Origin of the sequence: Bradyrhizobium sp. GCM10028915 (genome assembly GCF_042666195.1) — a bacterium.
In the GTDB taxonomy this organism is placed as follows: domain Bacteria; phylum Pseudomonadota; class Alphaproteobacteria; order Rhizobiales; family Xanthobacteraceae; genus Bradyrhizobium; species Bradyrhizobium canariense_D.
Genome location: NZ_JBHTFN010000021.1, coordinates 1 through 57,671, shown reverse-complemented (window position 1 = coordinate 57,671; position 57,671 = coordinate 1). Strand labels below are relative to the sequence as shown.

Annotated in this window: 38 protein-coding genes, 1 tRNA gene and 1 pseudogene (1 of these 40 running past the window's edge); 15 read left to right on the top strand and 25 right to left on the bottom strand. The window is 60.8% G+C overall.

Features of this window, described 5'->3' with window-relative positions; all coding sequences use genetic code 11:
• The 9 genes from uvrA to ACFQX9_RS12085 all read right to left on the bottom strand — a co-directional run.
• Nucleotides 1-781, bottom strand: the start of a protein-coding gene (gene uvrA, locus ACFQX9_RS12125) for an excinuclease ABC subunit UvrA (protein WP_377788673.1). The gene continues 1,733 nt to the left of window position 1, outside the view; 781 of the gene's 2,514 nt are visible here — the first part of the coding sequence; the start codon lies at nt 779-781; its stop codon lies off the left edge, out of view.
• Nucleotides 782-955: 174 nt separating this feature from the next.
• Complete coding sequence (locus ACFQX9_RS12120) at nt 956-2,197, bottom strand: ABC transporter substrate-binding protein (protein ID WP_247368912.1); 1,242 nt, start codon at nt 2,195-2,197, stop codon at nt 956-958.
• Between the two features lie 41 nt (nt 2,198-2,238).
• The gene (locus ACFQX9_RS12115) at nt 2,239-3,720 is read right to left on the bottom strand and encodes an ATP-binding cassette domain-containing protein (RefSeq protein WP_026233383.1); all 1,482 of its coding nucleotides are present in this window, start codon (nt 3,718-3,720) and stop codon (nt 2,239-2,241) included.
• The gene (locus tag ACFQX9_RS12110) at nt 3,720-4,646 is read right to left on the bottom strand and encodes a branched-chain amino acid ABC transporter permease (RefSeq protein WP_085350215.1); all 927 of its coding nucleotides are present in this window, start codon (nt 4,644-4,646) and stop codon (nt 3,720-3,722) included. The genes ACFQX9_RS12115 and ACFQX9_RS12110 overlap by 1 nt, the downstream gene beginning before the upstream one ends.
• Nucleotide 4,647: 1 nt before the next feature.
• Entirely contained in the window at nt 4,648-5,523 is an 876-nt protein-coding gene (locus ACFQX9_RS12105) for a branched-chain amino acid ABC transporter permease (protein ID WP_018457493.1), read from the bottom strand.
• 104 nt (nt 5,524-5,627) lie between these two features.
• A complete protein-coding gene (locus ACFQX9_RS12100; RefSeq protein WP_026233384.1) occupies nt 5,628-6,869 on the bottom strand; it encodes an ABC transporter substrate-binding protein in 1,242 nt (413 codons plus the stop codon).
• A gap of 250 nt (nt 6,870-7,119) precedes the next feature.
• On the bottom strand, nt 7,120-8,223 hold the full coding sequence (locus tag ACFQX9_RS12095) for an NAD(P)/FAD-dependent oxidoreductase (protein WP_377788669.1): 1,104 nt from the start codon (nt 8,221-8,223) through the stop codon (nt 7,120-7,122).
• Between the two features lie 10 nt (nt 8,224-8,233).
• Complete coding sequence (locus ACFQX9_RS12090) at nt 8,234-9,418, bottom strand: calcium-binding protein (protein WP_377788667.1); 1,185 nt, start codon at nt 9,416-9,418, stop codon at nt 8,234-8,236.
• A 196-nt stretch (nt 9,419-9,614) separates the two neighbouring features.
• Complete coding sequence (locus ACFQX9_RS12085; RefSeq protein WP_368507299.1) at nt 9,615-10,835, bottom strand: SMP-30/gluconolactonase/LRE family protein; 1,221 nt, start codon at nt 10,833-10,835, stop codon at nt 9,615-9,617.
• Nucleotides 10,836-11,111: 276 nt separating this feature from the next.
• Between ACFQX9_RS12085 and ACFQX9_RS12080 the strand changes: the two genes are divergently transcribed.
• From ACFQX9_RS12080 to ACFQX9_RS12060, 5 genes are all read left to right on the top strand, one after another.
• On the top strand, nt 11,112-11,375 hold the full coding sequence (locus tag ACFQX9_RS12080; RefSeq protein ID WP_018457498.1) for a hypothetical protein: 264 nt from the start codon (nt 11,112-11,114) through the stop codon (nt 11,373-11,375).
• Nucleotides 11,376-11,804: 429 nt separating this feature from the next.
• Nucleotides 11,805-13,367 carry a 2-isopropylmalate synthase gene (locus ACFQX9_RS12075; protein ID WP_018457500.1) on the top strand — a complete coding sequence of 521 codons (1,563 nt, stop codon included), beginning with the start codon at nt 11,805-11,807 and terminating at the stop codon, nt 13,365-13,367.
• Between the two features lie 170 nt (nt 13,368-13,537).
• Nucleotides 13,538-14,542, top strand: a complete 1,005-nt coding sequence (locus tag ACFQX9_RS12070) for a TRAP transporter substrate-binding protein (RefSeq protein ID WP_085350209.1) — start codon at nt 13,538-13,540, stop codon at nt 14,540-14,542.
• Nucleotides 14,543-14,735: 193 nt separating this feature from the next.
• Nucleotides 14,736-15,359 (top strand): Spy/CpxP family protein refolding chaperone, encoded by a 624-nt coding sequence (locus tag ACFQX9_RS12065; RefSeq protein ID WP_377788666.1) that lies wholly within the window; start codon nt 14,736-14,738, stop codon nt 15,357-15,359.
• Nucleotides 15,360-15,559: 200 nt separating this feature from the next.
• Nucleotides 15,560-15,635: transfer RNA gene (locus ACFQX9_RS12060), tRNA-Lys, on the top strand.
• 61 nt (nt 15,636-15,696) lie between these two features.
• On the opposite strand, the gene ACFQX9_RS12055 is transcribed toward ACFQX9_RS12060, so the two are convergent.
• A complete protein-coding gene (locus ACFQX9_RS12055; RefSeq protein WP_377788664.1) occupies nt 15,697-16,719 on the bottom strand; it encodes a tyrosine-type recombinase/integrase in 1,023 nt (340 codons plus the stop codon).
• 706 nt (nt 16,720-17,425) lie between these two features.
• Between ACFQX9_RS12055 and ACFQX9_RS12050 the strand changes: the two genes are divergently transcribed.
• The gene (locus ACFQX9_RS12050) at nt 17,426-20,776 is read left to right on the top strand and encodes an AAA family ATPase (protein ID WP_377788662.1); all 3,351 of its coding nucleotides are present in this window, start codon (nt 17,426-17,428) and stop codon (nt 20,774-20,776) included.
• A 48-nt stretch (nt 20,777-20,824) separates the two neighbouring features.
• Here ACFQX9_RS12050 and ACFQX9_RS12045 read toward each other — a convergent pair whose 3' ends face one another.
• The gene (locus ACFQX9_RS12045) at nt 20,825-22,234 is read right to left on the bottom strand and encodes a patatin-like phospholipase family protein (protein ID WP_377788660.1); all 1,410 of its coding nucleotides are present in this window, start codon (nt 22,232-22,234) and stop codon (nt 20,825-20,827) included.
• 726 nt (nt 22,235-22,960) lie between these two features.
• Here ACFQX9_RS12045 and ACFQX9_RS12040 point away from each other — a divergent pair.
• Both ACFQX9_RS12040 and ACFQX9_RS12035 read left to right on the top strand, forming a co-directional pair.
• Complete coding sequence (locus ACFQX9_RS12040) at nt 22,961-23,242, top strand: ABC transporter substrate binding protein (protein ID WP_377789025.1); 282 nt, start codon at nt 22,961-22,963, stop codon at nt 23,240-23,242.
• A gap of 787 nt (nt 23,243-24,029) precedes the next feature.
• On the top strand, nt 24,030-24,269 hold the full coding sequence (locus ACFQX9_RS12035; protein WP_083926619.1) for a hypothetical protein: 240 nt from the start codon (nt 24,030-24,032) through the stop codon (nt 24,267-24,269).
• A 271-nt stretch (nt 24,270-24,540) separates the two neighbouring features.
• Here ACFQX9_RS12035 and ACFQX9_RS12030 read toward each other — a convergent pair whose 3' ends face one another.
• Nucleotides 24,541-24,756, bottom strand: a complete 216-nt coding sequence (locus ACFQX9_RS12030; RefSeq protein WP_083926613.1) for a hypothetical protein — start codon at nt 24,754-24,756, stop codon at nt 24,541-24,543.
• 2,879 nt (nt 24,757-27,635) lie between these two features.
• On the opposite strand from ACFQX9_RS12030, the gene ACFQX9_RS12025 reads away from it, so the two are divergent.
• Complete coding sequence (locus ACFQX9_RS12025; protein WP_018460462.1) at nt 27,636-27,806, top strand: hypothetical protein; 171 nt, start codon at nt 27,636-27,638, stop codon at nt 27,804-27,806.
• Nucleotides 27,807-29,238: 1,432 nt separating this feature from the next.
• Here ACFQX9_RS12025 and ACFQX9_RS12020 read toward each other — a convergent pair.
• From ACFQX9_RS12020 to ACFQX9_RS12005, 4 genes are all read right to left on the bottom strand, one after another.
• Nucleotides 29,239-29,451 (bottom strand): hypothetical protein, encoded by a 213-nt coding sequence (locus tag ACFQX9_RS12020; RefSeq protein WP_085360741.1) that lies wholly within the window; start codon nt 29,449-29,451, stop codon nt 29,239-29,241.
• A gap of 479 nt (nt 29,452-29,930) precedes the next feature.
• Nucleotides 29,931-31,676 carry an ATP-binding protein gene (locus ACFQX9_RS12015; protein WP_377788658.1) on the bottom strand — a complete coding sequence of 582 codons (1,746 nt, stop codon included), beginning with the start codon at nt 31,674-31,676 and terminating at the stop codon, nt 29,931-29,933.
• 5 nt (nt 31,677-31,681) lie between these two features.
• The gene (locus tag ACFQX9_RS12010) at nt 31,682-32,839 is read right to left on the bottom strand and encodes an FIST signal transduction protein (RefSeq protein WP_026234039.1); all 1,158 of its coding nucleotides are present in this window, start codon (nt 32,837-32,839) and stop codon (nt 31,682-31,684) included.
• A gap of 612 nt (nt 32,840-33,451) precedes the next feature.
• Complete coding sequence (locus ACFQX9_RS12005) at nt 33,452-35,647, bottom strand: VCBS domain-containing protein (protein ID WP_204512001.1); 2,196 nt, start codon at nt 35,645-35,647, stop codon at nt 33,452-33,454.
• A gap of 295 nt (nt 35,648-35,942) precedes the next feature.
• Between ACFQX9_RS12005 and ACFQX9_RS12000 the strand changes: the two genes are divergently transcribed.
• Nucleotides 35,943-36,563, top strand: coding sequence for a FecR domain-containing protein (locus ACFQX9_RS12000; protein WP_026234035.1), 621 nt, complete (start codon nt 35,943-35,945; stop codon nt 36,561-36,563).
• 23 nt (nt 36,564-36,586) lie between these two features.
• Complete coding sequence (locus ACFQX9_RS11995; protein ID WP_245329435.1) at nt 36,587-37,384, top strand: tetratricopeptide repeat protein; 798 nt, start codon at nt 36,587-36,589, stop codon at nt 37,382-37,384.
• Between the two features lie 747 nt (nt 37,385-38,131).
• Here the strand turns inward: ACFQX9_RS11995 and ACFQX9_RS11990 are convergent.
• The 4 genes from ACFQX9_RS11990 to ACFQX9_RS11975 all read right to left on the bottom strand — a co-directional run bounded on the left by ACFQX9_RS11990 (nt 38,132) and on the right by ACFQX9_RS11975 (nt 42,489).
• Nucleotides 38,132-39,271 carry an FAD-dependent oxidoreductase gene (locus ACFQX9_RS11990; protein WP_083926610.1) on the bottom strand — a complete coding sequence of 380 codons (1,140 nt, stop codon included), beginning with the start codon at nt 39,269-39,271 and terminating at the stop codon, nt 38,132-38,134.
• A 202-nt stretch (nt 39,272-39,473) separates the two neighbouring features.
• Entirely contained in the window at nt 39,474-40,259 is a 786-nt protein-coding gene (locus ACFQX9_RS11985) for a hypothetical protein (protein ID WP_026234034.1), read from the bottom strand.
• Nucleotides 40,260-41,554: 1,295 nt separating this feature from the next.
• Nucleotides 41,555-41,794, bottom strand: a complete 240-nt coding sequence (locus ACFQX9_RS11980; protein WP_210350904.1) for a hypothetical protein — start codon at nt 41,792-41,794, stop codon at nt 41,555-41,557.
• Nucleotides 41,795-41,976: 182 nt separating this feature from the next.
• Complete coding sequence (locus tag ACFQX9_RS11975; RefSeq protein ID WP_085383586.1) at nt 41,977-42,489, bottom strand: septal ring lytic transglycosylase RlpA family protein; 513 nt, start codon at nt 42,487-42,489, stop codon at nt 41,977-41,979.
• A 2,604-nt stretch (nt 42,490-45,093) separates the two neighbouring features.
• On the opposite strand from ACFQX9_RS11975, the gene ACFQX9_RS11970 reads away from it, so the two are divergent.
• The gene (locus ACFQX9_RS11970) at nt 45,094-45,630 is read left to right on the top strand and encodes a hypothetical protein (protein ID WP_377788654.1); all 537 of its coding nucleotides are present in this window, start codon (nt 45,094-45,096) and stop codon (nt 45,628-45,630) included.
• Nucleotides 45,631-46,056: 426 nt separating this feature from the next.
• Here ACFQX9_RS11970 and ACFQX9_RS11965 read toward each other — a convergent pair whose 3' ends face one another.
• A complete protein-coding gene (locus tag ACFQX9_RS11965; protein WP_204511998.1) occupies nt 46,057-46,383 on the bottom strand; it encodes a lipocalin-like domain-containing protein in 327 nt (108 codons plus the stop codon).
• 775 nt (nt 46,384-47,158) lie between these two features.
• Nucleotides 47,159-47,464: a phage integrase N-terminal SAM-like domain-containing protein gene (locus tag ACFQX9_RS11960; protein WP_018460443.1), complete on the bottom strand. Its 306-nt coding sequence runs from the start codon at nt 47,462-47,464 to the stop codon at nt 47,159-47,161.
• A gap of 830 nt (nt 47,465-48,294) precedes the next feature.
• Here ACFQX9_RS11960 and ACFQX9_RS11955 point away from each other — a divergent pair.
• Nucleotides 48,295-49,305, top strand: a complete 1,011-nt coding sequence (locus ACFQX9_RS11955) for a PAS domain-containing protein (protein WP_039801407.1) — start codon at nt 48,295-48,297, stop codon at nt 49,303-49,305.
• A gap of 70 nt (nt 49,306-49,375) precedes the next feature.
• Here the strand turns inward: ACFQX9_RS11955 and ACFQX9_RS11950 are convergent, their stop codons facing one another.
• The gene (locus tag ACFQX9_RS11950) at nt 49,376-49,603 is read right to left on the bottom strand and encodes a hypothetical protein (RefSeq protein WP_143273025.1); all 228 of its coding nucleotides are present in this window, start codon (nt 49,601-49,603) and stop codon (nt 49,376-49,378) included.
• 119 nt (nt 49,604-49,722) lie between these two features.
• Here ACFQX9_RS11950 and ACFQX9_RS11945 point away from each other — a divergent pair, with 119 nt between their 5' ends.
• Complete coding sequence (locus ACFQX9_RS11945) at nt 49,723-51,831, top strand: methyl-accepting chemotaxis protein (RefSeq protein WP_085360752.1); 2,109 nt, start codon at nt 49,723-49,725, stop codon at nt 51,829-51,831.
• A gap of 678 nt (nt 51,832-52,509) precedes the next feature.
• The gene (locus ACFQX9_RS11940) at nt 52,510-52,704 is read left to right on the top strand and encodes a hypothetical protein (RefSeq protein ID WP_377788651.1); all 195 of its coding nucleotides are present in this window, start codon (nt 52,510-52,512) and stop codon (nt 52,702-52,704) included.
• A gap of 782 nt (nt 52,705-53,486) precedes the next feature.
• On the opposite strand, the gene ACFQX9_RS11935 is transcribed toward ACFQX9_RS11940, so the two are convergent.
• Nucleotides 53,487-55,886: an EAL domain-containing protein gene (locus ACFQX9_RS11935; protein WP_377789023.1), complete on the bottom strand. Its 2,400-nt coding sequence runs from the start codon at nt 55,884-55,886 to the stop codon at nt 53,487-53,489.
• An 846-nt stretch (nt 55,887-56,732) separates the two neighbouring features.
• Nucleotides 56,733-57,492 (bottom strand): annotated as a pseudogene (locus tag ACFQX9_RS11930) (IS110 family transposase); the annotation flags it as partial.
• Nucleotides 57,493-57,671: the final 179 nt, after the last annotated feature.

Here is a 57,671-nt window from a genome sequence, read left to right as displayed (position 1 = left end):
TGGCGCCGGTGAACGTGCCCTGATAGCTCGGCTCCTCCTTGCGGCGCAGGGCCCGTTTGACCTCGGCCAAGTCGTAACCGGCATAGACCGGAACGGTCGGCTGCTCCTCCGTGAACAGGATCCAGTCGCGGTCCTTCCTGGGCAGCTCACGCCAGGGCTTGTCCACGTCGTAGCCCAGCGTGGTCAGGATGTCCCGGAGGTTCTGCCCCTGCCAGGCACTCGGCCACGCCGCGACGGCGCGCTCGCGAATGGTGAGGGTGTCGTCGGGCACCATGGACTTCTCGGTGACGTCGAGCATCCTGCCGATACCGTGACAGGTCGGGCAGGCTCCTTCCGGCGTGTTCGGCGAGAACGATTCCGCATAGAGCATCCTTTGTCCGCGCGGGTATTCGCCGGCACGGGAATAGAGCATCCTGAGCAGGTTCGAGATGGTCGTCACGCTGCCCACGGACGACCTCGTCGTCGGCGCGCCGCGCTGCTGCTGGAGCGCTACGGCGGGCGGCAGGCCTTCGATGTCGTCCACCTCAGGGATCTGCATCTGGTGGAAGAGGCGCCGCGCGTAAGGCGACACCGATTCCAGATATCGCCGTTGCGCCTCGGCGTAGACCGTTCCGAAGGCGAGCGAGGATTTTCCGGAGCCCGACACGCCGGTGAACACGACGAGGGCGTTGCGCGGAATACTGACGTCGACGTCCCTGAGGTTGTGCTCACGCGCACCTCGTACGCGAACGAAGCCGTCGTCTTGCATCAGGCCATCGGGGTGTCTTGATCGGTCGTCCATCTCGCTGCTCCGGCCCACGCATGGGAGATAACGGCAGGATCGCAGGATGGGTCCACAGATGCCAGCGCATCGGTTGCGTTCTGCACAAAGCGAAGGCCCGCCGCGATTGAAGCGACGGGCCATGCAAGGGCGATGGGGCGCTCGGGACGGGCCCCTGGTGCCCAGCCCGGCGTGTTACTGCGACAGCTTCACGAAGCTCGGAAACTTCAGCTTGCCCTCCGCGATCTTCTCGGGCCAGACCACGACCTGCTTGGAGTCCTGCCACTGGAAGACCAGACCGGATACGGTCGTGGGACCCGACTTGATGCCGTGGGTGAACTCGTCGTCCTTGCCGTAGAACTGGATGCGGCCGATCGTACCCTCGTAGTCGGTCTTTTCAAGCTCAGCGACCATCTTGTCCGGATCGGTCGAGCCGGCGCGCTTGATCGCCTCCGTGATGAAGTAGACTTCGTCATAGGCGGTGTAGCCGGTGTAGGCCGGCGGCGAGCCGAACTTGGCCTTGAAGGCGGCTGCGAACGGCTTCGTCTTGGAGGTCACGGCGACGTCGGGTGTTGCGACCGCCAGCGACGGCACGCCGTCAGCGGCGCCATTGGTGTCCTTCCAGAAGGTCGGGCTCAGCGCCTGCGCGCTGATACCGAACATCGGGATCGGCACCTGCTGGTTCTTCCACTGCACCGTCGGCTGCACGCCGACATGCGAGATGCCGGTGACGATCACGTCCGGCTTCTTGGCCTCGATATTGTTGAAGATCGGCGTGAAGTCGGTGGTATCGGGCGAGAACCGCACGTGCTCGACGACCTTGAGGCCTGCTTTCGGAAGACAGGCTTCGTAGCCGACGTCGAGCGGCTTGGTCCAGGCGGCGTCCTCGCTCATGATCGCGGCCGTCTTGAACTTGAGCTTGTCGACCAGCAGATCCTTGGCGGCGTCGCAGACGAGCTGCGCTTGTGCGGCCGAGGTCAGATAGCCGTGGAAGGTGTATTTGTTCTTTTCGTAGTCGTTATGAATCGCCTTGGTGATCTCGTTCGAGGCCGCGCCGGGGGTGATCAGCGGCATCTTCAGCCGCGCTGCCCAGGGCTCGAGCGCCAGCACGACCTCGCTGATATAGCTCGCGATCACGGCGGAGACCTTGTCCTCGCTCACCGCGCGCTGGAACGCGCGCACCGAGTCCGCCGAGGAGCTCTTGTTGTCGTAGGTCACGATCTCGATCTTGCGGCCGAGAATGCCACCCTTGGCGTTGATCTCGTCGGCGGCGATCTGCGCGCCGCCGGGCGTCGCGGCACCAGCGATCGACTGCACCTCGGCGATGACGCCGATCTTGATAGGATCGTTCGACTGCGCATAGGCGGGAGCAGCAAGGCACAGCGCCAGCGCGGAGGCGAGGAGGAAGCTGCCGCTCAAACTCTTCGATGGTCGCATGGTCGTTTCCTTTTGCTTGTTTTGTTGTTGGTATGGGCGAACTAGAGAAAATCGGCGCCAGCCTCCGCGGCGAAGCGGCCCGGATCGCCCTCCCAGACGATCCTTGCATGCTCGAGCACATAGACGCGGTCGGCATGCGGAAGCGCGAAGGTCACGTTCTGCTCGCCGAGCAACACCGTGATCGATGTCGTCTGCCGCAGCCTGGTTAGGGCCTTGGACAGGAGTTCGAGGATGACGGGGGCGAGGCCCAGCGTCGGCTCGTCCAGGATCAGGATCTGCGGCTGCATCATCAGCGCGCGGCCGATCGCAAGCATCTGCTGCTCGCCGCCGGAGAGCGTTTGCGCCATCTGGCCCTGACGCTCTTTCAGGATCGGGAATAGCTCGAACAGCCAGGCGAGCTGTGCCGCGCGCTTGTCGTCGGCCAGATGTTGCCCGCCAAGGTCGAGATTTTCGCGTACCGACATCTCGCCGAACAGCTCGCGCGATTCCGGGCACTGCACGAGGCCGCTGCGGGCGATCTTCGCCGGTGTCGTGCCGCGCAGCTTCTCGCCGTTGCGCACGATCTCGCCGCTGTAGGGCAGGAAGCCCGAGATGGTGTTGAACAATGTGGTCTTGCCGGCGCCGTTGAGACCGACGATCGAGACGAACTCGCCCTCATGGACGTGGATCGAGACGTTCTCCAGCGCCTGCGCCTTGCCGTAGAACACGCTGACATTCTCGACCTGGAGCAGCGGCACCTTGTCCTTGAAGCTGGTCTCGGGCCGCGCATGGGTCTCGATGGCGCCGCCGAGATAGACCCGCCGCACCGTCTCGTTCTTCATGACGTCCTCGGCCTTGCCGGTGACGATCTCCTCGCCGAGATACATCGCGAGCACGCGGTCGACCAGCGCGGCCACGCTCTTGACGTTGTGGTCGACCAGCATCACCGCGCGGCCCTCGTCGCGGAAACTGCGAATCAGGTCGGAAAACATTTCGACCTCGGCCCGCGTCAGCCCGGCAAAGGGCTCGTCCACCAGCACGACCTTGGGATCGCGCGCGATAGCCTTGGCCAGCTCGAGCCGGCGCAAGTCGGCGAAGGGCAGCGTCGGCGGGCGGCGGTTCATCACGTTGCCGAGCCCGACGCGATCGGCGATCCATTTGGCGCGCTCGAGCAGCGCCTTGTCCGGAAACAGCATGAACAGGCTGTCCGGCAGCAGCGCGACCATGATGTTCTCCAGCACAGTCTGCCGGTTCAGCGGTCGCGAATGCTGGAACACCATGCCAAAGCCCTTGCGCGCGATCTTGTGCGCCGGCAAGCCCGCGACGTTCTCGCCCTCGAATACGACTTCGCCTGATGTCGGGCGTTCGATGCCCATGACGCTCTTCATCGCGGTCGATTTGCCCGAGCCGTTCGGGCCGATCAGGCCAAAGATCTCGCCGCTATTGACCTCGAAGCCCAGGTTCTTCACCGCCGTCAATCCGCCGAAGCGCTTGGTCAGGCCGCGGACTTCGAGCACGGCCCGGTTTGAAGATCGCATATCCATCACGAGCGCGCCTCACGCGAGAGGGCCGCTCCGAGGAAGCCGCCGGGGAAAAACAGCACGACGAGCAGCGCGACGGCCGAGACGATGAAGGTCGCAAGCTCGCCGGTGGGCCTGAGGAACTCGCCGGCGACGATCAGGAAGATCGCGCCCAGCGCCGCGCCAAGCACGGTACGCCGGCCGCCGAGCACGGCCGAGACGATCACGTTGACGCCGACCGCGACGTCGACGACGGTGCCGACCGAGGCGGTGCCGAAATAGAACACCAGCAGCGCGCCTGACAGCCCTGAGAAGAACGCGCTGACGATGAAGGCGGCGAGCTTGTGCTTGACGATGTTGAAGCCGAGCGCGCCGGCCTGCACCGGATCCTGACCGCTGGCTTGCAGCACCAAGCCAACAGGTGATTGCGACAGGCCATAAAGAATGGCCGCCGAGATCGTCATAAAGCCAAGCGCGATCCAGTAATTGACGCCGGCGTTGATCGAGATGACGTCGGGAATGGTCAGCCCGATCTCGCCACCGGTGAGGTCGGCAAACACCACGATGAAATTCTGCAGCATCAGCACCGCGACCAGCGTGGTCAGGCCGAAATACGGTCCGCGCACCCGAAGCGCCGGCAGCGCCAGCACGAGGCCGGCGATGACGGAGGCGAGCGCGCCGAGCACGATGCAGAGATAAACTGACCAGCCGAACTGGGCATTCAGGATGCCGGCGGTGTAGGCGCCGACGCCGATCAGGAAGGTCGGCCCGAAATTGACCTCGCCGGCGAAGCCGAACAGCAGGTCCCACGCCATTGCGAACACGCCGAAATAGAAGGCGACGGTGAGAAGCCCGAGCACGTAGCCGGAGACGTAGAGCGGCAGCGTCGCCGCGATGACGACGAGCGCGAATGATATGAAGAACAGGCGTGTCGTAAAGAAGCTGGCCATCTCAGCGCCTCCCCAGAAGGCCCTGGGGCCGGATGTACATCACGAACACGAGCAGCAGCAGCGCCGGAATGGTGCGGTAGGCCGGCGAGACCAGATAGGCCGTGAGCGTTTCGAGATAGCCGACCACAAAGGCTGCGATCAGCGAGCCGGAGACGCTGCCGAGGCCGCCGAGCACGACGATCGAGAACGCGCTCGCGGTCAGCGGCCCGACGCTGTAGGAGCTGACGCCGAGAAACATTCCGAGCAGCACGCCGGCGATGCCGGCGAGGATGCCGTAGATCGCCCACACCACGACGTAGATGTTGGTGAGCTCGAGGCCGAGCAGGGTGACGCCGCGTGGGTTCATCGAGGCCGCCAGCACCGCCTTGCCGGTGCGGGTGCGGTTCACCAGGAGCCACAACAGAGCGATGACGAAGCAGCACACGATCGCGGTAAAGATCTCGTTCCTGGGCGTGCGGACGCCGAGAATCTCGACCACGCCCTCGACGATCGGCAGCACGGTCTTGGCGTTGTTGGTGAACAAATAAGCGATCACCTCCTGGATCATGATCCCCCATAGCAGCGTGCCGGTGAGGACGAAGATCTCCTTCTCTTCATTCGGGATGCGCCGGGAATCCTGGATCGGCTTCACCACCGCGAAATAGGTCGCAAAGGATGTAAGGAGGGCGACACCGACGCCGATCAGTGCGCCGGCATAGGTGCCGACATTCAGGATGCTGGCGGCAGCCCAGGCCGCCACCGCTGCCGCCACCATGATGGCCCCGTGGGAGAGGTTGAGGACGCCGGAGACGCCGAAGATCAGCGTGAAGCCGGTGGCACCGAGAGCATAGAGAGCGCTGATGGCAAAGCCATCGATCAGAATCTGGAAAGCACGCATCTAGGGTTGGCAATCCGATTTATGAGAGACGATGTTGCTGGAGCAACGTGCTGCGGGGGCCGCATGTGGAAGCTCCCGGGAGCTGGTCCCGGGAGCGTGTCCTGCTAGTTCGAGAGCTTGATGAAGCTCGGGAACTTGACGTCGACCTTGGCGACTTCCTTGGGCCAGACCGCGCTCTGCTTGCCGTCCTGCCATTGCAGCATCAGCCCGGTGATCAGGCCCTTGCCGTATTTGATCGAGTGCGTGAACGGATCGTCCTTGCCGTAGAACTGGACACGGCCGATCGTGCCTTCCCAGTCGGTCGTCTCCAGAGCGGCGACCAGCTTGTCGGCGTCGGTCGAGCCCGCGCGCTTCACCGCATCGGCGATGTAGTAGACCTCGTCATAGGCGGTGTAGCCGGCATAGGAGGGATAGTTGCCGAACTTCTTCTTGAAGGCTTCGGCGAACGGCACTGATTTCGGCGTCACCGCGACGCCTGGGCCGGAGACGCCCTGGTAGAGTACGCCCTCGGCCGCCTGATTGGTGTCCTTGCCGAAGGTCTCGTTGGTGGCCTGCGAGGAGATGCCGAACATCGGGATCGGCACCTGCTGGTTCTTCCACTGCACCGTCGGCTGCACGCCGACATGGGAGATCCCGGTGATGATCACGTCGGGCTTGGAGCCTTCGATCTTGTTGAAGATCGGCGTGAAGTCGGTGGTATCGGGCGAGAAGCGGATGTGGTCGAGCACCTTCAGCCCGATCTTGGGCAGGCATTCCTCGTAGCCGATGTCGAGCGGCTTGGTCCAGGCGGCGTCCTCGCTCATGATGACCGCGGTCTTCATGTGCATCTTGTCGACGAGCAGGTCCTTGGCGCCGTCGCAGACGGAAAGCGCCAGCGCGGCGGAGGTCAGATAGCCGTGGAAGGTGTACTTGTTCTTCTCGTAGTCGGCATGGACGCTCTTGCTGATCTCGTTGGAGGCGGCACCGGGCGTGACGAACGGCGTCTTCAGCCGCGAGGCCCAGGGCTCCAGTGCCAGCACGACTTCGCTGATGTAGCTGGCGATGACCGCATTGACCTTGTCCTCGTTCACCGCGCGCTGGAAGGCGCGCACTGAATCTGCCGAGGAGGAATGATTGTCGTAAGAGACGATCTCGATCTTGCGGCCGTCGACGCCGCCATTGGCGTTTATCTCGTCGGCGGCGAGCTGTGCCGCCTGGGGGATGGAGGCGCCGGCAATCGCCTGCGCTTCCGCGATCACGCCGATCCTGATCGGGTCGGCCGCAAGCGCCGCGCCTGACGTCATCAACACAGCGGCCGCGGCGGTACCGAGTGCTATTCGCAACGCAACAGAGAGCGGTTTCTTCATCTTGTTCTCTCCCTTAACAGGCCTCTTATGAGCCATTATGCCGCGACTATACCGGCGGAGACATTCTCGGCAAGTGAAACCGCGTTCAGGATTGTGAGGCACGAACTAAAGTCTAGCGCTGGGCAATAGCGGGCAGGAAAGCTGTCGGACCCGTTTCACGCGCAGGCATGCAGATTTCGTCGGTAGGCATGCGCAGCTATCGCGGGCGCACAGCAACCGGAACGCTGAATTGCGATGCCGTCGCGTCGGCTCAGCGCGCTTGCAGCAGCGATGGATCGAGCGGCGCGAGCCGGGCCGGATCGAATGGCGAGATGTCGACGTTGCGCGTCGCACCCTCCGCGATCAGTTGCGCCATGACCTCGCCCGTGGCGGGCGCATTCAGGATGCCCCATACATTGTGCCCCGTCGCAACATACAGACCTTCACTTCGCGGCACCTTGCCGATCAGCGGCAGGCCGTCCTGTGTCACCGGCCGGAAGCAGGCTTGTTGCGCAATGATCCTCTCGGAGCGGAACAGCGGCGACAGCCGCTCGGACATGGTTTGCAGGCGCGCGATCGCGTCCTTGTCCGGCGTCACGGCCGCCGGATCGAGCGGAAGCGGCGCGATGTCGGAGAGAGCGGTGATATGCGTGCTGCCGTCGGCGCGAGGAAAGACCTCGATCGACACGGCACTGCCATTCTCTTCATACTCCAGGAACAGCGCATCGGCCGGCGCATCCGTGCCGGTGTCGTACACGATGCTCGGGCTGCGCTGGCCGTAGACGGCGGGCAGGCTCATCCATTGCGCCGCGAGCAGCGACCATGGTCCCATCGCGATCACGACGGCGTCCGCCTCGACGATGCGGCCGTCGACCTCGACGCCTGTCGCGGTCGTGCCGCCCGCATCGCGCATGATGCCGGTCACCTGGCCGGTGCGAAGCTCGGCGCCTAGCGCGATCGCCGCGTTCATCACGGCTACGGTGAATTTTTTGGGGTGAACGATCGCGGTGGTCTCCATCGTGCCGATGCGCTGGGCGATGATGACGCCGTTGCCCAGCCAGCCGAGCGCGGACGGTGCATGCCGGCGCGGATGGCCGTCGGCGGCAACGGAGCCGCTATAGGCGGTCATCGGGCGATAGCCCCAATCGCCGGCGATCTGTTCCGGCAGCTGCGCATGGATCGCGAAGCTCCGTCGCGCCAGCGCATCGAGCGGCGAGCCCTCGCACCAGTCGCGCGCGAGGAAGCCGCCCGCCTTGCCTGACGCCGCGGCCGCGACGCCCGCCCGCTCCACGACGACGATTTCGATGCCACGGCGGCGGAGAAACCAGGCGATGCAGGCGCCGATCACGCCGCCGCCGCAGATCACAACGCGCATGAATGCTCCCTTACACAATGAAATCCTTCGCATGGAGATCCGCGGTATGGATTCCCGCCAGCGTAATCGTATCGGTCGCCGTCAGGTGGATCACCGCGTTTCCTGTGCTGTCATCGCTGATCAGGCTTTTCAGCGCCGCCCAGTCTGCGAAGCCGTAATCGTGCAAATTGATCAAATCATGCTCTCGCGCCGTGCTGCCGACAGCCTTGTTGCCCTGGTCGAAATCGTTGATCACGTCCAGGCCCGAATTTTTGTCGAAGACGAATCTGTCGTCGTTCGGTCCGCCCCAGAGCTGGTCATTTCCGCCACCGCCATTCAACATGTCCTTGCCGCCGGTGATCGATCCGGCTGTGAACGGAGCGTAGGTCTGTGCGTCGCCATACAGGAAATCGTCGCGGCTGCTGCCGAGGAGGATATCATCTCCGCCATGCGCATTGCCTGACATGTTCGAGGCGTCTCCGACGAGCACGATGGACGTGGAGTCCGGGTTGCCGTCGACGGTCGCGATCAGGATATCGTTGCCGCCACGGGTATCGTCGCTCATGTAGCCGGCGTCTCCGACCAGAGACGCGCCCCCGGATTGGGCTGCGGCACCGACGGTGTAGATGAGCATGTCGTTGCCGCCGTGCGCATCGCCGCTCATGGAGACGAGGGCATCGCCGGACATTGAAGCGCCGCCGTAACTGCCGACCTGGGTCACGCTGAGGATATCATTGCCGCCACACGCGTGATCGCTCATTGAACTGCCGGAATCTCCGCTGAACGTGCCGGACGATCTGTTTCCCATCGATGCAATGACGACGTCATTGCCGCCCCCCGTGTCGGCTGACATGGCGGTTTCGGCATCGCCAAAAATGCCGAGAGTCGCGTAGATCGATGTCGATGCATCGACGTGAAGCACATCGTTGCCGCCATGGGCGTCGCCGGACATCGCCTGCGCATCGCCGTCCAGGAACACGTAGTCCCCGAAGCCTGTGACGGTCGCAGCGAGATGGTCGCCTCCTCCGTGAGAATGTCCTTGGAGGGTCTGGTCGTCGCCAACGAATATCAGGACCGCGTTGCCCCCGTCGACGGTCGCGATCATCTTGTCGCTGCCGCCGCGGCCGTCGTTCGGCAGGCCCGGGTCTCCGAACTCGGTCACGTATTGCTGGTCCCCAACGCTGACGATGATGGTGTCGTTTGGCATACGGCGCATCGCGCAACTCCCCGTTCAAGTCGGGCGCGAGAACGAAGAGCATCATGCCTTCGCACCGCGCTGCGGCCTTGCCGCGCGATTCAATCTTCGTTGGATTGATGGCGGAGATTTGCCCGAGGCGTAGCTTGATTGCGATCAGGGAACCGCGGGCGCCGGCGGTGCACGCCGACGCCCGTGCTTGCGATCTTGCGCGGGCTCAGCCCGGTCCGGCGCCTTGCGTGGCCGTGTACACCGCATAGAGCGATTGGCTTGCCGCCATGAACAGGCGATTGCGCTTGGGGCCGCCGAAGCAGATGTTGCCGCACACTTCGGGCAACCGGATGCGGCCGAGCAGCTTGCCCTCCGGCGACCACGTCGTCACGCCGCTGTAGCCGACGGCGCGGCCGGCATTGCTGGAGGCCCAGACATTACCGTTGACGTCGCAGCGCACGCCGTCCGGCCCGCACTTCACGCCGTCGATCACACACTCGCTGAACCGCTTGTGGTTGGTGAGCTTGTTGTCGCTGCCGACGTCGAAAACGAAAATCTCACCCTTGCCGCCGGGGCCGGTGTCGCCGGGGCCTTTGCCGGTTGATACGACGTAGAGCTTCTTGAAGTCCGGGGAGAAGCACAGCCCGTTCGGGTCGGGCACCTGCTCCTCCGTGACGACGAGGTCGACACGGCCGCTAGGATCGATGCGATAGCAATTGGTCGGCAGCTCGCGCTTGCCCGGTGCGAAGCCGGCCGGCTGTCCAATGCGCGGATTGAGCTTGCCGCCGGAATTGCTCGGACCGCCCGCGGCATCGGGCTCACCTTCGTAGAGCTGGCCGCCGTAGGGCGGATCGGTAAACCAGTAGCTGCCGTCAGGATGGGCGACGACATCGTTCGGCGAGTTCAGCTTCTTGCCGTTGTAGTTGTCGCAAAGCACGGTCGCGGTCCCGTCATGTTCATAACGCGTCACCCGCCGGGTCAAATGTTCGCAAGAGAGTTGACGGCCCTGGAAGTCGAACGAGTTGCCGTTGGAGTTGTTGGACGGCGAGCGGAATACGCTGACGCGACCGTCGTCTTCGCTCCAGCGCATCTGCCTGTTGTTGGGAATGTCGCTCCAGAGCAGATAGCGGCCCTGTGCACTCCACGCCGGGCCTTCAGCCCACAGCAAACCCGTATAGAGACGCTTGATCGCCGTGTTGGGCTGCGCGAGATCGTTGAAGGACGGATCGACTGTGACGACATCGGGGTCCCAGAAATAGGTGGTCGGCGCGCCGTTGGGACCGAAATCGCGTGGCGGGGTGGTAATCGTCGTCGGCGGCGCGGCTGGTCCGGTCTGGGCCAGCGCGGAGCCGGCGCCGGCAAAAGTGGCGGCGCCGAGCGCAAACCCCTGAACGAGCGTTCGTCGTGAAAGCGCAGCATCCTGGTCACGCTGCTTTTGGCGTGTCATCGCGTCCTCCCGGTCATGTTCGGCTAGCCGGTTGATCCGGCCGAGCAGGGCAAGGTTAGTCCGGTCCGATGACGGTTGCGAGGGGGAGGTACGCATCCTCAGCGAGATCGGGGCGGCAAAGCGCTGCAACGTCGAACATGGAAACGACAAATTCATCAGGCGTGACGGGGTTTACCGGAGCTGTCTTCGGGACATTGCCAAGCAGGGGAATGTCAAGCCTTGACCTCCTGCGCGATGCTGGCAGAACGTCATTCGGGGCGTAAGTCGGAGTTTACTGTGGTCGCTGTCGTCGTACTGGTTTTGCTGCTCGGGATTGCATTTGCGGCCGGCTATTTCACCCGCGACTACGTCTCCCGAAAAAGACGAGCCGAGGCGCGGCGCTGGCGTGAGTACAGCGAGCCGGATTGGCTCAGTGCCAACGCACCAGCCAACACCAACGATATCGCGATCGCTGGCACGGCTACGCCGGTTGCCACCAGCGAGCTCGGTCAGATGCTGAACCGCTGGGAGAGCAGGGCTCGCGCTCGCCGCTCGGCATAGCTTGACCGCCTTGCCGGCGTTCGGTCGGCCAAACAATTGGCACCGGTCACGCATCCGGCGCTGCGATCATGTCAGCCCTTCTGTCCATCTTTTGGCGTTGCGGTTGCTGCCATTTCTCGTCTAGAAACGACGCATCGAGCCTCCCGGCAACCAACCGTCAACGGTTTTGACCGAGGATTTGAGGGCTCAAAGGGTCCGGTAATGCTGATTCGCGGCCAAATCGATGGGATTTCGGAGGAGGTGGCTCTTGCCGCCGCCGCGATCCCGGCCGCGCTGCTGCCTACCCTCCTGATTGGCGGGCTTCTTCTTACTTGCCCCTGAGGGCCGGCTGGGCGCCATGCGCCTGGGCGCTCAGGGGTTGGTCGAGATCACCGGACACCTCAAGCGCCGAGAAGACTGACGGCGCAAAAAGCTCAAAAGGAAATTCAAATGGCCCCCGTGAACAAGTCCGATAAGGACCGCGTCATCATTTTCGACACCACCCTGCGCGACGGCGAGCAGTGCCCCGGCGCCACCATGACCTTCGAGGAGAAGCTCGAGGTCGCCGAGATGCTGGACGATATGGGCGTCGACGTCATCGAGGCCGGCTTCCCCATTACCTCGGAAGGCGACTTCCAGGCGGTCAGCGAGATCGCCCGCCGCTCCAAGAACGCCGTCATCGCCGGTCTGTCGCGTGCCCATCCGGCCGACATCGACCGCTGCGCAGAAGCGGTGAAATTCGCCAAGCGTGGCCGCGTCCACACCGTGATCGCGACGTCGCCGCTGCATATGCGGGTGAAGCTGAACAAGACCCCGGAGCAGGTGCTCGAGACCTCGGTGGCCATGGTCGCGCGCGCCCGCAACCAGATCGACGACGTCGAATGGTCGGCCGAAGACGGCACCCGCAGCGAGATGGACTATCTGTGCCGCATCGTCGAAGCCGTCATCAAGGCTGGCGCCACCACGGTGAACATTCCTGATACCGTCGGTTACACCACGCCCGACGAATACACCCACTTCATGAAGACGCTGATCGAGCGCGTGCCGAACTCGGACAAGGCGGTGTTCTCCGTGCACTGCCATAACGACCTCGGCATGGCGGTGGCGAACTCGCTGGCAGGCGTCATTGGCGGCGCGCGCCAGGTCGAGTGCACCATCAACGGCATCGGCGAGCGTGCCGGCAACGCCGCGCTGGAAGAGATCGTGATGGCGATCAACGTGCGCAACGACAAATTCCCTTTCTGGAATAAGATCGACACGACGCAGCTGACCCGCGCCTCGAAGGTGGTGTCGGCGGCGACCTCGTTCCCGGTGCAGTACAACAAGGCCATCGTCGGCCGCAACGCGTTCGCGCATGAGAGCGGCATCCATCAGGATGGCGTGCTGAAGGACGCTTCCACTTACGAGATCATGCGGCCCGAGATGGTCGGCCTCAAGCAGTCCTCGCTGGTGCTGGGCAAGCATTCCGGCCGCCACGCCTTCGTGCACAAGCTGGAGGAGATGGGCTACAAGCTCGGTCCGAACCAGCTGGAAGATGCGTTCACGCGGATGAAGGCGCTGGCCGACCGCAAGAAGGACATCTACGACGAGGACATCGAGGCGCTGGTCGACGAGGAGATGGCGGCTTCGCACGACCGCATCAAGCTGACCTCGCTGACCGTGATCGCCGGTACCCATGGCCCGCAGCGCGCGACGATGAAGCTCGATGTCGACGGCCAGATCAAGATCGAGGAGGCCGAAGGCAACGGGCCGGTCGATGCCGTGTTCAACTGCATCAAGCGCCTGGTGCCGCACGAAGCCAAGCTCGAGCTGTACCAGGTTCACGCCGTGACCCAAGGCACCGACGCGCAGGCCGAAGTCTCGGTGCGGCTGTCGCACGAGGGACGCGCGATGACCGCGCGCGCGGCGGATCCGGATACGCTGGTGGCCTCAGCAAAGGCCTATCTCGGCGCGCTCAACAAGATCGTCATGAAACGCCAGCGCGACACCGTAACGACCGCGGCGGCGAGCTGAGGTTGCTACTACCGCCTCTTCCGGAAGCGGGAGAGGCGGTGCTTGCGGCGTTCACCATGAATGGCTGCCCTGCTAACGACCAATAGCAGCTGGTGATGTCGACCTGTATTGATGCTGACGGCATAGGCCACCCGCGCGCCCGGTGGCCCAAATAACAACAGGGAGAGATTATGCGCACCTTCGCGATCGCTGCGTCCATCGCGGTCCTGGCACTTGGCTTGACCGGGCCGGCATCGGCCCAGTCGCCCATCATCATCAAGTTCAGCCACGTGGTGGCCACCGACACGCCGAAGGGCAAGGCGTCGGAGAAATTCAAGGAGCTCGCCGAGAAGTACACCGGCGGCAAGGTCAAGGTCGAGATCTACCCGAACTCGACGCTTTACAAGGACAAGGAAGAACTCGAGGCGCTCCAGCTCGGCAGCGTGCAGATGCTGGCGCCGTCCAATTCCAAGTTCGGCCCGCTCGGCATCCGCGAGTTCGAGGTATTCGATCTCCCCTACATCCTGCCTGATCTGAAGACGCTGCGGAAGGTGACGGAAGGTCCGCTCGGTGCCAGGCTGCTCAAGCTGCTCGAACCGAAGGGCATCACCGGCCTCGCCTATTGGGACAACGGCTTCAAGCAGATGAGCGCCAACAAGAAGCTGGTGACGCCGGCCGACTATCAGGGCGTCAAGTTCCGCATCCAGTCCTCGCGCGTGCTCCAGGCCCAGTTCAAGGCGCTCGGCTCGCTGCCGCAGGTGATGGCGTTCGGCGAAGTCTACCAGGCGCTGCAGACCGGCGTCGTCGACGGGCAGGAGAACACCTGGTCGAACATCTATACCCAGAAGATGCACGAGGTGCAGAAGTACATCACCGAGAGCAACCACGGCTACATCGGCTACGTCGTGATCGTGAACAAGAAGTTCTGGGACGATTTGCCGGCCGACATCCGCGACCAGCTGACGAAGGCGATGAAGGAAGCGACCGACTTCAACAATACGCAGTCGCAGAAGGAGAACGAGGACGCGCTCGCCGAGATCAGGAAGAGCGGCAAGAGCGAGATCATCAAGCTCACGCCGGAGCAGGACGAGGCGATGCGCAAGGCCATGGAGCCGGTCTACAAGGACGCCGCAGGCCGCGTCGGCCAGCCGCTGATCGACGAATTCCAGAAGGAAGCGAAGAGCACGACGAACTGATTTGAACGGAGGTTGAAAGGGGCTTCCGTGCCTGGCGCGGAAGCCCCTTTTGTTGCGAATGATTCCGATTGCGACTGAACTAAAATTCAGGAGCGTTACATCTTGGAAAGGACTCGCTCCCTGTCCAAGTTGTAAGTTGCGCGTAAGCCGCGCTGCGCTCATCCTCACGACATCCTTCCAGAGGAGAGTTCGCATGAGGAAATTCACCATCGCCGCCATCGCCGTGCTCAGCATCGCCGGCTCGGGCGCGGTCTATGCCCAGTATCATCGCCCGTGGATGCACGAGCACATGCGCCACATCCGCATGAACCCGGAAGACCGCGCCGCCATGGTCGACGCGCGGATCGCTGCCGTCCATGCCGGGCTGAAGCTCAACGCCGACCAGGAAAAGCTGTGGCCGCCGGTCGAGGCCGCCGTGCGCGACTTCGCCAAGCTGCGCATCGACCGCGCCAATGCGCGGATGAATGCCGGCGCCGGCGATGCCGGCAAGGACGCTAACAAGGACGCCGTCAGGCCGGAGGATCCGGTCGCCCGCCTGCGTCAGCGCGCCGAGGACATGGGGGCAACGTCGGCGGCCCTGAAGAAGATCGCCGATGCCGCCGATCCGCTCTACAAGACCCTCGACGAGGGCCAGAAGCGGCGCCTCGCCGTGCTGACCCGTCACCGCGGCCCGTTCGGCGGCGGCGAAGACGGCCCGCGCCGCCACTTCATGGAGCGTGGCATGGACCGCATGATGGAGCGCCGCATGGACCACTTCCACCGTGACCGTTTCGACCGCGACGATGGCCCGGACCGGGACCGCGAGGGCCGGCTCTGAGCCTACAAGGGTTGCCGCGATCAACCCTGGCGAAGCCGCTGGAATCCAGCGGCTTTTCGCTTTTTTGGGGGATGTGGGCACGCCCTTGGCGTACCCTTGGCATACCCTTGGCATACCCTTGGAAAACTTACGTGCCATCGCTTGCCAGACCCGGATCGCTTTGCTAAACGACCGGCCTCGCAAGGCTTTAACCGCCTTTCGGGCGCATAGCTCAGTTGGTAGAGCAGCTGACTCTTAATCAGCGGGTCCCAGGTTCGAGCCCTGGTGCGCCCACCATATAATTCAAACACTTTGCGGGCTGAGCAAACGGCAAAACCAGCGCCGTTTACACCACCGTTTACAGTTTTGTTCTCGCTTCGAGCTTCACCACCGCAGCTTCAGCGAGCTGAATGTCGCGACCGAGGTAGTGCGCATCGAGAATGGCCTCGACGTCTTTCAACGAATGACCTGTGACGGCTGCGATCTGTGGCACGCTGGCGCCTGCGATTGCGAGGCGCACCACTGCCGTGCCGCGCAGGTCGTGAAAGGTCAGTTCACCGATACCGGCGCGCTCACATGCCCTTCCCCAGGACGTGCGAAAGCCGTCCGACGTCCATGGCCGACCGAGCGTGTTGGTCAGGATCAGGGGGCCTCGGCGCTCGGTGATATCGAGAAGGGTTCGCAAAGGCGCGCCGGCTGGCATCGCGACGCGCCGCCCGCCTTTAGACTGGCGCAGGCGAATGTAGGGGTTCTCGTAGGCGGACCAGGGCAGTCGCAGCAAGTCGCCTTGGCGCTGGCCACTCCACAACGCCAGGACTAAGGCGGGCTGGATCTCGCTAAAGGCGATCGCAAGAACCGCTGCGATGTCCTGCTCGGTCCAAATCTTGTCTCTGCGGTCTGCTACGTAGAGGCGGCCCCCGCGCTCGCATGGGTTGGTCGCGATGATGCCGCGGTCTTTTGCGAACGACATGATCCGCGCCAACGTGGTCCAGGCGTAGTCCGCCTTACGTGGTGTCTCGGCGAACAGGTCGCGCCAGGCCTTGAACTCACCACGCACTCGACGATCGGCCAGAGCTGCCACCGGCAGGTCGCCGAATTCATCTTCGATCAGCTTAATGTAGGCGAGGTACGCACGACGGGTCGATGCCGCTAGTCCGGTGAACTCTGGTGCGGCCTTGTACTGCGCAACGATCGTCATGAAGGTGCCGGCGCGGGGCTGCCGAAGGCTCGCATGCGCATCGTGATACTCTCGAACGAAGTCTGGCGCACCGGGCTGCGCATGGATGGCGGGGCCCCCACGCCATGCGTAGCAATGTACTTTCGTCTCGCCATTTGCGAGCCGTCTCTTGACCTTATGAATTCCTTTCAGAACGACGCGCACGGTTCATCCTCCATTCGTCCAAGGCCGCACCCTCTGTCTCGCAGTTTTTGGCGTCGCCTACGCCGCTCAGGGTCTGTCGCTCGGCACGGATATGCTGGGCCCATTTCCTCTGCGAGGAACTGGAGCCTTACTTTGGCTACGACAACACCACTAGGGCGACCGATAGGAAGGTTTTCTTCTTCACCCTAGTCGACATCAACTGTGCGAGGTCGCTGAACGAACGCAAGGTCGATCTGAAGCCGATAGCGTGCAAGCTGCAGCGGGGGCTAGCCGACTGCATCGGCCGCCAGGATCGTCGTCAGCCGTCGATTTGGCCGCTCTATCGCCAAATCTCCCTCCTGGCTCGGTCGGACCCAGTCTACGCATTTAGCTCCAGGTGCCAAGGGATTCGGTGATGAGGGGGAGCTGTTCGGTATGTGGGCTTCTGGTCCCTTAACGAGGCATGCATTGATTGCCCGCTTATGGCCCGTTAGCGAAGTACCGGCACATCTCGACTAGGTCCGCTTAATGAGGCATGGCGGACCAGATTTGCTTAGGTTGAGTTCTTCGCACTTTGACCCCTAACAGACATCGCGCCCAGCGGCGTTCACTTTTCGCCTGGGCCACTGTGTTACATTGGGCAAGACGTCCGGCGCTTCGGTCGACAGATGTGCCTTCGCAAGCCTCTCCAATGTGCTATTCTCATCGTATAAGCCATAGGTATACCATGGCAGGTATTGCAGAGTGGCTAGCATCGATCGGTTTGGGCGAGTACGCCGAGCGATTCCGCGAAAACGCCATCGACCTCTCGGTCGTTCGCGATCTCACGGAGCAGGATTTAAAGGATTTGGGCGTCCTGCTTGGGCATCGCCGCAAGATGCTGCGCGCGATCGTAGAACTTCAGAGAGAGGTCCTGCGAACGCCTCAAGCGGGCGCTAAGCCGGCCTCGACGGATCACGCCGGCCGGCGTCAGCTTACAATCATGTTTTGCGATTTGGTCGGCTCGTCGGCACTTTCGGCCCGCCTTGATCTGGAGGACCTGCGGGCCGTAATGGGCACCTATCACCGCTGCATCGCAGAGGTTGTTGCCAGGAATGAAGGGGTTATCGCGCGGTACATGGGAGATGGCGTGCTCGCCTATTTCGGTTATCCCCAGGCCCACGAGGATGATGCCGAACAAGCGACACGCGCCGGGCTGGCGCTGGTCGATGCCGTAGCTAGCCTCCGGACAGAACCCGCCACCGAGCTGCAGGTTCGCGTTGGCATCGCTACCGGTATGGTGGTCGTGGGCGATTTGACCGGCGAAGGTTCAGCTCAAGAGCAGACGGTCATTGGCGAGACGCCAAACTTGGCTGCGCGCCTGCAGACCTTCGCCAATCCCGGTACCGTGCTGATTTCCGAAAGTACGCACCGGCTCACTGATGGGCATTTCGAGTTCCGCAATCTCGGCCCTGTCGCGCTTAAAGGATGGGCCGAGCCAATGTCAGCCTGGCAGGTACTGGGAACAACCGAAGTGGAAAGCCGCTTCGAGGCACAGCACAAATCTCGATTGGCGCCGCCAATCGGGCGTGACGAGGAAATCGAGATGCTCTTGCGTCGCTGGCAGCACGCCAGGCGTAGCGAAGGTTGCGCGGTGATGCTCACCGGAGAGCCCGGTATCGGCAAGTCGCACATTGCGCTGGCGCTTGAGGAGCGGCTCCAAGGCGAACCGCATATAACGGTGCGCCAGTTCTGCTCGGCGCACCACACCAACAGTGCGCTGTATCCTTTCACCCGCCAGCTCGAACGCGCTGCCCGGTTCGAGCGGGGCGACCCGCCCGCAGAGAAGTTCGCTAAGCTCGAGGCTCTGCTCGTGCGGGCTGATGCCGACCGCGTGTTGCTACCTCTGGCCAACCTTCTGTCCCTTCCACCGAGTAACCGCTACCGTATGCCAGAGCTGAGCCCGCAGAAGCGCAAGGAGCTAACGTTAGCGGCGTTTTTGTCCCAGCTAACTGGCTTGGCCGCAAGACAGCCGGTGTTCGTCATTGTAGAGGATGTCCATTGGGCAGATCCGACGTCGCTGGAGCTGCTCACGATGACCTTGGAACACCTACCCCGGCTTCGGGGGCTGCTGCTCATCACGGCGAGGCCAGAGTTCACTCCGCCGTGGCCAGGTCATGCGCATGTGACGACGATCTCGCTCACGCGGCTGAACCGACGCAACGGGGCGGCGTTAATCGAGCGCGTCACCGCTGGCAAGACGCTCCCGGAAGAGGTAATGGACCAGATCCTCGCCCGCACCGATGGCGTGCCCCTATTCGTGGAGGAACTGACCAAGACGGTGCTCGAAACCGGGCTATTAAATGAACAGGACGATCACTACGTCCTCAACCGTCCTCTCCCCCCGATGGCGATTCCAACGAGTTTGCACGCATCGCTGATGGCAAGGCTCGATCGATTGGCTCCAGTGAGGGAGGTGGCTCAGATCGGCGCTGTGGTGGGTCGCGAGTTCTCCTACGAACTGCTGAGCACCGTAGCCGGGTTGTCAAAAGAGAGACTTGAGGAGGCGCTTGCTCAGTTGGTTCGCTCGGAGTTGATATTCTGCCGGGGCGAGATACCGCAGGCAATCTATACCTTCAAGCACGCGCTTGTGCGGGACGCTGCCTACTCGGGACTCCTGAAGAGCCGACGCGCAGCGCTGCATGCTGCGATCGCGGGTGCCTTCGAGCAACGGTTCCCGGACCTTGTGGAGACTCAACCCGAAACTCTTGCGCATCATCTGACAGAGGCCGGCCTGTTTCAAAAGGCGGAGGCATATTGGCTGCAGGCAGGCAAGAAGGCCGCCATGCGCTCGGCCAACCTTGAAGCCATCGCACACTTGCAGCGGGGTATCGAGGGCTCGGGCCATCTGCCAGAAGGCGCCGGAAAGGATAAGCTGGAACTTGCCTTCCACTTCGCCCTTGGGCCCTGCCTGATCGCTACGCAAGGGCCAGCCTCGAACAAGGCGATGGCAACCTTTGCCCGCGCGCGCGAGCTGTGCGAGCGCCTGGGAGACCCTCCCGAGCAACTCCAGGTGATGTTCTGGTTGACCACTGCGAGCGTAATGCGCGGTGAGTTGCCGGTCGCCGAGGAAACGATCGCGGCCCTGCTCCAGCTCGCCGAAGCGCGCGACGATCTACCGGCGTTGCTCAACGCGATGCGCGGGCAGGCAATGATCCGCCTCTTCATGGGACAGCTTACCGGTGCCCATGAAGCGATTGGACGCGCCTATGAAGCGTTCGAGGCGAGCAGCGAGGACGACAGGCTGGCGGCGCGTTCGGCCGGCCAGGATGCCGGCGTGGCGGACCTGGCGCTGATGTCGTGGGCGCTCTGGCTGCTCGGCCAGCCCGATACGGCAATTGTGCGAATGGACGCTGCCATTCGGCGCGCAGACGCTATAAGTCATCCGCATTCCCAGGCGTATGCCTGTTACTACGCATGCATTCTTCACGCGCTTCGCGGCGAGTTCCTGGTCGCGCAAGGTCATGCCGAACGTTGCATCGCCCTTTCCGAGGAACATGGATTCCGGCAATGGCGCCTGGCGCGCGCCCTTCGGGGCATATGCGTGGCTTCGCTCGATCCTTCACCCAGCGCACTGGGGGAGATCGGTGCCGTCTTGGACGGATATCGCAGCGCCGGTTATCAGCTGGCCATCACCGCGCTCGACGTGTTGTTGTGTCCGCCATTGTTAAATAGTCACGACTACGAGGCCGCGCTGGAGTTGATCGAGCACGGCCTAGCTACAGCTAACCGTAACAGCGAACGAATCCTAGAAGCCGAACTGTATCGTCTAAAGGCACGGGTGCTGGTCGCCCGCGGTGGACCGGCCGTGGAAGCCGAGGCGCAGGCGCTGCTCGACCGGGCATTGAGCACGGGAAGAAGTCAACACGCCAGGACGCTTGAGCTCCGCGCCGCAACGGACCAAGCTGCTCTGTGGATCCATCAGGGCAGACGCGAGGAAGCGCTCAATTTTCTCGCGCCGATTTATGCCAGCTTCACCGAAGGGTTCGAGACGCATGATCTAAAGGTGGCAAAGGTGCTTCTCGATGGGCTACGGTGATCAAGCCGGGACAACGCTTGCGCAGATTTAAATCGCAACGCGATCTGCTTACTTGGGCTTGGCACCACTAGCCGCCCTCTTTAGAGCCGCATAAGTACGATCTCGCAGCTCTAACCAATTCGGGTCGTCCTGTGGATTCTCGTTTATGAAAATGGGCTTGAGCAGCTTGTCGTCTTTACTATTCGCCTTAATCTCGTTTTCCGCTTTGTTAAATGCATCGATTGCTTGTTTAGCGGCGGCGTATCCTAGCGTTATCGAATTTTCGAGATTGCTGTGATTCCACTTGAAATTGATGTGCCCCGGCACGTGAATCTCGACGACTACGCCTCTCCAAGGCGTTTTCCCGTTCCTCCTGTCCACGGCTGGTTTGTCGAGCATCCCGCACTCGACCGCTTTCTCGAGTATTCCGGCTTCGGCTGCTCTGTCGAGTGTGTGCGCCTCTTTGACGTGATATTTGAAAAGCTTGACGTCATCCTCACCGACCGTTGCCGCAAACAGTTGGCAGAGATTTGCTAGTGCATCGTGAAGATTTTCCGGAACGCGGATTTGCTTCGCATCGACGATCCGGCTCACCCAGATTTCATCCAAATCAGGGTGCTCCTCGAGCAAGCTATCGAAGTTCACAGTATCGACTAACGCCCCTTCGCAATATGTAACTTGGTCGATCTCAACCGTCCCTTCGACGAAGGGAAGAGACGAACACGCACACAGGCTGCGTGAGTCGATAGCTCCCCTGTACTGCTTTTTCTCGTCCTCCTTCATCCGACGATTGGAAAACAACGCCAGCTTCTGTTCGTCGAGATTCCAGGCGTTGTGATAGATGTGTGGCATACCGTCCTTTTTCAGCTCGTCGAAGTTTATGCTCTTCATAAACTCGCTATCCGGATAGTTGATCCTGGATAGGCCGTTGACCTTGGACAAGTACATCAGGGAGGTGAGGTATCGGACAAGTGGATTAGGTGCGAGCACCTTATTGAGTATCCAGTTGTTGATGTCTCCTTCGCGCCATTCCTTGAAGGGTTGTTCACCACGAGGCAGACGATTGAACCAAGCGGACATGTTGCCCTGGATCTGTTCCATCATTTTGTACGGTTGCCATCGGAAATCACTGTAACTTTTGGGATCGGTGACGAAGTCCTGGAAGGCCTTGATGTTGGCGTTCCAATCCGTCCCGAATACGGTGTTTATGGGGAAACGCTCATAGCCTTGATCGTCCCGAAACACGCCGTCCCTGAAGAATTCATAGGTCAGCTCGGCTCTGCTTTTGTTTTCTTTTTTGATTTTTTCTTCATCGAATTGATTGTAGACGATGCCAACCCAGGCGCCGATGCAGGACAACGCCCACACATCAGACTTATCGTCGAACGTCTTGCCGTCCTCAGCAAGTGCTTTCAGAACCCCGATGTGTAGCCCTGCTGCCGGTCCGCCGCCGCCGAGCGTAATCGCTCTCTTCACCATTGGTTCCTCCCATCTATTTTATCGTGTGGCTTATTCTCCGATCGAGTTTCCGAATTGCGTGAAGAGGAAGAGATTAATCGTTATTGGGATCATTGGAAAGCGCGGTTGAGGTGGATATTCGACGCTTTCTTGGACCTTCGCATCGAACTAGCGCACATACGCTAGGAGCGCGAGGACTTGGTATCGTGCGATTACGTTTGACCCTCTCGTACAGGTGTGAACCAGTTCGCGTTAGATATTAATCGCTGACGGTAGTAGGAGTAGCTGTAGTCCATTTCGTGACTTCCGGTAATGGCGCGTCAGCGAACTCGCTGAGCGCTTCGTTGAGGTCCGCTCTGTACGGCAAGGCGGACCAGATTTGCTCCGGTTGAGTTCTTCGCATTTTGACCCGAAGTCGTCCTTGGACGGAGCATGCGCTGACCTCCATGGAGAGCGCACCTACGATCGATAAAATCCACTCTCTAAGAGAGACGTGCCTTTGCGACCAAAAAACAATCCTACACATCGTCGCGGGCGTTTTGATGGCCCGGCAAATGACGCCCGAGTACCGAACGAACGTAGGTTACAGTCGCCGCGCAGTGAGATCGCCCGCGGCGGCGACGCCACCAAGGTTACAGTGTTCTGGGGCGCCATCGACATACGTGAAGGCGGCGCTTTAAAAATCCGCCAGTTGACCGTCGGCATGAAGCCGCCTCCAGCTAAGGAAGCCAGCGCGATCGGAAGAGGATTGTCGACTTCGGAATAGAAAACAAAATTCCGAACGCCCATGAATATCGAGAATGGGTGCAGAGCGGCGGACTGCTTGCCTTTGGTCCTACAATTGATGGAATATGGCGTCGGGGCGCATATTTCATCGAGAAGATCCTCAACGGGGCAAAGCCAAGTGATTTGCCCGTCGAAGGGCCGAGCGAATTCCATCTTGCGATCAACCTCAAAGCTGCCGAAGATATGGGCCTATCTGTTCCTCAGCATTTGGTCGCGAGGGCTGACGAGTTGATTGTCCGCTAATGACCACCGATTGCAGACCTCCGGGTTGAGGACCGGGAGCATTCCGATGTTCTCGAAGGTCAAGGCGCTCGGCATCGATCTCCCTGCGACGCTGCTCGGCCGAGGTGATTGAATAACGATCTTCTGCGCTGCACGAGTCTGCTGTTGGGCCCATCTCGGACATTCTGACCGGCGCTGATGATGGTCCCCGGAGCTCAAGCGGAAGTAAGCAGCCTGGGACACCAAAGGCCGCTCGTGACCCACTCTAGACGTCATATGCTTCAGGACCGCCTTGCCGTTGAGAGCGTAGCAGCGTCGCGGCGCATAGCGGGGCAGGTGGTCGCCTGCGCTCAGCAGCCCGCGAGATCAAAATGCGAGGGGTACGCGGATATGTCAGTTGGCCGAGGTTTGCATCCAGCCTAGGCCAATGCTACGGGTTTACCAGCGTCCCCTCGTCGGAAACGCGCCACGCTGCCAAGCCGAAACATAGCGTTAGCATCAAGTTGGCCAGCAAGAGCAGGACCGAGGCAAAGTGGCTCACACGCGCCTCGGGAACAGAACGTCCCTCCAGTCCGGAGACAGGTGGATGATTCGAAAAATGCAGCTGTGCTGACCTGGTTGTAGTTTGTAAAAATGCTGGATCAACAGCTTCGAACGGGGAGCGCAGCCATCGAGCGGTTCGTGGGGAGCCGGGGACTTCGCGCCGCGCTGATCGTAGCTAAGAGGCACGGCAGGAGTTATGATCTGTTCCTTCTCGCTCGGGTCATTCGCTTCGAAGGAGTCTGGCGTGATAAAAATCTTACAAGGAATGCTCCTCGCGACCACGGTTCTGGCTGCTGCTAGTGGGGCGCACGCAGCGGGTGGCTGTGGCGAGGGCTGTCATAGGACAACCGGTGGCGCATGTGTCGTCGACGGCTGGGGCACGGGAGCCAAGGTTCGGAACGAATGCCCGGCGACCGCTCGCCCCCGTCCACCCTGCGGCGGCGGGGATTTCATCTGGGACCGCACCAAACAGGCATGCTTCCAAAATAACCGCACTTGGTTCTGATCTCGCGCCCCATTCAGGCGCGCTCTACACAGCGCAATCTGATCTCAGTGCGATGGCCTCAGAGCGGGTGACAACGAGTTCAGACGGGAACAGCTTGGCCCTTATCTCGGCCAGTGCGTTGCTTCATGGCCCGCTGTCGGCGCCGGCGCTGACACGGGCTCGGTTCACGTGCTTCGGATCAGGTGCGGACCTCCAGGCACGGGAGCCGGATAGGGCTGGACTGCTATGATGGTTGTGCGGCCCTGCCGCTGGCTTACAGCTCAACTGCGGACTAGCCATCTTGGCAGGGAATACCGAAGTTGTCACAAGCGAGAGCGAATGACTCTTTTGCTTTTGTATCCTCGAAGCAAAAGCGAGTGCCGACCTCTGCCTGATCGATCCACCAATCGACGTTACTGCCTTTTGCGATGCGGGAGGCTTCGCCGCGTAACAGGTCCAGTTGTCTTCCCGCAGCACGAACAATCAGGCAATTTTTCTCTTTGGGCATAATACCTTCTCCAATGGCACAGGACGCGAAGTCATTGGTACTAAGAGCCGTGATCACGAAGGCCGCAGCAGGGGGACTGCTGCTGCGGCCCGCGCGGTCAAAAATTCCGGGTCAAAAACGACTAGGTGAAATATGCAGCCAGCCCCGGTGCGATGATCGTACCGCAGCATCTCTGGCTCGCAATATGATCAGTTTCACAATCGGCAGAAGGCTTAACGTGCATCAGTGCCCCGGCTCTCAGGTCCATGGGGATCGGGAACATTCGGCAATCTGGGTGCGTTCGCCTCCAGCTCCGGGCGATGTCTCGGAGCGGACGCGTAGAACTTCCGGCCTCAGGAATCATCTGCCTGGGGCCGGCTTTTTCCAGGACCGTCTTGGCGCCCAGTTTGATTTAGCGGTCGCCTATGTCAATTTGGCAGATGAAAGGGTGGCGGTCGGAAGCTATCCGGGATATGTTGGCAATTCAGCGGAAGCTGGCGCACTGAGAGACGACCCCGGCTTGGGGGCTTGAGGGTTGATGCCGGGGCCGCTCCGCCAGCTCGAAGAAGAGAGCTAACAAAACCTGCAATTTTTCCTCTGCGCGTTCGTTCCTCCAACGAGCGCTCGATCTCGCAAACTGCGGCGGCTTGCCGGTGCTAAAATCCGGTCTGACCTGAGCCCCTCGGTTGCCGCATCCGGCGCATACACAACGCGCCTCGATATCAGACAGGCGAACATCGTCCGACCAGCGAGCGGCGCTGAGTGCAACGTTGTGGCCGGAGTGGCAGCAGACCAGGACACCGCGTAGGCCCATCTCGCGCATCTCGCCGAAGGTGATCTTGAGCGCTCGGCCGTCGGCGTGCGTTGGCGTGTGGCGTCTAGCAGGAGGGGACATGCCACCATCAAAGCGGAAGTACCTCGCAACCTATTGAATGCTCCGACGTAGCCGCCCTAACCGGGCCGCTTTTTCGTTGTGTCGGCTCGGTTTGACCCGACGGGGGGCACTTCCCCATCTAGCCATTCCTGCTCCTCGGCTAAAGCTCGCCACGCCTCTTCCATGCGCCGGTACCGCTTGTAAGCCGGACTATTCTTAGATGGTTCCCCTTCAGCGAGCGTTGCGCAGTTGTCTGCGTTCTCTTTGTAAATCTCTGATGGCTTCATCATCGGCCTCCTGCGTAATGCTTAGGAGAGGAGTCTGAAAGAAATGTGGTTTCGCCCGTCCCAGTTCGAGACGTGAAAGTAACCGGCTAGAAAGCTTCAGCCGTTGTGAAGGCATCGCATTGGGGGATCACAAGGTTCTACCCCGACTGTCAGGACGGCCGGGCTGTGAAGGACGAACACGGGGAGGAAGACCCGAGCGCCGCAGAAGTAAAGCATGAGTCGTTTCTGGTGGTCGCAACGAACTGCTCCGCGAAGGAGCGCTAGCGCTTCGATTTACTCTTGCTCCCTTCGCGGTCTTCTTAGACGCAGAATTCTTGGTCGGCTTCTGTGGTGCGGCTTTCTTTGCAGCCTCCTTGGGTGGCGTTTTAGCCGGCTTCTTGGCAGACTTCTTCGCCGCGGATACTGTCTTCTTTGTACGAGCAGCTGCGACCCGTCTGTTAGCTCTCATAGGGGCAGGAACGCGCTTCTTCTTCCGAGTGATGATCGGCGGCGGAACAGCGGCAGCATCGGTCGCTTCAGGAATGTAGACTTGCTCGTTGGTCACTCCGGCAACCGCTTCTGGATCGGGCTTCATAGCATCCGCGGCTGCAGTCGAGGCGGTGTCCACGATCTCTTTTACAGTGTCTGAAATTCGTTCGACTATTGAGTTTTTAGCCATGGGAGGCTCCCTGAGTCGGGGCAGGATATCTCATTTTTGCGTCGGGAGGGATTGGTGCCGTTCTGGCATCTCCGAGGATTCATTCGAAAGAGGGAAGCGGGATTTAGCGCCCGTTCTATCAAATGATACACCAGCTAGTTATTGCCGGAAGCAAGATGGCAACGGCGCGCTGCTTCGGTGGCACGTCGGGCGGCCCCGGCGCGTCCGGCGCCAGCCCCGGGACGACCGGGGTCGTTCCCCGTGCGCAGCGCGGACCAAAAATTGTGGCTGGTCGACGATCGAATGCCGGATGCGCGGCAAATTCGTACGGCCATCACCTCAGCGGCATCTCCGCTTCGCACGGCCGAAACTAGGCTCAAGGCCGCAACGAAGACGGACCCGGCATAGATAAAGAGGCAGATCAAGAACGCCGCCACAATGCTCACGAGCCATCTTATGGACCGGCAAAATCAGGGTGGAAAGGGCATTATTCCAAGATGCGATCGGCAAGGACCTTTGACGCCTCTTGCGCGGCTGTCACCATGGATCGATCTGTTCGTCAAGGTCGCGCTTGGAGCGGCTCAGGGGGAAGCCCATCATCCATCGGGGAATGGCTCAAGCAAGGTCCGATCGATTTGGTTGTCGTTGTCAGGAGGGCTGAGAGCTCCTGCGTTCCAGCTTGGTGGCGTGAGGCGGCGGAATGGGACAGAGAGGGCGCTCGGTTTGCGACTTCGAAGGCGGCGCGAAGTAGGGCGTGTGAAGCGAAATGGGGGCACACCGCGGGCGTGACGCTCTGCTTCGTCGACCAGACCTCGAAGATCTTCCAATTCTGAGAGCTGAGAAGTGAGTTCGCTAAGTTGTTCGACGTAAAGGATTGCGCGAGAGCCTCGCATAAATGTCCTCCCCAGCACAAAAAAGGCACTATCAGGACGGCGTCAGAGCAAAAGATCGCGAGTAGTAAAAGTAAAAGACTACCACAGGTAAAATAGCTGACTGATTCGTCAGGCTCACTGCGTCAGGGTGTCGCGCTTGAGCCGCGGTCCGGTCGTTGGGCCGTCCGCCGGCCGGCACGAGCTGCTCGGTCCGAACGACCGGGATTTCGTTGCCCGTCGTCGTACTGATCGCTTGCGATCTGCTCGATGGTCTACCGATGCCTTTTGACCGTGCCGGCAATATCATTCGGATCGGCGCGGTCGGCGGCGGCACGTTCGCGCAAGGCTGTCCATTCGACCCTGCAACCAATACGGTCCTCGGCGCCGAACATCGTGAATAGAGCTTCAGGCGCCCCTCAGCGAAATCGCCGGATGGGTCAGGGGTAGGGGTATTTCGAACTCCGGACTCGGGGCCGCGAGATGCCAAGTATCGACTCCGCCCGTCGATCCTATTTTGCTCTTTCAGGGGATAGCCGGCCAAGGTTGTGGCGCCATCTCTCAGGAGAATGCGATACAATCGAAGCGGGAATCAGCTCAACCAGGTCCGACGGAATATTGCGATGACCAGAACTTTTCCTGCCGTCGGCCTATTTGCCGGACCGACGTTGGCGCAGGAAGGGCGACTGCCTTTCTGTGCCGAGCAACAGTCGTAGAAGCTCCTGCAGCTCCACTGATTGCTGCACGAGGCATCGGTGAGCGGCGAAGATCCGCTCACCGTGCTTCCGGGGTGCTTCCGGCTCGAATTTTGCGGAGAGCACGATGGAGGTAAGTGTTTGAATTAGCTGGTGCTGCCAGACAGGATTGAACTATGATCACAATCCTGCTTTTCATTGATTTTATTGATGTTTTCGGTCCGGCGATCTGTTTTTGTGTGGCACTCTTGCGTGGCGCCGTAGCACTGAAATTAGCTTAGAGCAGCCGCGATTGCATCACCTTTATTCACGTCGAATGTGACATGAGCAGTCTCGGCGCGAAGGTCGATCTCAGGACACCTGATGGCCCTCCCGCTGCATCGAACCCGCGCGGCTGCCTAGGGAAGTTAGTGGCTTCCATCATCAGATCGGCAGGCCAAACTGCGGCTCTGCCAAGCCCTCCCCTTGCAGCGAGGAGAGTGAGACGTCCAACAGCCGGACCAGCCTGGGAAGCGGCCTCGCGTTTTGAAGCAGTGCGATGGACAGCGCTCGAGGTCGTCTCTGCTCGAGACCACCACGGAGACAGACCGCTGGGGGTGATGATCCCGAAGTCCTTGAACTTTATCTTCAGCGTGTCCGTCCGGCCCGGTGCGCCCTTGTCCTCGCAGTGGGGCTTAGACTGATCCCGGATACGCAATCAGCGGGCCCGTACTCGCCGAACAGGCCGAAAGGCTTGCCACGGAAGCCTCCGCAGGATCATATTCGAAGTTCTCCTGAGTTAGCCAGCGCGTCGAATCCCTTCAGCTAAATTCTCTGCACGGCTCCTGCGTCTCGAACCCGATGCCGCGCTCCACTCCCGCCTGTCCGGGTTGCAAGAAGCCGAAAGTTGCAATTGCAACGCGCCCTCGACGTGGCGCTGCTTCAAATGCGAATCCGCCGGCTGATTCCGCTCTGTGCCTCCGGCATCGCACCCTCTCCCCCGGCGTTCCTGGAGAGTGCTGCTTTCAGCATATTCTCAATTCTCATTTTCGATTTCTTCGAGGGGCACTGCTGGCACTCTTGATTCCCGGCCGAGTTCGTGGAGCGGGTGAGAGTGATCTCATCACAAACGGCCTTTGAGGTGGCTGCTGGCGCCGGTGCCTCAGGCCTCGCCCGGTCCGGAGAAGATCGATGGCGGTGGCGTTGTGCGCGGCCCCGGGAGCGGCCGCTCGCTTGCTCCGGACCGGGACGCCGGGTTGCCCTTCGCATCGTATCGCTTGGCGAGATCCAGCCACCGACGGCGGGTGAACGGATCGGCCTTCGGGGCGATGGCGCGGACCCGCTGCGCGAGACCCTGGTAGAATTCCTGCTCCATGACGCACCTCGCAACATCACTGCTCTCAGTTGAGTAGGCTACGGTTGCGAAGTCAAGAAGAGCCGACGCACCCGCGCAACTTTCTGCGACCGACTTGAGATCGCAGTGGCGAAGGACGTTGATGGGCAGCGCGGGGAATCAGATGGCAGTGTCCTATCCATTCCGGAAGGCTTGCCCGGCCGGCCGATAACGGCTGCTTCCGATGAAACCGTGAAGGGGAGGCTGCGGTTCAGCGGATTAGACTCGCACTGAAAATGCAAGCGCCATTTCAGAACTGGCCTGGCTTCAAACAGATACGTCTCGCGTAAGTCGTTGCGCATGCAACCCCGAAATTATTGGACGAATGATGGCGAATATTTTGTCTCGCGATTCCGCAGAGGATTTGAGCATTCCGGCATCTGGAAAACGATCAACTTCGGGAGGAGAAGGACGGCACCCATCCGAAGGCGGGCAAATGAATAGCCTCGATCCGATTTCAGTCATGTTTGTTCGTCAAGAATTCTTCGTACTTTCTCCGCCAGACCGCGAAAGGAAAATGGCTTGCTCAACAAGTTGACCCCCGCATCAAGTCGACCGTTGTGGACTATCGCATTCCGTGTGTAGCCCGTCGTGAACAGCACCTTGATCATTGGATGCAACCTTCTAGCCCGATCTGCGATGTTACGTCCGTGAAGGCCATCCGGGAGCACGACGTCGGTGAAGAGAAGATCGATGGTGCGAGATGATTCAAGGAAAGCAATCGCTGATGCCGCGTCGGCTGCTTCGAAAACTTGATATCCGAGATCGCGGAGCACACCGGATGAATACGCGCGCAAATCGTCATGATCTTCCACAACGAGGATGGCCTCATTCCCCCGTAACATTGTTGCTGTCGGAATACTGCGATCTTCCTGCTTGTCGGGTTCAGTCTTGGACCGAGGAAGATAGAGTTTGACCGTCGTGCCATGCCCCGGTTCGCTATAAATCCTAATGTGGCCACCCGTCTGTCGCACGAACCCGTAAACTTGACTTAGCCCCAGCCCAGTTCCTTTGCCGACCTCCTTAGTCGTGAAGAACGGCTCGAACACGCGATCCAGGGTTGCCTTATCCATTCCGGTTCCAGTGTCGGTGACAGCAACCAAAACGTATTGGCCGGGAGGCACGGGTTCTGGGAGTGCGGCAACATACTCATCATCCAGCCAGGTGTTGCCGGTCTCGATTGTAAGTCGTCCGCCGCCGGGCATTGCATCCCGCGCGTTAACCGCCAGATTGAGGATGCCATGTTCTAGTTCCGATGCGTCAGCAAAGGCGCTCCACAAACCGGCATTGCCAACTATCTCGATCCTGATTTGCTCTCCTAAAGTGCTCTTGAGCAGTTCGCTCATTCCCCCGAGCAAGCGATCTACATCAATGGACTTTGGATCCAGCGGTTGGCGACGTGAAAAAGCTAGCAAGCGGGCGGTGAGTGTGGCCGCGCGCTGGGATGCATGATGCGCCATCGCCTGCGCTCGCATGATGCGCCCAAACTGTGGCGCATCGGACATGCTTGCGATCTGCCGTCCGATCGTATCAAGACCACCCATGATCACCGTAAGCAGGTTGTTAAAGTCGTGTGCAACACCGCCGGTAAGCTGACCGATGGCCTCAAGCTTTTGAGCTTGGCGCAGCGCTGCTTCGGCCTCCGTTCGACGCGCGATTTCTTCCGCTACACGCTGTTCCAGCGTCGCATTGAGTTGCTGTAGCTTTAAGGACGTAGCGGACACATCTTTACGCGCACCATCGAGTGCTCTCGCAAGATGCGTAGCGTGAGTAGCCGCCTCCGTGGCAGAACTTGCGCGCGCTAGGGCCATATGAACCCGCGCTTCAGTCTTTAGTAGTTCAATTAAAAGCGGAAGGCTCGATTCGATATCATTCCAAGGGATAGACAAGTTCCTGCCGACAAATACCAGGATTGCCGCAGGGGTCGAACGAGCGACCGCGGGAACGAGCGTGTTAGCGTCGGGAAATGCTACCTCTCCGAAGAACTCACAGCAGCTTGATGCTTGCTTCAAAAACGCTCGCCAAGACGGGCCGCCAGGCAGGCGCTGGTCAAATCCCTGAGCTGGCGTAAAACTCCCCGTTTCTTCATCCTTCAAGAAAATGAGGAAAGCATCGCCTCCCATAAACTTGGCTAATCGCGCGGCAGCTTCTCGCCTCCCGTTGGCGTTGGCAAAACCACTTAAAAGATGAGCCCCGTCATCCTTCAAGTGACCTACTCGGGAAATACGCAAACGACTGCAGTGCAGTTGTGAAAGCCACTGAACTGCCCCTCCGCTCGGGCGATTTGACCGTGGGTGTTACACCCCGTCAACGGCACTTCCGAAAATCGTTCTTGCAGGCTTGAGAGTTCCAACCCGAACTCGTCTCCCATACGGAGGCGAGTAGCGACGCAATCAAAGAAAAGGGCCGCCGCTGGGGGGCCGCCTAATGCATCCAAAGCAGCATTTGCAGCCTGCTTCGCGGCAGAAACTGCGGATGCCGTGCTAGTCTTCATAATTCTTACAACTGAACCAACGGGGACCTCAGCGGCGCACACAACTGCGCCTTCCTCATCCACAGCCAGAGGAACACGCAAGCGATGTTCAGCTCCGCTATCAACCCCAATAATATTGTGCAGGAAGAATGGTAACGGTTCTTTCCGATCCAAGTTCTGATGAGTCTCTTCCGCGTGTTCTACGAATGCTTCGATCGCTGGAAACCCATCAAGGCTTATCACTTTCATGCCGTCGCTCGCCGTGACGCGATAGGCTCGGGACGCAGGTTTCCAGCCGTGACTAACACCCACGCCGATCGGCTTCGAGGAGAGAATCTCCAATGCCACCGCGGCGTCGGACAAAACTTCTTCTCCACAAAATACAGTGGTCTTTTGAAATTGAGCGTTGTCCCCCGCTCCTCCACCAAAAAACTGATACTGACCGGCTGTAGCTAACGTCAACTGATCTACTAAAATATCAGCATGCCCAGCTAGAGCATCAGCTAGAACGAGAGCAGCCCGAAACGGAAATCGTCCGGGCGGTGTTGGTGTAAACCTCGAAACTATCTCCTGGGCTGCCGCAGTGGCATCCATCGCGAGGTTACGTCCAACACTATATGAGAAGACCACATCGTCGCCCACCAACCCCAGTGCACACGCCAAGCCTTGACCACTGCTCACATTCGTAAACTCGCCGGCAGATGAAGCTCCAACAACGATGGTATCGGGCAGCTCCTTTTTTATGGCAGAAAGTATCGCTCCGTGGTCATGCTGAGGAGCTGCAAATAACACCAAGGCAGCAGGCGGTGTGCTTAGGGATCTTCGTATTTCGGTGGCCAGAAATTCGCCTGCAGTCGAGCTATCGCTCGAATCCGTCGAGACTACCGACGCTTTCATTGTTTCCCCCACTTAGACAACAGCAGTAAACAACCTCCGAAAGGATAAGTTCCAAGTAGCTCGAAAATATCAAGGGGCCTCGAGGCGGCAAAGTGACGTAAACCTTTTGGGGCTTTTACTCTGCAATCTGCCAATTCTCACCGTCGGTAATCAAAGGTTTAAAGCCGAAGTTGGTTCGGGGTGTCGTAACGCTTTAGTCGGGACGCTTTCCTTCTGGCGACCCAAAGCGGACAGCTATCCGCGATCGAGCCGTGGTCGGCTGGACCTTTTTTCGGAGCGGCGGCCTGATGCGAATGTCTGCTGTCGGGCCGACGAGAAGTGGTCAACCGAACGGCCGACCGACGCGATTGACCCGAAGCGGACATCGCGAATCCTGCAAGTGCTGCTCCTGTCGCCTTTCCGAGTATGATCTTGGAGGTTACAATGACTCATTATTATCGTGCCTCGGAGCGGAAATGAAGTAGCGCCCCTTCATGGCTCTTGATGGCCGTGCAGCTTCTTGATGGCCGTGCAGCTGATGGCGGTGCGGGTCCATGAATGTGATCGGCGCAACCATGGGAGCGCCTCCGGAAAACGCCAATCCGCCCGGACGCGCGAAGGCGTCGGCGGCTCTCAGAGGATCAGATCGTGTTGGAAGGGTAGGTGTCCGCCCTGGCCAGCAGCCTCCTGGTCGAAACGCCAACCCTCCGGCGCCGCATCGGCCGGATGGGGCCATGCGGCCGCGGCGGAATCGTGCTCCGGATTGAGGGCGGCGACGGGGATCGAGGAAGCGACTGCCGGGGCCGTCGAGCTGGCATGCTGCTGCTCCGCACCCGCCTCGAAATGGAACGCGGGCTCGGCCCGGTTGTGAAAGCCTTCGTCGTCGGCGCCCTGAATGACCACGGTCACGACCTGCGGCGTGCCGTCGATCGTGGTCACGGTGAAGGTATCGGTCAGCGCGTCGCAAGGCCTCAAGGCCTGGACCTCGGGGTTCTCGGGGTTGAGCACATATGTCCACGTGCCGCAGGTCGTCATCGTGAAACTGCCGTAGCCGTGGTCGCTCGCCTGCGGGCATGTCGTGGCCGTGAAGGTGTCGTCGGGATTATCGACGTCCCTGTCGGACAAGGTGCCGCTGGCGCGTGGCGGGGGCTCGCAGGAGTTTCTTGGCTCGGTCACGCGTCCGCAAATATCGCCGCAGACGACCGCGGCGTCGTTGCTGCCCTCGATGGTGACGGTCACCGTCTGTGCCGTACCGTCCGCGGCCCTCACCGTGAAATCGTCAGTCAGCGATTGACCTGCGTTCAGCGCCTGCACCGCGCAGTTGCCGTTGTCGAGCGCGAAGGTCCAGTGCCCATCCGCGGTCATGGTGAAGCTGCCGTAACCGTGGTCGCTCGGCTCCGGACATTTGACGGGATCGAACGCGTTCGACGGGCCGTCGACGTCGGTGGCGGTCAAAAGGCCGCACGCGGTTGGGAGGCCCTGCGCGGAATTGTCGACTCCGCCAGCTTCGACCACGCGACCATGCGTGTCCCCGGAGATGACGGCCGGATCGTCGGCGCCTTGGATGGTCATCGTGACGACCTGCGGCGTGCCGCCGATGGTGGTCACGGTGAAGGTGTCTGTCAGGGTCTGGCACGGCGTAAGCGCCAGCACCGCGGCGCTGGCGGAATCCAGCGCGTAGGTCCAGTGCCCGTCGGACGTCATCGTAAAGCTGCCATAGCCTTTGTCGCTGGCATGCGGAGAACTCACCGCCGTAAACGTGTTGGCCGGATCGTCGACATCGGTGTCGGCGAGTTTGCCGGTCGCGGTTGGGACGTCGTGCGCCATGGCCGCCGCCGCAATTGCGGCGGCAGTCATGGCGATCGTGGCGACGGATCCGCCGGTCTCGCCGCTTATCGCTGCCGCGTCGTCGGTGCCGGCGATGTCGATCGTGAAGGTTTGGCTTGCCGAGGCAAAGCCGTCGGACGCCGTGATCGTGAAGCTGTCGGCGTTCGGCGCCTTCAGCGCGTTGATGGCGTCGTTGTTCGGTACGTAGGCGTAGGCGCCGGTCCCGCTGTTCAAGTACAGGATTCCGAAGGAGCCGGCCTTCTCGACGTCGTAGCTTGCGCCCGCGACGGTGAAAGCGCCGATCGCGCCGCCCGCGATGCCAAAGGTTGGGGTCGTGCCGGAGCCGAAGCTCGTGGCCGAGAAGCTGCCGCTGCTCGCCGAGAACTCATCGAACGCGACTGTGTCGATCTCGACGGGGCCCGACCCGAGCGTCAGTGTCGGTGGCGAATGGATCAGCGGCCCATCCGACACGAAGCTGGCCGGCACCACCAGCCCGGGAAGGGCATGTTGTGGACCGGGCCCGTCGGGCGCCTGGAAATCGATCGGCTGCAGCGTCTGATCGACCGCTTCGCCCGGAGGCGTGCCGGATCCGGACGGCCCATGGTCCTTCGAGTAGTTGTCGAGCACGTCCTGCTGCCGGCTCTGCAGGTCCTCCATCCGCGAAGCGTTGTTGGCGACCTGCGCGAAGCTGACGGACGATCCGGTCTTGCTGAGGATGACCGTCTGCCCGGGATCGTCCACGATGATGTGGCGCGGCACCGCCTCCTTCGTGATGAGTTCGAAGGTGCCATGCTCGAACCCCTTGTAGGTGATGGAGGCGTCGTCGAACAACGCGAGATCGGGATCGGCGGCCCACGCTTCTTTCAGAGCCGAAAGGATCAACGCGACGAAGGACAGCCCTCCGGCCCATCCGAGTCTCGCGACAACCGCCGACTCTACAGCGCGCCCCCTGCGTTGGTTCTGCGCCGGCCAAAGACCGGTGAAGACACGTGCGAGCGACATCTTGAATGCCTCGCATGCTGCCCGCTTCCGCCGAAGCGGCCGGACCGACCGATCCGCGTGTGTGTCCACCCGCCGAGGTCCGGTTCTGCGCACCAGACTACGCTTTGTCGTCCCGAGACCCCTTCACGAAATGTTGACTGGGTGCGCGCAAATGCGCTCTTTTGTTGGCGCTGAGCGGTCGGGACCATCGTCCGTTGCGACTAAAGAGTGGCGCTCGCAACATGCGGTATGGTGCGCCGGGCGCGCTCTGCCATCATTCCGCCGAAGCGGGCTCTTCACGGATGGGAGCGGACGCATGCACGGACTAAGGACGGTCGCAGGACTTCTCTGCCTTTTGCTCGTTGCAGTGGCGTATCCGCCTGCGCCGCTTCGGGCGCAGGACGTCAAGCCAATCGGCAAGGTCGTGACCGTCGCTGGCAAGGCAGTGATCGAGCATATCGATGCCGCGGTTGTGCAGGCGAGACTGTCCGAGAACGGGGCCAGCGCGAAGGTCGGCGATCCAGTCTATCGGGGCGACGTCGTCAGGACGGGCGCCGACGGGCGCCTGGGTATCAATTTCGCCGATGGCAGCTCCTTCAGCCTGTCGAGTAACGCCAGCATGGAAATGAGCGAGTTCGTCTACGATCCGGACGGCAAGGACAATTCAACCCTGATCAGCCTGACCAGAGGCACCTTCACCTTCGTCGCCGGCAGCGTCGCCAAGACCGGGAGCATGAAGGTGGACACGCCGGTGGCGACGTTGGGGATCCGGGGCACCACGCCCCACATCGAGATTTCGGACGACGGCACGGTCAAGTTCGCCACCCTGATCGAGGAGGGCAAGGATGCCGTCATGAAGCGGAAGGCCGGTCCGACCGTTGCGCCTCCCCGGCAGCGGAGGGCCGACCGCGCTCTCGGCATCTGCCGGGGATGCTGAAGGTCTTCGGGACGGCGCTAGTTATGATCCTGCTGCTGGCCGCCCCCGCGTCGGCGCAGAAGCCGGAAGGTCAATTCCGGAACGTCGAGCTCTGCAACGCCGCCTCGTCCCCCGACCGGAGGATCGAGGCCTGCTCTGCCTTCATCGCAGCCGGCCGTGGCGGGCCACAGGCCCTGGCCATGGCCCACAACAACCGCGGCATCGCCTACGCGGCGAAGGTCGACTACGACCGCGCTGTCGCCGACTTCGAGGCGGCCATAGGCATCGATCCGACCTTCGCCAAACCCGTCAACAACCGCGGCGCGGCGAGACTGAGGACGGGCGACTACGACGCCGCGATGGAGGATTTCGACCGAGCCATCGCCCTCCAGCCGGCATACCCCGGCGCCTTCGTCAACCGCGCCGAGGGCTGGCTGAAGAAGGGCGATCTCGTACGCGCCGAAAGCGACTACACCGCCGCGACTCGTCTGAACGCCGACATGGAAGTGGCTTGGAGCGGCCTTTGCTGGATCCGGGCGAGCACGGGCGACCCGCAAGGCGCGGTGGAAGCCTGCGACAAGGCGATCGGGTCGGGCGCGCATACGGCTGCGACCTACGATTCCCGCGCGCTCGCCCACCTCAAGGCTGGACGGACCGATGCGGCCATCGCCGACTACGACGCCGCGCTGCGCATCGACCCCACGCTCGCCACCGCGCTGTACGGTCGCGGCCGGGCAAAGATCCGCCGCGGCGAGACGGCTTCGGGAGAAGCCGATGTCGCGGCCGCGAAAGCTGTCCGGGGCGACATCGCCGAGGAATTCGCGCGCTACGGCGTACCGTAGTCCGTCCTCAACGCGTGCCCGTCGGAGAATGCCATCTCTCCCCTACCGAGAGAACCTGAGCTGCAGCAGTCGAGCAGTTTTTGTATTGATTTTTCCCTCCAGCGAGCGACACCCGAAAAATGCTAAACGGTTCTGCTTCCTACAAAACCGATAAGCAGACGTACGAAACAGAGCCAGATGGCGAACTCATCAGCTTTCGAGCCAAAACAGGGTCAGTTGATCGACTGATAAGCTTTCATACGAAGCGGAGTCAGTTGGCCAACTGATAAGGTAATACGCAAAATCTTATCAGTGCTCCGCTGGTCCGGAATGTGGACGAGTACGTATCCCGCCTACCCGAGGATCACCGCTCCTCCAAACGGGAATGACCAAGGCGTTGAGGATTCTAAAATTTTCGGTGGGGTGAGGCGCGGTTGACGTGACTAACTACGGTTACAAGCTACAGATTTGCTCGCCGCTGCGAGACCACCGCGGCACGTCCGGCCGACGAGCGTGCAGGTCGGCGGAAGGCCGGGATGTGAATCGGCATCGAAGCATGCCCCCTCCAATGTGATGTGAATCAGAGACTTATCGTGCCGATCAGCGGGGCCACGCCGATTCACACCACGGCTCAAGGCTCAATTCGCGCTTCAATAGTCTTCGCGCGCGAATTCGGAGGTCCCGCGCCGAAGCTCGCCGGCGCAGAACATATCGGCCAGCGACACCGCCAGGGTCACGTAGCCGATCCGGCCAGGCCGCGATATCCGCTCAGGCGAATTGAGAATATCGGGAAAGCTGAAAGAAGGACTCCGCTTCGTAGGACGGATCGGTGGCCAGTCGGGCAAGCCTTTGCCCGATGGCAGGCGCGAACTTCGCACCGTGGCCTGAACACGCGGAGCAGACGATTAGGCGGGAATCCGGCCAGCGATCGATGATGAATTCCTCGCCCGCATCGGGCAGGCGGTCGGCGGGCACGGTGTTGGTGTAGAGGCAGACGTCTCGATCGATGATTGGCCCGGCCGCGCCCGGGACAAGGGCCGCCAACGCATCGCCGACCGGGCGGAGTTCGGCCTCGGTGGCCTGCGGACCCCAGTCGTCGGGGCCGACCACGGGCCCGTGGTTGTGAGGCGCCGCTTTGACGCCGCGCTGTTCGAAGTCCGGAAAGCCGTAGACCACGTCGTTCGGACCTCGGTCCAGAATGAAGATCGGGAAACGACCGAGCGCCACAGTGTCAGGGCGGGTCGGCTTGAACCAGCCGACCGCCTGTCGGGTCACGTTGAGCAGCGCGCCCAGTGTCGGGAGTGCGCGACCGAGCCATGGACCCAGCGCCAGAATCGCGCGCTCGGCGAAGAACTCTTCGGTCACCGTGCGGATCGATACGCCGTCGTGGTGCGGCGTGAAGCTCGCGCGTTCCGGAATCACACGGTTGCCGGCGCGTGAGCGCATCAGTCTCATGACGACACCGGTCCGCAGTATCGCGCCACCGTCTTGTACTACGACGTCCCAGTCGTCGGGCAGGGCGAAAGCCGGAAATTCCTTGTTCGCTACGGTCGCGGTCAACATCGGATCAGGGCGCCCTTTCGCGATCGCGGCCGCGCGTGACGACGCCACCATCGCAGAGCCGGGGAGGCCTGCCTCCAAAACAGGGGTTTCCGTCAGAACCGTTTGACGGCTTTCGGCCTGCAGCCGGATCCAACCGGCATGAGCCTCGTCGCTCAGGCTGGTGTAGTTGGGGTTTTCGAAATTGAAGCGACGGAAAATTCGACATGAACCATGTGACGAGCCTCGATCCGAACCGGGTCCGACAGGGTCGAAGCCGAGCGCATCGACGCCGGCATCCAACAATGAGTTGAGCGCTGCTCCGCCCATGAGTCCTAGACCCAGCACGGCGACTTCGCATTTTCGCATGAAGGCCTCGCGAGCGATGCTACGACTCGCCGATCATCCTGATGATTTCGCGGGTTTACAAGGTCTACGGGAGGGCGATTACGTAGCGAAAGGGACCGCGGGGCGACAGCGGGCCAGATCCGAAAGTCTGAATAGGAGCCGCAGTCAACGGCGCCCGTCTCCATAGCTTTAGTTTCGGCCGCAGGAGCAGGTCGGTCGCGGCTTAGCGCGACCATGGCCACGATAACGACGGTTGCGGTTTTATAGCTTGCGGTCTGGCAATTGGCGCCGGCTTTGGCGCCTGGGCAACATTGGCCGACTGCCGTGGACGCGGCAATGGTACTTCCTGCATGACCTGTGGCTTTTCTGGGATTGCGTTCGTACCTTCAGGCATCATCTCCTTTGGTGCTGAGGCGTTCGCCGTGGCGCGGGCGAGTTGCTCCTGGTTTGCGTTGAGGCGATCGGTGAGCGTTTGACTTTCGCGGGCCATCTGGATCTGGATCCCTTTGACATCGTCGATGACACGGCTGTTACGTGCGAGTTCTTCCTGGCCTGTCTTGAGTTGGCGCGCCACATTTTCATTGTCGTGGACCAATTTCTCTTGCGTCACGTTAAGCTGTTCGACTGCTTGCCTCAAGGCAGCGAGATCGCGCGTCATCGACTGCAGCTGCTGCGTCAAGTCGGAAACCAGGGCGATTGCAGACGGCGCCGCGTCTTTCGGCGCCGCAGCATCTCGGGGGCCCCGCGTCAGGGGTGCAGGGTCCGAAGGGGCCCTCATCGCCGGTTGTGCGGAGGACGACCACCACCACCAAGCAGCAAAGGACACAGCCAACAGAGAGCAGACGAAGGCCACGTGGGGCTGTTTCGTCGGTTGATGGTTCGTTGCCGGTGCGCGAGACGTCTCCATGGTCGGCTGGACCGAGGCACCGTCTTCCGCCTTGCGCGTCAGGTGCGAAAGCTCCTCCGCGATCTGCCGTTCCGCGACGCTGTCGTCCCGCGTGGAAGCCATTTGGTGCTCCATGTGAACCCTTGACGATGGTGCTGACTTTCGTTGTTTAGCACAGTTTTAGCCTGTGCGCTCGGGCCCAGCGCTGCGCGCGAAGGCGCCGTCGGCAAATGAGTCCGATCGCCGAAAGTTCGAGGCTGATCGAGGCAGGAAAAAGCGCCTAAACTCCAGAGCGGCGTGTGCTTATGCCGATGTATGACGTCGAATGGCAGGCTCGCGTGTCTTGCAGCGGGCGCACTCAACCTCCAGCCAGGCGAGTCCGCCACTAAGCATTGATCGATCGTCGGGCAGGGCTGCGCAGGGCCCCCGTAGCATTCCATGCGGACGGACCAGGCTTCCGCCTCCGCCCGTCGGCTTCTCGAACGGCCTCCTGGGCGCGCTCGCGGGCTCCTTGCGCATCATCATCGCGCCCATAATCCGGCCGCTCCAGACTACCTCTCCACACTTTTCGCGGAGGATTCCGCAGGTGGCTTGTGAGGCTAACCGTCAGCCGGGAGCCCCACACCTCACTTCGGGTCAAGCGCGACTGAGCCTAGCGGCTCCCGCGATCTAATGTGTCAACGTGGCTCGAACCGTAGAAGTGACAAGCTCCGCGCGGAAAAAACGCAGAGCGCTTTCGCGGAAGGGGGCGAGCTACTGGTCCCTGGTTCTCGCCGCGCCGAGGATATCCACTCCTCCAAACTCTGGGCGCTAAGCTTTCGCGAAGACGTTCATTTTTCGCAAACCGTGGACGGCTCTAGAAATAAGCTACAGTAAGGAACTACGGTAACTCGGCTAAATGGCGATACGTGATGCCACTGTGGACATCCGCCTGCAAGGATTTGAACTTCTTTGTCCTGCTGGGCTCTTCCGACTTCGACGGGCATAGTGTCCTTTGGCACGCCTCGTGCCGCTCAACTGCGAATACTTTCTGCACACGCCGGTTGGTAGCTTCTAAAATCTTCCTGGCAGTCGCTCTTCGTCGTGTTCGTGCTCGGAAGGTCGATCCCCCGCGGATTTAAGAGAGCTGCCAGCCTGCACGCAGGATGCAAGTTAGATCAAGATTTCAGAGCTCGCTGGGCGTCACCGATCTCGCAATTTCGCCGACGTGAACGGGCGCGGGAGCAGTTGGATCATCGCGGCCAACCGGGCTCAGGCCATGGCATGTAAAGACGCAGCCCTGCGGGGAAAGGCATCGATGAGCTGCAGCCGCGCCCTCTCATGCTGTGACATAACGGCCGGCACGATCAAGACCTACGGGGCCGGCACGTAGGGCAGGGGGCTCCGGCTAATCGTCGAAGCACGGTCCGCATTGCAAGTTAGACGGGCAGCCGAAGCCAAAGGTCGTTGCTGGACAGCGTACCGGCCGGCGTGGCTATCTCCATATCGACGACGCAAAAGGAGCCGGGTTGATCATCATACAGGTAACGAAGATGCCAGACGGGGCCAAGTTCCGGTGTAATGGCGAAGTCATCTAAGGCACTCGCGACGTATCGAACGGCATCGCGATGTGCTATCGGCGCGGAGAACATCGTGTCCGTCAGCGTGGCGAGGCTCATACCCTCCAGGAGCATGGTTCGCGCGACTTCGTCTCCGTGGACGAGCCTGAGGACGGATACGAGGGCCGCGATAGCGTCAGGGTTCTTTAGAGACACGGCAGATTCGTTTCAGGCCAAAAGGCCGTATTGACGTAAGGGCGCGTGGGCGGCGGTCGCGTGTTTTCGCAGGGCATGGTCGTCCGCTACAACACCTCAGCACGAACCTGAGCCACGCCACGATTCGTAATCCCCAAGCTGCGCGCAGCCGCCAGCGAGAGGTCGAGGACGCGGCCACGGACCCATGGTCCGCGGTCGGTGATACGAACCACCACCGAGTTGTTCGTCTCAAGATCAATGACGCGGACTCTCGTGCCGAACGGCAGACGGCGATGCGCCGCGGTTAGTAGATTCCGATCAAACGATGAACCGCTCGCTGTCTTGCCTTTGGAATACGAATAGTAGGAGGCTTTTCCGGAAATAACTCGATTGAAAGATTGAGCGCCTGAACGATCTTTCAGGGGCTCTTGTCCGCTCGGGCGTTGCGCTTGCGGCTCCTCCTTCTTTGTCTTATCGAGTCCTTCAGGAGCGGGCTCGGCGTGAGCGTCTGGCACGATGGACCATCTATCATTGAATGTTTGCCCAACGGCTGGGGTCGCGTGAAGCCCCGTCCAAATTGAGACCGCTGCAATCACGATCATTCCAGAAAGCGGACGCATGATCGACCTCACTACAAATCACCAGACTGACAAACAATGCAAACTCGTAAGGCGCGTTCCGGCACATCGGGATTCATGTGTAGAGAGGTGATCTGATACCGATTTGAATGTGTTGCATGGCGAAGAGTGGAAGCAGTGCAACAAGCAGATGGTCCGCTGCAGCGCATTCACGAGAACCGGCGAGCCGTTCTAGAGCTCGACGCTTTGCGAAGCAGCGTCAACCTGGCCTGGCGTGCAGGCGGTTCAGTGGCGTGAATCTCTTCGCCTGATTATAGAGACGAGCAGGACATTGAACGGGCCACGGGCAGCTCGTGGGGCGAGATGCCGCGAGCCGCCTAAGAAGCTCCGCGCGTTATCCAGCCTCGCTCGCAGTGGATCGCAACCGTACACGGCTCCTCGGTGTTAATCGCCGGCAGTTTGCGTCTTTCGTGCTTCTTCAGCGAAAACTGCCTCGGAGCAATTGCTATGAACATAAATCTCCGAAACGAACTCGCGAAGCTTGGATGACATCCAAATAACGCCAGAAAATGTCGGACCTCAGCAGTTGGCTACCACTTCTCCCACAGGAATGCATGCGCGAAGGAGGCCGGTGACATAGGGACTGCTGTCAGCTGGCGCATGCGCTCTGGTTCTACTGGCGTTTAACGTGGCCGCTGTCCTCTCTCCTCACTAAAACGGTTGAGCAAAGAACCAAAGGCCGCCTCAGTTGGCGGCCTTTTTACAAGTAGGATACGCCAGTTTACGTGAACGAAACCTCTGATCAGTAGCGCCGATAGTACCGATGGGCATAAGGCCGACGAACAACGACTACGCCGCGGCGATAGGCAGGACGATAGACCGGGCGAGTTCGGACGCATCCGTGCCGGCTGCAAACCAGAGCTACCGTCTCAACGTTCGCGATGTTTGATTGTCCCAACGGAGCAACGGGCATTGCCGATGCCGTTGCAATTGAGAATGCCGCCCCACCGAGAACGGTTATTGCGGCAAGTGTAAGTTTGTATTTCATCCACGCTACTCCGGCGGAGCCCATCCCCGCTGACCAACCTTAGACGTTCCTTCCTGAACCTCGGATGACCACGCCGCAGCTTTCGCGCGCGCCCTGGCTGGCTGTATGTTTCGGCACAATTGGGCCACGCGCGAGGGGTTGTTCTCTCGATCCTATCCGCCGGGCGGCCGCGCGCTGGCTCTGCGACATGGCTTGCCAATGAAGGTCACGCTGGCGCGCCGATCACCTCGTACTCGAAGCCGACGCCCTCCCGATCGTTCTCATCAATTCAAGCCTGCGCCACCTCCTCTGTAGCGAACCACTTTCGGCGGGGGTGAGGCGCGCCATTACAGATCCTCGCGCAAGCTCATGAAGAACGGATGCCGGAGGACCTTGTGAATGCAGCGCGCGTCGCGCGGAACGGCCTCGACCCCTGCGCAAGCATGGCTCTCTGCAACCGGGGAAGGGGCGCCCCGGTCCCCATTGCGGAACGAACTCCAACCGAAACGGATATTCGGGTATTCGGGTTCGTAGGCGCCGGTTGGTTCCTAAGCCATAGGTCGATCTTGGGAGCCTCGTAAATTGTTCTAGAATACTGCGATGGCTGGCAAGAAAACCTCCGAAAGAGAGTTCCTGCCCTCCTAAACCAACAGGCGAGGTGGAGGCGCGGCAGGTTGTCCAAGAGCAAGTCTCGATCACCAGCCGGCGCTCGTCAAAGGTTCGAAAGTAAGATGAAACGAAGGCCGCCACAGTTGGCGGAGTCGTATTGTAGCTTCCGGCACTTGGGAATGCCATGCGGTACGTTGCGTATGTGGTCGATTTATCCGGCGTTGCTCGGGCGGTTTATCAAATTGACAGTCCGACGGATGAAGACGCCAGAACGCGAGCAGAGAAATTTCTCGATACGTACCCCGCCGTAGAGGTGTGGGATGGTCCTCGCAGAATTGCCCGGCTGGTGCGTGAGAGCTCGGGCTGACCGGTCGAGAAACGCGAGAGCTACGCCGGGTTGGTTCGGATCTGCTTACGATCATGAATTGACATTTCGCCGCGGCTCGTGGCTTCCAAAATCTTCATGGCGCGCAGGAACGAGCGGTTCGACTTTAATTGTTGCCCAAGCAACCGTCCAGGTGCGGGATCCTCGTGGCATTAACATCGACGCGCGTGTTATGACGACTGTTCAAACGGCCTTGCTCATTGCGGCCGCAGTGCCACGCTCTGCACTAGATCGTGGGCGGTAATCGACACATCAAGCATCAGAGGGCACGGCGGATGTAACCGGCTCGACGATCTTAAGGGCCCGACGTGGAATGCGTCGGGGCCTTTTGTTAGGGCTCCATCTACACCGGCAGCCGCTCAGGGGCGCGAAGCGGAAATTATATCGCTCGATCCGAGCGTTGCCGGTGGTCACCCCGGAGCAGACTTGACAAGTCGGACGAGTGCAAGGCTCTCTCTCTCTCTCTCTCTCTCTCTCTCTGCGAGTTAATCAGATAGCGTCGCAACGTCTGGCCGTGAGGGTTGACGATATTGGACCGCGATCGCTGTTAACCTTGGCCGCTTTTCGGCCAAATTGTTGTTTGTTGCTTGGTACTCGGGGCAGGACCTCATTTTGGAGCCCTGCAATGTTCAAGCAAGTATTTTCTGCGTGTCTCTTCGTTGTCCTCAGCTCGATCTGTTCGGAAGCAAGACCCGGCCGCATCGGCCACGCGCCCGAATGCAACGTGATCATGCCATGTGACTTCTCGTCCGCGCAGACGCGCGGCGAACGAATTTCGCAATATTCACTGCAGGCGTATCGTCCCAAACAACTCGTAACCGCAGCCAACAGCTTGGCGATGAGTGTCCCTGCTGAGAGCCGGATCGCCGGGGGTCGGCCGCCCGGCTGCCCGGCGGCATTCTGTGGTTGTGGCGCAGCGCTGCGCGTGTTTGGTCGTGTGGTGCCTGAACTAAACCTCGCAGCCAACTGGCTACGCTTTCCGCGTACGTCGCCGTCGCCCGGAATGGTCGCGGCACGCCGTGGGCACGTCTTCGTACTAGAACAGCATCTCAGAGGCGACATTTGGATGGCGTATGACGCCAACTCAGGCGGACACGCGACAAGGATGCACGCGCGATCGTTGCGCGGCTATACAGTTGTCAATCCACACGTTGCGGCCTGAAAGAGCGCGCGCCAGTTGGTGTACCGGTTTGTCGCTACCCGAACGTCAGCGCGTGTGCCCACGACCGCCGCCTGTGGCGCACTGGAAGGGACGGCCCCCGACCGCCAGCCCCCCGTGTTGGTCGGGGCCGATTTTCGTCTGGTGCCCAACGCTCTGACACCATCTGACGAGAACCAGCCGGTTGGTTTTCCGGTTTTTTACAGAGTGGCGTTATGTCGCGTGCGATTGCCACCGTTCAAATTCGACTGGGGCGCCGCTACGCGCTTCCAAGTGGTTCGCAGCGTCATACCGTTTGGAGTTCAGGGATTGTCGAATTTTAGTTCGTCTGAGTTTAGCAAAGTAATCGTTCTTTTCTGATTGGGAATGGCGGCGACGTTCGCGGAGGTGCTGGCTGCAAGGTTGACCATCATACCTTTTGTATTTTCGTCAACCGAGTATGTGCCGTAATAGGCAAATGCTTGACGCCACGATACTTTGCGCCTCCTCGGGCGTCGCCTTGGCTCGGTCATTAGCCGCAATCTTTGGAATTTCCGCGCGCGAGTGGAAAAGCGAGAAATGGCCATCATCTGAGAAAATCATCACGCCCTTTGGGGAAGGACCGAAGGGTTCGCCTATTTGGCCGTCGTCCATTTCACTGGTAACAGCGACTAGCGTCCACGCACCAACAAGCTGTTCCTTAGCCGACTTCTCTTGCGCGAATGCTGCGCCCGACAGGGCAAGCCCAAGCCCGATAGCAACAATGGCTTTGTTCATTATGTCCTCCACCACAAAATTTAATTGTTCAACTACGGTCACGTGAGATCAAGGTCGGCGTGAGCTTCGGGGTCAAAATCGGCGATGAAAACCCACACGATGCCATTCCGATCTAACCTGGACAGCGGGCCCACCCACAGACACAGACTAGCCGCAGTACCCACGTGCCAACCGCCAACCCAGCAGGAATGCCGGCTGATCTCCTACCCAGATGTGTGTCTCGGGATCATCGACCTGCGGCGGAGAGCGGGTCGGCCCACCCGTAAATTTCCCAAGTGCCGCGCCTGCCCCTGATCTGGTACGACGGCCCCAGCTCACCGGAATGAGGCGCATTCGGCCAAATGGATGATCTCGCAATGCTTCTCGCCGAGCTGGAGCGGTGCAAGGCAGAGTTCGAGCACCTGCAAACGGAGCTGAATTCCCCAAGGGGCGCCGGCCCAGTACAGCCAACAACGCTCCAAGATCTGGCGCGCCGGATGAGCGAGATCGCGGCCCGTCTTGAAGCTGCAACGCGCGCGATCTCAAAGGGACCTGCCAGCGGAATACATTGAGCAGTTCCGTAGCGCCCTAGCGAGCCGGCCATCTCCGGTTTGAAGCCAGAACGGACTTGTCCACTTCGCGGAGTACATGGTCTAGTTCGCCATTGGCCGTTGCTCAAGCAGCGCAACTCTCCGGCTTGCGCAGGATCAAAACGGACAGCCCCGTTCTCACTAGCCTCACACCTAGCCGAACAACCTGCGGTTCAGTCTGCTGAGGTTATGGGCGCCCAATTGACCTACCCCGATGGAGCGCCGCGCCTGTTACGCCAGTACTCTCGCAATGGCATCCCGCAAGGTTTGCCGTGCGAACGGCTTGCGCAAATAGGCGACGCACCCGGCGTCCACCGCCTCAGGGCCTCGGTCAGATGCAGCTGGAACGCGCGCAGCTCTTCCGCCGTCGCACTGTCGGGGGGAGGGCTGAGGAAAACCCTAAGCCTCTTGACGGCGCGGATGTACTCGCGTTGCGTATCGGGTACGAACCTGCGCATGTTCATGTCGTCGAGCATGCGTTGGCGCAGCGGGCTGATGGGCTTCTCGCTCATTGGGGGCTCCTGTCTTGAGGTTGGAGTGCTTGACCCCTCGATCCTGCAGACGGAGCGCCCGCCCGTCACCTGTGCTCGTTCAAACGGTTACAGCGGTAGACGTGATCGGCGGACCGCGCCGCCAGCCCTCCCGCGAGAGCGGGTTCGTTCTTTGACCCGAAGCCGAAGTTATCAGTCAGCCTTTCATGCCATCCAGACCGGGATAATCTTTGTAAATGTTTTCCTGAAGCACGGAGTCTATTCCGAGAGATGATATCGCCGACCGATGCCCTCAATCTCAGAAACTCATCTACTGGAGATTCTTGGGCGAGCGTGAGCGCCAGGGATAACTCTCCATGACCCGATCTACGTGCTGTTTAAATCGTGTGGCTGATTTCGCGTCCATAGACCATCTCGCGGCAACAGGGCCTGCCTAGTAAGAGGCCCCTCCAAATATCTAGAGCGCTACTCTACCGCTTGGCCCAAATGCGAAGTGCACGACGTCCGCTATTTGAGTCGCTATCGGGGGAAAAGAGGACGTCGCACACAATCCGCGGGTCTTACTGTGCTAGAAATCCGAATGCGACAACCAGTGCCACCATGCTCGAGAAAATCAGCAGTGCCGGAAGGGATTTTCGGGTCATTGGCCTCGTCGAATGGCGCGCAGCCGATTGGCCGGGTTGAGGTGTAGGCGGTCTCTAGGACCGCACGACGTTGCCCTCTCTCGTTGGCGTTGCCCGTGGAGAGACGTCCACCGGCCTGCGACCGTATGGCCGGGTTCACTCAAACATCAGTGTTGAATTGTTCTGCAATTGAGAGTTGAATGTTTGTATTTGAGAACGGGGGTTAATTTGCTGCAGCTAGAGGCACATCTCGGTATATCCGATGTGCTTCGTTTGATTGAAGAAAAGCTGGGAGCAGGTGTCTGGCGCTGTGATGCAGCCGGCCAGATGCAATGGTCGCGTGGCTTTTTTAGGCTGCTCGGATTGGATCCGCATGCGGTGTCGCCGTCATACACCGAAATCCAACGAAGGATTCATCCGGACGATCGCGGTCCGACTCGCGGTCCCAGCGAGTTGATGATAGATCGGACGTTGCTCGACGGTGAATTTCGCATCATTCGGCCCAATGGCGCTTTGCGCTGGATTAACTGCCATACCGAAGTGCTACTGAATAGCGCAGGTGAGCCGGAATGTATTTTGGGGATCGCTCTCGACATTACAGCGCAACGTCGGTTGGTCCAGACGCTGCGAAGTGACGCCGAGCGCTACAGCGCTTTGACCCAGGTGGTAGGCGGTCTGCTGTGGATCGGTAGTTCCGACGGTCGAATCACGGCACTGCCGAATGGCGAGAAGACACCAGAGGCGCATCGGTTGCTTGGCAAAGGCTGGGCTGATCTTCTTCACGAAGACGAGCGTGAGGCGGCCTTGAGAAGCTGGACGGCCTCGGTCGAGACCGGACGGCGGTACAGCGTCGAGCATCGCCTGCGAGAGCCCGACAATACATATCGGTGGTATCATTGTACGGCCGTGCCTGTCACCAATGCGGACGGCAGCATCCAGGAATGGATGGGTCTCTCCATTGACGTGCATCAGGAAAAGCTCTCCGTTCAACACGCGGCAACATCGCAGCTTACGGGCGCGCAACTGCGCGCAGCCCGCGGCATCCTAAATTGGTCTGTGAAACAATTGGCCGCGCGAACGGGGATTTCGTCCGCCATCATTCGTCGGCTTGAAGAGTACGATGATGCTCCCCCAATGTCGGACGAGACGACGGAGATTCTTCGTCGCGTCTTTTCGGATGCGGGAATCGAGTTCTTGTTCCCGTCTGTCGGCGAGCCTGCAGTTCGGCCGCGACGATGATTTGAGACAAGTTGTCGCAAGCTGGCTATCTCACTTTCCATAGGTAGCTTTGGAAGGACCGTCTTGGGGCTCAGTTTTTGGGTTGCTCGCGCATTTCGCGGCCGGGCGAACCAAAAATTTGCGAAATGCGCCGAGCTAATTTCGTCATACGCGCTGAAGCAGCAATTTTTGCGCGCGTGAGGAAAATCAGGGTCGATTTCTTCTTAACCAACTCGCAGCCAATTGTCTTCACCATGGTCTGCACGCTCAAGTAGGGACGGGAAACCTGAGCTACTGTTTTATTATCGAGTGACCCCACGAGGGATCTTTTTGCCATCTGACCTAAAAGCCGCCGTCGGTTGCGGCGACTAAGCGCGTCACATCCAAATCCATTCTTGCCAATCTTTTTAAGAGTCCAATGACCCGCGGAGTGTTGCCATGCCCTTCAAACTCAAACTTCGGATTCGTGGCCGGCTGATTTCGGGATTTCTTTCCGTATGCGCGATCATCGCGCTTTCAGTCGGATACACCGTGTTTGCGGTCGGCGGGATTTCCACGACCGTCGATCGCATGGTGAACCTGCGGACACCCGTCGCGCTCGCGAGCACAGAGCTGGTCGGCAATCTCTATTCCACACTGGCGACATTGCGTGGCTATCTCTTGACCGGAAATCCGCAAGGCAAGCTAGATCGGGCCGCGATGTGGAAGGAAATGGATGCCACAGTTGCCGGCTTCGATGAGAAGGCGGTACATTTTACCAACCCGGAGAACAGCCGAAAATGGGCCGAGGCCAAGGCGCTGCTCGCAGAGTTCCGAGCTGCCCAAGACAAAGCCGAAGCCGTCGCGTTCACTTCCGATGCATATCCAGCGACAAAGCTACTTGTGACCGAAGCCGGTCCGCGCACCGAAACAATGTTTTCCGAGATCACCAAGATGATCAACGAGGAGGAGGGCCAGGAGGCGACGGCGGAGCGTAAGAGATTGCTGAAAGCAATGGCGGACACGCGCGGCAATTTTGCCGCTGCCACCGCTCAACTTCGCATGTACCTCCTGTCGGGCGAAAAGAACGACAAGGAGAAATTCTTCAAGCCGTGGGAGCTCTTTGAAAAAGGCTATACCGCCGTGAGTGCGAAGAAGGACCTGCTTACGCCGTCTCAGCTGCTCTCGTTCGAGAAGATCACGAAGGCGCGGGGCGAATTTGTTCTCCTTTACGAGAAGATGTTCGCGTTCCGGGAGTCAGCGGACTGGAATGCACCCGTGCATATTCTCATAACGGAAGCGGCGCCGCGCGCGGTGAAGATTCTCGATCTGCTCGACGGGCCGAAGGGCGCCGACGGCACCCGCTCTGGAGGCATCAAGACGAACCAGAACAGCATGCTTGCCGAGGAAAGCCATCAGGTGCAGACGAGCATATCCTTCCTGAGGCTGGTCCTGTGGGGCTTGCTTGCGGCAGGACTGGGCCTCGGGGCCGCCATTGCGCTGCTGACCGCTCGCGCGATCGCCCTCCCGATCCAGGGGATGACCGCCGCCATGGGCAGGCTCGCGAGCGGCGATACGTCGACCTCGATCCCAGGTGTCGGCCGCGCTGACGAGGTCGGCGAGATGGCCGAGGCGGTTCAGGTCTTCAAAGACAATATGTTCGAAACCGACCGGCTGCGGGCCGAACAGGCGCAATCAGAGGCCCGTGCGGCCGCCCAGCGCAAGACGGACATGCACCAGCTCGCTGGACGCTTTGAGGATGCGGTCGGAGAAATCATCCAGACGCTCTCATCATCCTCGACCGAGCTCGAAGCGGCGGCCAAGACCCTGAGCAGGACAGCCGAGAGCACCCAGCAGCGCTCTAGCATGGTCGTTGCGGCTTCCGAGGAAGCCTCGAGCAACGTTCAATCGGTTGCCTGCGCCACCGAAGAGATGAGCTCATCAGTCATCGAAATCAGCCGCCAAGTGCAGGACGCAGCCAGGATTGCCGGCGCAGCGGTGGATCAGGCACAGAAAACCAACGATCGCGTCAACAAGCTGTCACAGGCGGCAACTCGTATCGGCGACGTGGTCGAACTGATCAATACGATCGCGGGGCAGACCAACCTTTTGGCGCTGAACGCAACGATCGAAGCGGCGCGGGCCGGCGAGGCCGGACGCGGCTTCGCTGTCGTTGCCTCCGAAGTCAAGGCGCTCGCCGAACAGACTGCCAAGGCGACTGGGGAGATCAGCCACCAGATCGCCGATATACAGGCCGCCACCCAGGATTCCGTCGTCGCGATCAAGGAAATCAGCGGCACGATCGGTCGGATCTCAGAAATCTCTTCCGCCATTGCAGCCGCGGTGGAAGAACAGGGAATGGCTACGCAGGAGATATCGCGCAACGTCCAACAGGCCGCGCAAGGTACCCACGAGGTCGCCTCCAACATCACGGAGGTGCAGCAAGGGGCCACGGAAACCGGCTCTGCCTCTAGTCAGGTGCTTGCCTCGGCGCAAACGCTGTCGAACGACAGCGCGCGGCTAAAGACAGAGGTCGAGAAGTTCCTGATCACTGTGCGCGCAGCTTGAGGTGCTTCCATGACAAGTACCTCAACATCAGCGAGTCACGCTGGAAGTGTCCCAGCGAGGATCCGTGATGGAGCGTCCGAGCCGGTGGCTGCCAACATCATCCCGCTGCCATTTAGTCGAGAGCGATACCTGATCGTCCAGACCAGAACGGACTAAGTTGCTGCGACGGAAGGTCAATGTCGTTATCGAATGTCTTAGAGTTCTCAATGGCCTGCTTGAAGATGTGGATAACGGATCGATACGTGAGGAATTTCAGTCTCGGGTAGCGCGGCTGAACGAGCTGCTCGTGCTTCGGCTTGATCAGCTATCCGCCGCGGATCGCTTGCTGCAGGAGATGCTCCCTTATGCCTGACACGGGACGGATTGTACTGCAGCGCGTACGTTCGTCCTTCAATACTTCGAAGCAGGTGTCGGTGACCACGCAGCCACATCTTGTCCCGTCGCGCGGAATCGGCCGCACGACCGCTCTGACCCGTTACAGCAATAGCGGCGACGCGAGCGATCGATTAGCTAATGCGACGGTAGGTCCCGCGGTCGCGATATCTCCCTTCACCAATGCAAGCGGTGTGACCGATGTGCAACGAGCGCGTAGCTTCACCACAGCTATGTCGGCAACCGAACAATCCGGCTCACGAGTACGCGGTAGCATCCGCGCGACCAATTACTGAGGGCCTGCGGATGAACTTTTCAAGCTCGGAAGATCAGACGTTATTGTCTCTTTGGGAAAGTGTGCGGCGGCAAGTGTTGGCTGATCGCGCGAATGGCGGCCGCTCCCGCATTGTTGGTGACAATCTTCGCAACTATGCTGAGTTGCTCCGTTCGGAAATGGATCGGCGTGAGCTCAAGTACACCTCGATCAATTCAACTGAATGAAGAGGATGCTGCCGGGGGCACTCTAAAATGAGAGACATCCGTGAGCAGTTGGACAGACTCCGCAACGATGCCGCCGACTGCAAATCGATCAGCGATCTAGCCACTGATCTGCGAAAACGAGAATTGTTCGCGAGGCTTGCCGATCATCTGAGCGCGTTGGCTTCAGAGGTCGAACGCGCTACGGCTGTGACAGTCTCTGGCACCCCACCAGAGCTATCACCGCAACATCGGCAATGTTGGGATGCTGCAGCAGGCAGGTTTCGACCTCGGCCGGGTAAATATTCTCTCCGCCGCGGGATGTCCTCGAGGCGGCCCGTGACACGCAAGTAGCTGCGCTTATCCAGCGTCCCGAGGTCGCCCGTGCGCAGCCATCCGTCAGCCGTGATGGCCGGACGCGCATTCTCCGGCGCGTCGAGATAGCCGATTGTGGGTCTGATATCCACGGACTTGAATTACGCCCTAAGTGCCGGTCGGCAAAATACGAAGATCCATCGGATCCGCAACGCGCACTTCCGACGTTCCAGAGCGCTTTCCCGCGGTCCGGACGAACTCAGTCTCCGGATGTCGACGCTCGTCTGCGCGACAATCGGGCTGAGCTCGGTCTGACCGAAGACAGTAAGGACCGGAAGGTCGAGCGCTACCCTCACGCGGCGATGGATCTCGGGAGAGACCAGTGCACCTCAGACAACGCGACGTGCAGCGACGATCCCGACCGTCTCAGGCGTGCCCGCCGGACTTACCGCGCTGTGCCTCGGTGCCGCGATGGCATTCTGATAATTTCGTTAAGCCAACGCTCGGAGCCGCGGCCCTTCCAGCATCAGTGCCACGTCGCAGGCAGGCCGCGGCTTGCTGAACAGATAGCCCTGTGCCTGGGTGCAGCCCTCGCGCCGGAGCAACTCGAGCTGCGCGTCGTTCTCGACCCCTTCCGCGGTCGTGACGATGCCGAGGCTGCGGCCGAGGCCGGTCACGGCGCGGATGATCGCCATGGAATCGGCGCGGGTTGCCAGCTCGGAGACGAAAGAGCGGTCGATCTTGATCTTGTCGAAGGGGAAGCTGCGCAAATAGCTTAGCGACGAATAGCCGGTGCCGAAATCGTCGAGCGAGATACCCACGCCCATGGCGCGCAGCTCATGCAACGTGGTCAGCGTCGCCTCACCGTTTTGCAGCAGCACGGATTCAGTGATCTCCAGCTCGAGACGACGGGCTTCCAGTCCCGCCTCCTCCAGCGCCGCGGTCACGGATGCGATTAGGTTCGGACTCTTGAACTGCACCGGCGACAAATTGACGGCGACGTCAATATCGTCGGGCCAGGTCGCCGCGTCGGCGCAGGCGCTGCGCAGCACGAACTCGCCGAGCTGGATGATGAGACCTGTCTCCTCCGCCAATGGAATGAAGTTGATCGGCGCGATCAGGCCACGCTGCGGATGTGACCAGCGCAGCAACGCCTCGAAGGCGACGACGCGGTTGGTGGCGACGTCGCGGATCGGCTGGTAGTGCACCTCGAATTCGTTCCGTTGCAGCGCCGCGCGCAGATCCATTTCCAGCAGCCGCCGCGCCTGCGCGCGCGCATCCATGCCGGTCTCGAAGAAGCGATAGGTGCCGCGACCGTCCGCCTTGGCGCGGTACAGCGCAAGGTCTGCATTCTTCAACAGCTCGTCCGGATGGCTGCCGTCCTGCGGCGACAGCGAGATGCCGATCGAGACGCCGATCACGATCTGATGGTGGTCGATCTCGTAGGGCGCCGAGATCGCCTCGACGAGACGGCCGGCCAGGAACCTTGCAGCGGTTTCCTCGGAGCGCCCGATCAGGACCACGGCGAACTCGTCGCCGCCAAGCCGGGCCACGGTGTCGCTCTCGCCGACGGTCGCCTCCAATCTGCGCCCGACCTCCTTCAGCAAGGCATCACCGATGGGATGGCGGAGCGAGTCATTGATGTCCTTGAAGTGGTCAAGATCGAGGCAGAGAACGGCGAGTTGGTCGCCTGAATTGGTCCGGCGCAGCCCATGCTCGAGCTGCTCGTGGAATAGGATGCGGTTGGGCAGGCCGGTCAGCGCGTCGTGGCGGGCCATATGGGAGATCCTCGCCTGCGCCTCCAGCCACTCGGTGATGTCCTCGAAGGTCGCGACCCAGCCGCCACCCTGCATCGGCTGGTTGACGACCCGGATGGAGCGGCCGAACCTGGTCACGATGTCGGTCGTGGTGCGGCTCTCGCGCGCGTCGGCGACGAGGCGGGCGAAGAATTCGCCAGCATCGCCTTGCCACTGGCCCTTGGCCTGCTCCTCCCGCAGCACGTCGACCAGCAGCCGGCCGGTGAGCAGGATGTCGGTGCGGCCGAGCATCGCGGCATAACGCTCGTTGAACAGGATGATCTTGCCGTCCGCGTCGAACATGCAGAGCCCCTGCGACATGTTCTCGAGCGCCGTGTCCAGCACCCTCTGCTGGCGGCCCAATTCCCCCTTGGCCCGCCGATCGAGCAGCGCGGCGACCAATGCGATCACGATGATCGCAGCCGCAGCACTCGCGGTCAGAACCGACAGCGACGTCGGCGGGATCGACAGGCCGCTGATCGGCAGCGTCGGATCCGGCGTCAGCTGCACCGCGCCCATCGCCGTAAAATGATGCGAGACGATGGCGACCGTCAGCAGCACCGCAGCACCGAGCGTGCCGGACAAGTTGTCTCGCCGTTCAGCGACATGGAGCGCGAATGCGCCGAAAACCACCCCGAGCAGGATCGAAGCGGCCACCGTGCCCGTCGCCCAGCTGACGCGCGCAGGGATCTCGAGCGCCATCATGCCGGTATAGTGCATCGCCGCCACACCGCCGCCGACGATCGCCCCGCCAAGAGCGACGAGGCCCGGTCGCATGGTCGAGACCGCAACGCTCAAGCCAACAAAGGTGATGGCGATGGCGAAGATTAGCGACAACAGCGTCACCGGAACATTATAGGCGCCGCTGGCGCCCGGTCCGTAGGCCAGCATCGCGATGAAATGCGTCGCCCAGATGCCGCAGCCGGCAACGACTGCATCGAGCGCCAGCCACACCAGGCGGCCCGATCCTTGCGTCGCGCGCGCCCGGTGAAACAGGCTGATCGCAGCCGTACTTGCGAGCAGGCAGAGCGCGCCCCCAAGCGCGACCAGTGGCCAATCGTGTTCATCGGTCAGACAGTAGAGCACTTGATACATCAGCATCCCCCAAGGCCTGCGATCACCAGAGCGGGGAAGTGGTGGATTTTAGGTAACGAAGGAGGACCGGCTTGCCGGATGGTGAACAGAGGCTTCCAGAATCAACCATTCGTTGTCAGTCGAACGACATTCGTCAAACTTCTTTCAACGGGCGATGGGCTTTGCCTGGACAATCAATCTTGACGCGCAAGCAGCAGCGCCGGTTTGCAGAGGGGACGGCGCATCATTGTTACGAGCAGGCTCTCGTCCATGGTGCCTCGCAAATAGAACGGCCTCCGCGGAGCAACGCGACGACCGCTGCTGGGTTGCCTAGAGCTGACAAGGGCGTTTCCAACCTCCACCCGAGGGGTGAAACGAACTGGATATTTCGGGTTATATTCGTCGCGCTCCGCCGAAGGGCGACAACATTTGGGATGTTGCCGAGAGGGCGCGGACGAATGGCAGAGTGCCGAAGGTACGCCGCAGAGAGTAACGCCACCTCAGTTGCCGGGCTCCTGCGCGATGGCGGAGAGTGCCCCGGCTTCAGCTTGGCTCTGAGGCGGATGGCCGGAGCCGCCTCCGCCGGCTCGGCGGCGGGCCGGCACGGATTAGCTTTCTGCTGATTTTCCATGTTCCCGTAGTACGTGAGATATTGCATACTTTTCCCGATTTGAGACTGCTGCTTTTCCCTTGAGGCTTTTGCAATGTCGAACAGAATAATCGAAGATGATCTGGAGATGCTGCGCCTGATCAAGGCATTCCAGAAAATAACTGACCAGGACACCCGGCGAATGATCCTTCTCTACGTCGAGGAGCAGCTCGAAAAGCGCCAAGCGAAGGTACCGGAAAGCCCTTCGCGCTAACGCGCCAGGCGCCGAAGTCGCGGCCTTTCGAGAACACGTCTCCAGTGCCGATGGCAGCCACCATCGCGCTCGAGATGATCGGGCCAATGCCGGGCACCGTCATCAGTCGCTCGCAGCTTTTGTCTTGACGGGGCAATGCTTCGATCTCGCTGGAGAGGTCCTCGATACGCTCATCCAGCCGGCGCCAGTCGCCCGCCAGATCCTCAATGATGCGCAACATGCGAGGCGAGAGCACATCGGTGCGCGTCGCGAGGATACTCGGCAACTCGGACCGCAGGGAGCGCAGGCCTTGCCGCACGGCGATGCCCCGCTCCAGCAGGAACGCACGGATCTGATTGATGACGCCGGTGCGCTGACCGACTAATCGCTCGCGCACGCGGTGCAGCGCATGCAGGTCGAGCTGGTCGGCGGTCTTGGTTGCGGCGAACTTCATGATCGGGCGTTGGACCGCCTCGGCGATGGCTTCCGCATCTCGGAAGTCGTTCTTCTGTCCGTTCGAATAGGGGCGCACGTATTTCGCCGGCATCAAGCGGGCGTCGTGGCCAAGCGTTTGCAGCTTTGCGACTGAGGTGATGCGCGCCGACGCAGGCCTCCAAGCCGATCAAGCACGGCGGCAGGTTGGCGAGCCGGGTTTCCACCTGGCCGCGCGACCACTTCTGCCGCAGCACGATGCCGCCGCGCTGATTCTGGCCAATGATGTGGAACGAGTTCTTGCCGATATCGATGCCGATGACGGCGGGCGAAGCGTCGAGTTTCTGAGACATGGCGTGCTCCTTGTCTTGGGCGCCCTTGCCAGCTTCTCGTACCGCCAGGGCCGCAGCACGGCCGGACCATTCCATTCTGATGTCCCCAGTCAAGCACACAGCGCACGGTTTCTCATCTCCACGAGGACTCATCGTGAAGTTCTTGTGCCGATGGATCGTGCAGAGGAGAAGGCGGGACT

Bases quoted from the DNA above. Each gene is read 5' to 3' on its own strand.
- ACFQX9_RS12005 (WP_204512001.1), bottom strand. From the start codon at position 35,647: ATGTCGCTCGCACGTGTCTTCACCGGTCTTTGGCCGGCGCAGAACCAA.
- ACFQX9_RS11990 (WP_083926610.1), bottom strand. From the start codon at position 39,271: ATGCGAAAATGCGAAGTCGCCGTGCTGGGTCTAGGACTCATGGGCGGA.
- ACFQX9_RS12065 (WP_377788666.1), top strand. From the start codon at position 14,736: ATGAGGAAATTCACCATCGCCGCCATCGCCGTGCTCAGCATCGCCGGC.
- ACFQX9_RS12035 (WP_083926619.1), top strand. From the start codon at position 24,030: ATGCTCCTCGCGACCACGGTTCTGGCTGCTGCTAGTGGGGCGCACGCA.
- ACFQX9_RS12010 (WP_026234039.1), bottom strand. From the start codon at position 32,839: ATGAAAGCGTCGGTAGTCTCGACGGATTCGAGCGATAGCTCGACTGCA.
- ACFQX9_RS11965 (WP_204511998.1), bottom strand. From the start codon at position 46,383: ATGAACAAAGCCATTGTTGCTATCGGGCTTGGGCTTGCCCTGTCGGGC.
- ACFQX9_RS11975 (WP_085383586.1), bottom strand. From the start codon at position 42,489: ATGCGTCCGCTTTCTGGAATGATCGTGATTGCAGCGGTCTCAATTTGG.
- ACFQX9_RS12090 (WP_377788667.1), bottom strand. From the start codon at position 9,418: ATGCGCCGTATGCCAAACGACACCATCATCGTCAGCGTTGGGGACCAG.
- ACFQX9_RS11935 (WP_377789023.1), bottom strand. From the start codon at position 55,886: ATGTATCAAGTGCTCTACTGTCTGACCGATGAACACGATTGGCCACTG.
- ACFQX9_RS12075 (WP_018457500.1), top strand. From the start codon at position 11,805: ATGGCCCCCGTGAACAAGTCCGATAAGGACCGCGTCATCATTTTCGAC.
- ACFQX9_RS12100 (WP_026233384.1), bottom strand. From the start codon at position 6,869: ATGAAGAAACCGCTCTCTGTTGCGTTGCGAATAGCACTCGGTACCGCC.
- ACFQX9_RS11940 (WP_377788651.1), top strand. From the start codon at position 52,510: ATGAACTTTTCAAGCTCGGAAGATCAGACGTTATTGTCTCTTTGGGAA.
- ACFQX9_RS11945 (WP_085360752.1), top strand. From the start codon at position 49,723: ATGCCCTTCAAACTCAAACTTCGGATTCGTGGCCGGCTGATTTCGGGA.
- ACFQX9_RS12085 (WP_368507299.1), bottom strand. From the start codon at position 10,835: ATGACACGCCAAAAGCAGCGTGACCAGGATGCTGCGCTTTCACGACGA.
- ACFQX9_RS11985 (WP_026234034.1), bottom strand. From the start codon at position 40,259: ATGGCTTCCACGCGGGACGACAGCGTCGCGGAACGGCAGATCGCGGAG.
- ACFQX9_RS12020 (WP_085360741.1), bottom strand. From the start codon at position 29,451: ATGGAGCAGGAATTCTACCAGGGTCTCGCGCAGCGGGTCCGCGCCATC.
- ACFQX9_RS12050 (WP_377788662.1), top strand. From the start codon at position 17,426: ATGGCAGGTATTGCAGAGTGGCTAGCATCGATCGGTTTGGGCGAGTAC.
- ACFQX9_RS12120 (WP_247368912.1), bottom strand. From the start codon at position 2,197: ATGCGACCATCGAAGAGTTTGAGCGGCAGCTTCCTCCTCGCCTCCGCG.
- ACFQX9_RS12110 (WP_085350215.1), bottom strand. From the start codon at position 4,646: ATGGCCAGCTTCTTTACGACACGCCTGTTCTTCATATCATTCGCGCTC.
- ACFQX9_RS11980 (WP_210350904.1), bottom strand. From the start codon at position 41,794: ATGAGCCTCGCCACGCTGACGGACACGATGTTCTCCGCGCCGATAGCA.
- ACFQX9_RS12000 (WP_026234035.1), top strand. From the start codon at position 35,943: ATGCACGGACTAAGGACGGTCGCAGGACTTCTCTGCCTTTTGCTCGTT.
- ACFQX9_RS12115 (WP_026233383.1), bottom strand. From the start codon at position 3,720: ATGGATATGCGATCTTCAAACCGGGCCGTGCTCGAAGTCCGCGGCCTG.
- ACFQX9_RS12095 (WP_377788669.1), bottom strand. From the start codon at position 8,223: ATGCGCGTTGTGATCTGCGGCGGCGGCGTGATCGGCGCCTGCATCGCC.
- ACFQX9_RS12105 (WP_018457493.1), bottom strand. From the start codon at position 5,523: ATGCGTGCTTTCCAGATTCTGATCGATGGCTTTGCCATCAGCGCTCTC.
- ACFQX9_RS12045 (WP_377788660.1), bottom strand. From the start codon at position 22,234: ATGGTGAAGAGAGCGATTACGCTCGGCGGCGGCGGACCGGCAGCAGGG.
- ACFQX9_RS11970 (WP_377788654.1), top strand. From the start codon at position 45,094: ATGTTCAAGCAAGTATTTTCTGCGTGTCTCTTCGTTGTCCTCAGCTCG.
- ACFQX9_RS11960 (WP_018460443.1), bottom strand. From the start codon at position 47,464: ATGAGCGAGAAGCCCATCAGCCCGCTGCGCCAACGCATGCTCGACGAC.
- ACFQX9_RS12030 (WP_083926613.1), bottom strand. From the start codon at position 24,756: ATGCCCAAAGAGAAAAATTGCCTGATTGTTCGTGCTGCGGGAAGACAA.
- ACFQX9_RS12070 (WP_085350209.1), top strand. From the start codon at position 13,538: ATGCGCACCTTCGCGATCGCTGCGTCCATCGCGGTCCTGGCACTTGGC.
- ACFQX9_RS11995 (WP_245329435.1), top strand. From the start codon at position 36,587: ATGATCCTGCTGCTGGCCGCCCCCGCGTCGGCGCAGAAGCCGGAAGGT.